Genomic DNA, 57,671 nt, shown 5'->3' on the forward strand with positions numbered 1-57,671 from the left:
AAAGGATCAGCTTACTCGCGCACTGCTCACTCGCGACCCAGGTCACGGTGCGTGACCCTCACCGCGACACCCTGCTCCACGGCCAATCGTTCGGCGAGCTCGATCGACGTGACGACCGAGCGGTGCTTGCCTCCGGTGCATCCGATGGCGATGACGGAGTGGCGCTTGTTCTCCCGCTGATAGCCCTGCAGGACCGGGTGGAGGGCGGCGGCATAGGCGTCGATGAACTCCCTCGCACCGTCCTGGCCGAGGACGAAGTCCCGCACGTCGTCGTCCTCGCCCGTCAGGGCCCGCAGCGAGGGCTCCCAGTACGGGTTGGGCAGGAAGCGCATGTCCGCCACGAGGTCGACGTCGGGCGGGAGCCCGTACTTGAAGCCGAAGCTCATGACCGTGACCGTGTGACGGGCATCCCCGTCGGCGCTGAAGAGATCGACGATCCGATTCGCCAGCTGGTGGATGTTCAGCCCGCTCGTGTCGACGATGACATCCGCCGCTTCGCGGATGGCGGCGACGCGTTCGCGCTCCCGCCGGATGCCGTCGAGGATCGTCCCCTCGCCCTGGAGCGGGTGCGGCCGTCGCACCGCCTCGAACCGGCGGACGAGGACGTCGTCGGAGGCATCCAGGAACAGAACGCGCAGCTGGCGTCCGTCGCGGAGCGATCGGGTCACCGACGGCAGCTCGCCGAACAGCTGGCGACCGCGAACGTCCACGACCGCTGCGACCTTGGGCAGGGCATCCGCCGCGAGAGCGGTGAGATCGAGCAGGTGGGACAGCATCTGCGGCGGGAGGTTGTCCACGACGTACCAGTCGAGGTCCTCGAGGGCGTTCGCCGCTGTGGTGCGTCCTGCTCCGGACATGCCGGTGACGATCAGGACCTCGCCCGCCGTCTGGCCGTTCATGCCCGTCCCGCCTTCCACGCGTGTGATCCCAGCCTAACCACCGGATCCGGCAGTGACCGACCCGACGGCCAGATGCGAGTGGATGCTGGAGGCCAGGCGCGGACCGATACCGGGAAGCTCCTGGATCTCCTCCGGGGTCGCCTGCTTCAACTTGCTGACCGATCCGAAGTGCCGGAGCAGCGCCTTGATACGCGCCTCCCCCAGGCCCGGGACCTCGGCCAGGACCGTGGTGATGTCACGCCCGCGCTTCTTGCGCTGATGCGTGATCGCGAAGCGGTGAGCCTCGTCGCGCAGGCGTTGCAGCAGGTACAGGGCCTCGGAGGACCGCGGGAGGATGACCGGGAAGTCGTCGTCCGGCAACCAGACCTCCTCGAGGCGCTTCGCGATCCCGCAGAGCGCGATCTCTTCGTGACCTGCGTCGCGCAGGGCCCGAGCGGCGGCCGCCACCTGCGGCTGGCCGCCGTCGACGAGGAGCAGCTGAGGACGGTAGGCGAAGCGGGGCCGCTTGCGCGTGGTGTCCACCTCACCGTCAGCCATCGGGTCGATGGCCCCCTGCTCGGCCTCATCGCGGTCGATGTGGGCCAGACGCCGCATGAGCACCTGGTACATCGAGTCGGTGTCGTCGGTGGTCTCGCTGACCGAGAAGGAACGGTACTGATCCTTGCGGGGCAGGCCGTCCTCGAACACCACCATCGAGGCGACCACACCCGTCCCCCCGAGGTGCGAGACGTCGAAGCACTCGATCCGCAGCGGCGCCTCGGACATCCCCAGCGCCTCCTGCAGATCGGTGAGCGCCTTGGTGCGGGACGTGTAATCGCTCGTCCTGCGGGTCTTGTGGAGCATGAGCGCCTGCTGCGCGTTGAGGGTCGCCGTGCGCATAAGGTCCGCCTTCTGGCCGCGCTGCGCGATCTGGACGGCGACCTTCTTGCCGCGCCGGGACTGCAGCCACTCCTCGAGCTCCGCGGTGTCGTCGGGCAGAGTCGGGACGAGCACCTGACGCGGAATGTCCTCGGCCCCGGCGGCTCCGTACGCGCGCTGGAGGATCTGGTCGACCAGCTCCGGGCCGGAGATGTCGAGCTCCTTGTCGATCGTCGTCGCGCGCACGCCGCGCACCCGCCCGCCGCGGACGATGAAGTGCTGCACCGCCGCGGACAGCTCGTCCTCGGCGACACCGAAGAGATCGGCATCCGTGTCCTCACTGAGGACGAGCGCGCTGCGGTTGAGGACGGCGTCGAGGGCCTGCAGCTTGTCGCGGTACGAGGCCGCGGTCTCGTAGTCCATCGCGGCCGCCGCTTCGCGCATGCGCGCTTCCATCCGCTTCGTGTAGCGCTTGTCGCTGCCCGACATGAAGGCGATGAAGTCGTCGACGATCGCGCGATGCTCCTCGATGGTGACCTTCATCGAGCACGGGCCGCCGCATCGGCCGATCTGGCCGGGGAAGCACGGCCGCCCCGTCGCCATCGCCTTCTTGTACGACGAGTCACTGCACGTGCGGATCGGGAACACCTTGATCAGCTGATCGATCGTGTCGTGGACCGCCCACACCTTGGGGTACGGGCCGAAGTACTTCGCACCACGGATGCGGCGGTTCCGTGTCACGATCACCCGCGGCGCCTCGTCGCCGAGAGTCACCGCCATGTACGGGTAGGACTTGTCGTCCTTGTACCGGACGTTGAACGGCGGCGAGTACTCCTGGATCCACGTGTACTCGAGTTGCAGTGAATCGATGTCGGTCGCCACGACCGTCCACTCGACCTTCGCGGCCGTCGTGACCATGCGCCGCGTGCGCTCGTGCAGCGTGTGCAGCGGGGCGAAGTAGTTCGACAGCCGCGCCCGCAGGTTCTTCGCCTTGCCGACGTACAGGATCCGGCCATCCGCGTCGAGGAACCGATAGACGCCGGGGTCGGTGGGGATCTCCCCCGGCTTCGGCTTGTACGGCAGGACGGACGCCACCTCAGCCCGCCTTGCGCGCGGGCGCCACATCCAAGAGCTCGGCGAGGAACTGACCCGTGTGGCTCTCGGGAACCGCCGCGACCTGCTCCGGCGTGCCCGTCGCGACGATCGTGCCGCCGCCGGACCCGCCCTCGGGGCCGAGGTCGATGACCCAGTCCGACGACTTGATGACGTCGAGGTTGTGCTCGATGACGAGGACCGAGTTGCCCTTGTCGACGAGGCTGTTCAGGACTTCGAGCAGGCGCTGGACGTCCTCGAAGTGGAGACCCGTGGTCGGCTCGTCGAGCACGTAGATCGTCCTGCCGTTCGATCGACGCTGGAGTTCGGTGGCGAGCTTGACACGCTGAGCCTCGCCGCCCGAGAGCGTCGTCGCGGACTGCCCGAGCCGGACGTAGCCCAGGCCGACGTCGACGAGCGTCTTGAGGTACCGGTGGATCGCCTGGATCGGTTCGAAGAACTCGGCCGCCTCGGAGATCGGCATGTTGAGGACCTCGGCGATGTTCTTGCCCTTGTAGTGGACCGTCAGGGTGTCGCGGTTGTAGCGCTGGCCGTGGCACACCTCGCAGTCGACGTAGACGTCGGGCAGGAAGTTCATCTCGATCTTGATCGTGCCGTCGCCCGAGCACGCCTCGCAGCGTCCACCCTTGACGTTGAAGCTGAAGCGCCCCGGCTGGTAGCCGCGCGTCTTGGCCTCGGTCGTCTCGGCGAACAGCGACCTGATCCGGTCGAAGACGCCGGTGTACGTGGCCGGGTTCGAGCGGGGCGTCCGTCCGATGGGTGCCTGATCGACATGGACCACCTTGTCGAGGTGCTCGAGGCCGGTCACGCGGGTGTGCTTGCCGGCGACGCGACGCGCCCCGTTGAGCTTGGTCGCGAGGACTTCGTAGAGGATGCCGTTCACGAGAGACGACTTGCCCGACCCGCTCACCCCCGTGACGGCGGTCAGGACGCCCAGCGGGAAGTCCACCGTGACGTTCTGGAGGTTGTTCGCGCGCGCACCGACGACACGCAGCTGCCGGCCCTTGTCGATCTTCCGACGCTTCTTCGGCATGGCGATCGCGCGGCGTCCGCTGAGGTAGGCGCCCGTGATGGACTCCTCGTCGGTCAGAAGCTGGTCGACGGGACCGGAGTGGACCACGTTGCCGCCTTCGACACCCGCGCGCGGGCCGATGTCGACGATCCAGTCGGCCGCGTGGATGGTCTCTTCGTCGTGCTCGACGACGACGAGCGTGTTCCCGAGACTCTTGAGTCGCACGAGCGTCTCGATGAGTCGACGGTTGTCGCGCTGGTGGAGTCCGATCGAGGGCTCGTCGAGGACGTAGAGCACCCCTGTCAGGCCGGAGCCGATCTGCGTCGCCAGACGGATGCGCTGCGCCTCACCACCCGAGAGCGAACCGGCGGCGCGACTGAGGCTCAGGTAGTTCAGTCCCACCTGGATGAGGAAGTCGAGACGGGCGCGGATCTCGCGGAGCACCGCGGCCGCGATCGTCGCCTCGCGATCGGTGAGGGCCATGTCGGCGAAGAAGGCCTGCGCCTCGCCGAGGCTCAGGCGCGAGGCATCCGCGATCGAGTGTCCGTGGACGAGGACCGAGAGGACCTCGGGCTTGAGACGGTCGCCGTTGCAGACGGGGCACGGCACTTCGCGCAGGAACTCGGACCACCGCTGTCGCTGCGTGTCGGTCTCGGCCTGAGTGAACTGACGCTCGATGTAGGGGATCACGCCCTCGAACCCGGACGCGTACCGCATCTCACGTCCGTAGCGGTTCTTCCACTTGACCGTGACCTTGTAGTTCTCGCCCGAGAGGACCGCGTCCTGGATGTCGGCGGGCAGGTCCTTCCACGGGGTGTCGAGGGAGAAGCCGAGGTCGTCGGCGAGCCCGACGAGCAGACGCTCGTAGTACTGGAACAGGCCCTTGCCCTGCGTCGTCCACGGGACGATGACTCCCTCGGCGATGGAGAGCTCTTCGTCGCCGAGGAGCAGCTCGGTGTCGACGGACATACGCGTGCCCAGCCCGGAGCACGCCGGGCAGGCACCGAACGGTGCGTTGAACGAGAACGTCCGAGGCTCGATCTCGGTCAGCTGGAGCGGGTGGCCGTTCGGACAGGCCAGCTTCTCGCTGTAGCTCTGCCAGGCGTCGTCACCCTCTTCGTCGACGAAATTGACCTGCAGGATGCCGCCGGCCAGGCCGAGCGCCGTCTCCACCGAGTCGGTGACACGGGTCAGGATGTCGGGGCTCGCCACGAGGCGGTCGACGACGACGGCGATGTCGTGCTTGTAGCTCTTCTTCAGCGTCGGGGGCTCGGCCAGCTGCACGGCCTCGCCGTCGACGATCGCGCGGGCGTAGCCCTTCGCCGACAGCTCCTTGAAGAGGTCGACGAATTCGCCCTTCTTCTGCGAGACGACGGGAGCGACGATCTGGTACCTCGTCCGCTCGGGCAGCTCCATGAGCTGATCGGCGATCTGCTGGACCGTCTGGCGCTGGATGCGCTCACCGCACTCGGGGCAGTGGGGCACGCCGACCCGCGCCCACAGCAGTCGCATGTAGTCGTTGATCTCGGTGATCGTGCCCACCGTCGACCGAGGGTTCCGGTTGGTCGACTTCTGGTCGATCGAGACGGCAGGGCTGAGTCCTTCGATGAAGTCGACGTCCGGACGGTCCACCTGACCCAGGAACTGCCGCGCGTAGGAGCTGAGCGACTCGATGTACCGGCGCTGACCCTCGGCGAAGATCGTGTCGAAGGCGAGGCTCGACTTGCCCGACCCGGACAGGCCGGTGAACACGACGAGCGAGTCGCGCGGGATCTCGAGGTCGACGTTCTTCAGATTGTGGACGCGAGCGCCGCGGACACTGAGTTTGGAGGCGTGGGGAACGGGGACGATGGGCACCGGTCAATCCTAGGTTGGGCCACCGACACGGGCTCCGGTCTTCGCTCCGGGCGATCAGTCCGCTACCGTCGCCCGCCCTCCGGCGAAGGGCTGCAGGCCGTCACGGAGACGCGCCACGTCGTCGATGCCGAGCCCGACCCGCTCCATGATCTGTCGGGGCACGTCGAGGGCGCGTTCGCGCAGCGCACGTCCGTCCTCGGTCAGCTCGATGTCGAGGACGCGCTCATCGCTCGTGCGGCGTCGACGGGCGACACGCCCCTGCGATTCGAGGCGCTTGATCGTCGGGGAGAGACTCGCCGGCTCGACGGCGAGGGTCGAGGCCAACTCCCCCAGCGACTGGGGCGCCTTCTCCCACAGTGCGAGCATCACGAGGTACTGCGGATGGGTGAGGCCGAGCGGTTCGAGAACCGGCCGGTAGATCGACACGACGTTCCGCGCCGCCGTCACGATCGCGAAGCAGAGCTGGCTCTCCAGCTTCAGCACGTCTTCGTCCATCATGGTCCTCACTCCCCTAATAGTTAGTACACTAATCATTATGAACGAGGAACGGGAATCACGGCCGCCGCTGCGTCAGCGGATTCGGGCCGCCGGCGGGTTCTACTCGTGGTGGAACAGCCGCCTCATCCGTTACGCCGGTCCCGCGTCGGTGGGTCCGTACGAGAGCGAGCCGGAGCCGGTCCGCACGGAGCGCGCCTGCCCCCTGTGCGGGCAGCCGATGTCGCAGCACACGTTCGACCGCTCCGGCGAGCGCCCCCTCATGCACTGCCCCTGATCGGCGTGGGAGCCGGTCAGGCGTGACCGGCCCGCTCCATCGCCCGCAGCTCCTTCTTGAGGTCTTGGACCTCGTCGCGAAGCCGGCCGGCGAGTTCGAACTTGAGCTCGTCCGCCGCCGCGAGCATCTGGCGGGTGAGGTCCTCGATGGTCGCCTCGAGCTGGTTCGCCCCCTCGGCGGCGATGCCTTCGCGCCGCAGCTGCGGGGTCGGGCTCTTGCCCTTGCCCGACTTCGTCTTGCTCCTGCCGCGGCTGTCCATCATGTCGCGCGTGTCACTCGCCTCTCGCGCGAGGGCGTCGGTGATGTCGGCGATCTTCTTGCGCAGCGGCTGCGGATCGATGCCGTGCTCGAGGTTGTAGGCGATCTGCTTCTCGCGGCGACGTTCGGTCTCGTCGATGGCGGCGGCCATCGAATCGGTGATCTTGTCGGCGTACATGTGCACCTCACCCGACACGTTTCGCGCCGCACGACCGATCGTCTGAATGAGGGACGTGCCGGACCGGAGGAAGCCCTCCTTGTCGGCATCCAGGATCGCCACGAGTGACACCTCCGGAAGGTCGAGACCTTCACGCAGGAGGTTGATGCCGACCAGCACGTCGTAGACACCCTGACGCAGCTCGGTCAGCAGCTCGACGCGGCGGAGCGTGTCGACATCGGAGTGGAGATAACGCACGCGCACGCCGTGCTCCCCGAGGAAGTCGGTGAGCTCCTCGGCCATCTTCTTCGTGAGCGTCGTCACGAGGATGCGCTCGTCCTTCTCGACGCGGATGCGGATCTCCTCGAGCAGGTCGTCGATCTGCCCCTTGGACGGCTTGACGATGATCTCGGGGTCGATGAGACCCGTCGGTCGGATGATCTGCTCGACCACGCCGTCGGCGATGCCCATCTCGTACTTCCCCGGAGTCGCGGAGAGGTAAACCGTCTGCCCGATGCGCTGCTTGAACTCGTCGAAGCGCAGCGGACGGTTGTCCATCGCGCTCGGCAGCCGGAAGCCGTGGTCGACGAGGGTGCGCTTGCGGGAGGCGTCCCCCTCATACATGGCACCGATCTGCGGCACGGTGACGTGGGATTCGTCGATCACCAGCAGGAAATCGTCCGGGAAGAAGTCGAGAAGCGTGTGCGGAGCCTCCCCCGGCATCCGGCCGTCGATGTGCCGCGAGTAGTTCTCGATGCCGGAGCAGAAGCCGAGCTGCTGCAGCATCTCGAGGTCGAACGTCGTGCGCATGCGCAGACGCTGCGCCTCGAGCAGCTTGCCCTGCGATTCGAACTCCTTGAGCCGCTCCTCGAGTTCGTGCTCGATCGTGCCGATCGCCCGTTGCACGGTGTCGGTGCCGGCGACGTAGTGGGATGCGGGGAAGATCGGCACGCTGTCGAGCTTCTGCACGACATCGCCGGTGAGCGGATGCAGCATGTACAGGGCTTCGATCTCGTCGCCGAACAGCTCGATCCGCACGGCGAACTCCTCGTACACCGGGATGATCTCGATGGTGTCGCCGCGCACGCGGAAGTTGCCGCGGGAGAAATCGACGTCGTTGCGGTTGTACTGCATCGCGATGAACTTGCGGATGAGGGCATCGCGGTCATACCGCTCCCCCACCTGCAGCGCGACCATCGCGCGGAGGTACTCCTCAGGGGCGCCGAGGCCGTAGATGCACGAGACGGTGGACACCACGACCACGTCGCGCCGACTCAGCAGCGAGTTCGTCGTCGAGTGGCGCAGGCGCTCGACCTCGGCGTTGATGGAGGAGTCCTTCTCGATAAAAGTGTCCGTCTGCGGGACGTAGGCCTCGGGCTGGTAGTAGTCGTAGTAGCTGACGAAGTACTCGACGGCGTTGTTCGGCAGGAGGTCGCGGAACTCGTTCGCGAGCTGCGCCGCCAGCGTCTTGTTGTGCGCCATCACGAGGGTCGGCCGCTGCACCTGCTCGATGAGCCACGCTGTGGTGGCGGACTTTCCGGTACCGGTGGCTCCGAGCAGGACGACGTCGGTCTCGCCCGCGTTGATGCGCGCGGCGAGGTCGGCGATCGCCTGCGGCTGGTCGCCGCTCGGGACGTACTCGCTGATGACCTCGAACGGCCGGACGGATCGCGTGGTCTGCATGGATCCAGCGTAGGCCGGGGTCCCGACACCGGCTCCGGCGTTCGCCGTCGGCGTGGGCGGGTCAGGCCGTGAGGCGGGCCCAGAGGTCATCGGTCTGCGCGAGCGTCTCGTCGATCGAGCCCGCCGTGTCGATGACGACGTCCGCGATCGCCAGACGCCGCGCGTCGTCGACTTGCGCCGCCAGCCTCGCGTCCGCCTCCGCCTCTGTCATCCCACGAAGGGAGATCAGCCGTTCCCGGCGGAGCGCGGCGGGTGCGTGGGCGACGACGATCAGCTCCCAGGGGTCCTCCGCGCGAGCCTCGAGCAGGAGCGGCACGTCGTAGACCACGACGGCTCGCGGGTCGGCGTCGACCGCAGCGCGGAAGCGCCGTGCCGACTCCTCGCGCACGGCGGGGTGCACGATCGCGTTGAGTCGAGCCACGGCATCCGGATCACCGAAGACCCGAGAGGCGAGGCCTGCACGGTCGAGCTCGCCCGCCGCTGTCAGCACGTCCGGCCCGAACTCCGCCGCGATCGCGTCGAGGACCGGAGAGCCGGGCTGTTGAACGTCCCGGACGATCGCATCCGCGTCGACGACGACCGCCCCGCGCTCGGCCAGCCGGCGAGCGATGGTGGACTTCCCCGATGCGATTCCGCCGGTCAACGCGATGAGTGGCACCCCTCGAGGATGCCACGGACCGCCTACGTCAGGTGAGAGCGCGCCTGATCCAGTCCGCCGAAGAGGACGGATGCCTCGAGGCTCCGCGACGCGCGCACCGCGGCGCCGCGCGCCGACTCCATCAGCACGTCCGTGTCATAGCCGACGGTCTCGGTCAGTCCGATGCCGACACCGACGACGGGCAGGAGTCCGGTCGGATTGCCGGCGAGGTCGTCGATGCAGCCGCGGTAGATCACCGCGCCCTGACGACGCGCATCGGCCGCGGTACTGGCGACACCGCAGACCGCCAGTGTGGAATCGCCGTCCTCGCCCACGAACGCCGAGGCCGGCGCGTGTCGACGCACGGACCGGCGCCATTGGGCGGCGAGCTCGTCGGCGGCATCGGATCCGAAGGCGGCCGCCATCTCGTCGAGTCCGTCGACATGGACGACGATCACGCTGACGAGTTCCTGACGCCACCCGGCTCGCTCCGCCATGTCGCGAAGCGCGTCGCGGTAGGTCCGGCCGAGCAGGATGCCGTCGGAGGCCACGCCGTTCTCGCTGAGCCATTCGTAACGCTGCGTCGCACTCTTGGTCGCGCGCAGGGTCGAGGTGACGACGACCGCGACCATGGTCAGGACGACCGTCGCGATGTTCGCCGAGATGGAACCGAACCAGGTCTGGAAGAACACGCCCTCCGGCCCGTCGATGACGAAGCAGAGGAGCCGGGCGGCGTAGTACGCGGCTGCGGCGAAGAGGACACCTGTGAGCAGCTTCGCATTGCCGATGCGTCCCATGGGCCTTCGCAGCGCCTCCCAGCCACCCGCGAGGAAGAACAGCACGATGTGGGCGGCCATGACGGTCCACCCGCCCCATGCTCCATCGACCGGAACGCGGATGACGGCCGCCAGGAACGTCGTCACCGCGAGGACGCCGACGACCACCGACGGCCACGTGATGGGGCGGTCGTTGAAGCGTCGATTGCCGAGCCACATGAACGCCGGAGTGAGGACGAATGCGGAGTTCCCGATCGCGATGGCGATCTCGCCCCCGATGCCGGCAGCCCAGGAGATGTACGCGAAGGCGGTCGCCGTGCCGCACAGGTACGCGACTGCCCACAGCCGGCCCGCGCCCGCGTCGCGCCGTCGCAGGGTCTCGATGACGAAGATGCCCGTCGCCACGAACGCGACCAGAGCCGTCATGACGGTCACCGAGAAGAGGTCGAGCTTCATGCGGCCCCCTCCGAAGCGGCAACGGGCGTGCTGGTCGCATGCGCGGGGAGCCTGACCATGAACGTCGTGCCAACTCCCTTCGCCGAGGTGACGGTGATGTCGCCGCCGTGCGCGCGGGCGATCTCGCGGCTGATCGCGAGCCCCAGACCCGTCCCGGCGACCCCGGACTCGGCTCGGAAGAACCGCTCGAACAGCCTGTCCTGATCCTCCGGCGAGAGCCCGATCCCCGTGTCGCGCACGAGGAACCAGGAGACATCGCCGTCCGTCGCACTGTTCAGCGTGATCGAGCCGCCGTCACGGTTGAACTTGATCGCGTTGCTGATGAGGTTGTCGACGACCTGACGCACGCGCGCGGGGTCGATGAACGCCGGGGTGTCGCCGACCTCGTCCACATCGATGCGGATGGCTCGCTCGCGGGCGATCGGGGCGAGGTCGGATGCCGCCGCCCGCACGACCGCGCCGAGGTCGTGGAGGACGGGGGATATCGTCACCTCGGCCGACATCCTCGAGGCGGTCGACGCGGCGAGGATCCCCGAGACGATGCCGAGGAGCCTCTCGCTGTTGCGATAGGCGACATCGACCTGTCGGTGCACGTTCTCGGGCAGGTCCTCGGTGTCGAGCACCAGTTCGAGGTAGCCGATGATCGAGGTCAGCGGTGTGCGCAGCTCGTGCGACACCGACGCGACGAGACTGTCGCGCGCCTTCAGAGCAGTCCGCTCATCGGTCACGTCGCGCGCGACGAGGACGACGCCCGCAGGGTTGCCGTCGGCATCCCGCATCCGTCGCGCGGTGAGACTGAGGGCCGCGCGACGCGAGTCGGACACGGCGTACCAGACGACGACGTCATCGAACGTCTCGCCCCGGACGATGCGGGCCAGCGGCCGATCCTCGGAGGAGAGCGGTGTCTCGCCGTCCGCCGCGAAGATAGTCTCGGTGCCATCGGGTCTGCCGAACCCCGGGATGCGTCGCTGGAACCGTCCGAGGGCATCGTTCACGAAGGTGATCTCGCCGTCCGCCCCGATCCGGAGCACGCCGAAGTCGACGGTGTCGAGCACCTCGGTCAGCAGCTGTTCTTGGCGGCTGGCATGCCGGAGCGCGGCTGTCAGGCGTTCCGCCTGCCGGTCGAGCAGCGCGCGCTGTGCAAGGAAGCGTCGAGTGGCGTTGTAGGTCGACGCACCGATCGCGATGACGACGGCCGGGAGGACGATGACGGCCCAGGTGAGCTCGAAGTCCGGAACGAAGAGGAGTGCGACCCAGTACGACCCGATGGATCCGACGCATGCGACGACGAACCACAACCGCCCCATCGACGACAGCCACATCGTGGGGAAGGCCCAGAGGAGACCGATACCCGGGACATCCGAGGTCCGCATGAGCCCGATCGCGACGATGTCGCACAGTGGGATGACGGCGACCCACGAAGGGTGCAGTCGCGACCAGGGGACGGCGAGACTGGCGATGGCCGCGACGATGACGAGCACCGCACCGGGAGCGAACTGGGGTGCGTCGGGCAGCCATCCGCCGGGGATGCCGGACAGGAAGATCGCGGCGACGATCACCGTGAGGAGCAACTGGTTGTTCGCCGCGACTCGATCGCGGAGCTCGGTCAGCGGGAGCTGACGGGACGGCGCATCGAAGAATCGGCGCATCCGCGTGCCCGCCCTGTCGGACGGTGATCGATCTGCGGTCGATCCTTCGTTCTCTTGCGCCACACCTGCACGTTACCGGCCCATCGGCGGCGCGGCATCCGTCCGGGGAACGACCGAGGGGCCGGAGCACATGGCTCCGACCCCTCGATTCAGATGGTGTCGATCAGCGACCGGACAGCTTCTCGCGGAGAGCAGCCAGCGCCTCGTCGTCGGCGAGGGTACCTGCACCGTTCGAGACCTCGGACGAGAAGGACGACGAACCCGAGTCGGCGGGAGCAGCGGCCTCGGCCTCGAGGGCCTTGGCGACGGCAGCCTTGTGGGCTTCCCAGCGACCCTGAGCAGCGGCGTACTCGGCCTCCCAGGCGAGGCGGGCCTCGTCGAAGCCTTCCTTCCACTGGTTGGTCTCGGGGTCGAAGCCCTCGGGGTACTTGTACTCGCCGTTCTCGTCGTACTCGGTGACCATGCCGTACAGCGCCGGGTCGAACTCGGTGCCGTTGGGGTCGACCGACTCGTTCGCCTGCTTGAGCGAGAGCGAGATGCGGCGACGCTCGAGGTCGATGTCGATGATCTTGACGAAGACCTCTTCACCGACGGAGACGACCTGCTCGGCGAGCTCGACGTGCTTGCCGGAGAGCTCGGAGATGTGCACGAGGCCCTCGATGCCGTCGGCGACGCGGACGAACGCACCGAACGGGACGAGCTTGGTGACCTTGCCCGGAGCGACCTGACCGATCGCGTGGGTACGGGCGAAGACCTGCCACGGGTCCTCCTGCGTCGCCTTCAGCGACAGCGAGACGCGCTCGCGGTCCAGGTCGACCTCGAGGATCTCGACGGTGACTTCCTGACCGACCTCGACGACCTCGGATGCGTGCTCGATGTGCTTCCACGAGAGCTCCGAGACGTGGACGAGACCGTCGACGCCACCGAGGTCGACGAACGCACCGAAGTTGACGATCGACGAGACGGTGCCCTTGCGGACCTGACCCTTGTGGAGGTTGTTGAGGAAGTTCGAGCGCGACTCGGACTGCGTCTGCTCGAGCAGGGCGCGGCGCGACAGGACGACGTTGTTGCGGTTCTTGTCGAGCTCGAGAATCTTGGCCTCGATCTCCTGGCCGAGGTACGGCGTGAGGTCGCGGACACGGCGGAGCTCGATGAGCGACGCGGGGAGGAAGCCGCGGAGGCCGATGTCGACGATGAGACCACCCTTGACGACCTCGATGACCGAACCGGTGACGACGCCGTCGTTCTCCTTGATCTTCTCGACGTCTCCCCAGGCACGCTCGTACTGTGCGCGCTTCTTGGAGAGGATCAGGCGGCCTTCCTTGTCCTCCTTCTGGAGGACGAGGGCCTCGACCTGGTCGCCGACGTTGACGACCTCGTTGGGGTCGACGTCGTGCTTGATCGACAGCTCGCGCGAGGGGATGACGCCCTCGGTCTTGTAGCCGACGTCGAGGAGGACCTCGTCGCGGTCGATCTTGACGACGGTGCCTTCGATGAGGTCTCCGTCGTTGAAGAACTTCAGGGTCTTCTCGACCGCGGCCAGGAAGTCCTCAGCAGATCCGATGTCGTTGATGGCGACCTGCTTGGTGGCCGGGGCGGTCGTTGCGTTAGTCATGTAGGGGGTTGTCCTTGGATGGTGTTGTATTCGGGCCCCGGAGCTCATCCGCACGAGGACGCGCGGAAGCCGATCGGGGCAAGGTGGTTGGTGTTGCGATGCTGCGCGGGCGCGGCACAGGTGCCACGCGTGCGACGCTCCAGGGTATCAGACAGCGCTGACGTAATACCAGACGCCCGAGCGCCGCACGAAGCGGCTGTCCTCCTCCATGACATGCGGATCGCCTGCGTCACCGTCGACCCAATGGGCGCGGAAGCGCACCCTCCCGGAGCGACCGTCCTCCGACGTGTTCGCGCTGAGGATGTCGAGCCGCATCCAGGTGACCGCGTCATCGAGCGAGAGGCCGTCGGGCCTGGTCCCGGGGAACCACGTGTCGATCAGGTGGCGCGCATCGCCGAGCGCGAAGGCGGTGAACCTCGAACGCATCAGGTCTTCGGGCGTCCCGGCGGCGTGACCGTCGAGAACGGGTCCGCAGCACGACCCGAACGGGCGCCGACCGCAAGGACATGGTGCGTCGAGCGCGACCCGACGTCCCCGACGAGCGGATGCCGCAGCCCCGAACGACATGGTCCCTCCCCATATCCGCGAATGACGTCAGCGAGCCTACGCGCTGTGGAGAATCGTTCGCCCGGCGTCCCGCTTTCATTACCGTGGACCGCATGATCGCTCGACGTTCCGCAGCGCTGCTCGCCACGGTCGCGCTCGTCACCGCCCTCGCGGCCTGCGCACCGGCTGCCGCTCCGAAGCCCTCCCCCACGCCGACAGGGTTCGCATCGAAGGAAGAGGCGTTCGCCGCCGCCGAGAAGACGTACCGGGCGTACATCGACGCGCTCAACGAGGTGGACCTGTCAGACCCGGCGACGTTCGAGCCGGTGTACGCGTACCTTCGCGGCGACGCCCTAGCGAGCGAGAAAAAGACGCTCACCCAAATGCACGCCGATGGATGGACTGTGTCGGGCAAGACGACCCTCCCCCAGATCTATGCGGGCAACGCGCTCGGCGAACTAATCGTTTGCCAGGACGTGTCGGCCGTCGACGTGACTGACGCTTCCGGCAGCTCACAAGTGGCTCCGACCCGACCAAATGTGTTCGCACTAGACGTGAAGGTTGAATTCGACCCCACATCCCTCACAGCGGCCAAGGTTTCGAAGAGTCAAGCCGTGGAGGACAGCCGTTGTTAGACCGACTGCGATGGGCCGCTGTCGGACTTACGGTCCTTTTCACTCTGTCGCTAGCGGCCCCGGCCAGTGCGGCTAATGGCGGTTGCTTCGGCTCCAACACGTGGACAGATTGCCAAGTGCAAGACAACGGCTCCTCCGTCTCGATTGGCGCGACGCGTGAATACGCCTCAGCGCCCTCTGTCCCAGATCGCGGCTCGAACCGCGGCGGAGGCGGCGGCGGCGGCTCGGTGAACGTCCCTCCCCCGCCCCCGGACCCCGACGCCTACTACCCCGGCGCACGAACCCGCGACGAGTGGCTCGCGCAGTGCGCATTCGACCAGGCGTGCGCGGACGCGGTCGTGGCCCCGGGCGGAGCACCGCTACCGGGAACCGAACAGGCCGACCAGCAGCCCGCCGACCCGGCTCCCGCGCCGGCGGCGCCCGACCCGACCACCGCGACGATCGAGGACGTCGCGCAGTTCGCGCCCCAGCCGCCGCGGGTCATCGGCGAACCGGACGGTGTGGGGGTGGTCGGGATGCCCACGAACTTCGTCGTCGACGCCGCCGAGCACACCGTCACCGGCCGGATCTTCGACGTCCCCGTGACCGTCCGCTTCACGCCCGTCTCGTACGCCTTCGACTACGGCGACGGGAGCACGCGCGAGACGACCTCACCGGGAACGTCGTGGGACGATCTCGACGTCCCACAGTTCACCGCGACGGACACCAGCCACAGCTACGGCGCAGCCGGGGAGTACGAGGCGAGCGTGACGATCCGCTACGCGGCGGAAGCGGATGCCGGCGGCGGCTGGTTCCCGATCGCCGGACTCCTGGAGCTCAACACGCCGACCACCGTCATCCGCGTCGTCGAGGTGGACACGGCACTCGTGGAACGCACCTGCGACGAGGACCCGAGCGGTCCCGGCTGCTGAGTGCGAGGATGAGCGCGTGACCGACCGCCTCATGCTGCTCGACTCCGCCAGCCTCTACTTCCGCGCGTTCTACGGCGTGCCCGACACGGTGAAGGCGGCAGACGGTCGTCCTGTGAACGCCGTCCGCGGCTTCCTCGACATGATCGCGAAGCTCGTCGACACGTATGAGCCGACCCACCTCGTCGCCTGCTGGGACGACGATTGGCGGCCGCAGTGGCGCGTCGATCTCATCCCGTCCTACAAGACGCACCGCGTCGCCGAGGCGGTCGCGTCGGCCCCCGACGTCGAGGAGATCCCCGACCCTCTCGAGAGCCAGGTCCCGGTGATCCGTGAAGCGCTCGGCACACTCGGCATCCCGATCATCGGCGCTCCGGACCACGAGGCCGATGACGTCATCGGGACGCTCGCGTCGACGAACACCATCCCCGTCGACGTGGTGACCGGCGACCGCGACCTGTTCCAGCTCGTCGACGACGACCGTGGCGTCCGCGTCATCTACACGGGCCGCGGGATGAGCAAGCTCGAAGTACTCACCGACGCCGTCGTCGTCACGAAATACGGCGTCCTCCCATCGCAGTACGCCGACTTCGCCGCGATGCGAGGCGACGCGTCCGACGGACTCCCGGGTGTCGCCGGCATCGGCGAGAAGACTGCGGCGACGCTGCTGGCCGCGCACGGCGATCTCACCGGCATCCGGAGCGCTGCCGAGGCCGGCGAAGGGATGAGCGCGGGCGTCAGGGCGAAGATCCTCGCTGCCTCCGACTACCTCGACGTCGCGCCGCGCGTGGTCGAGGTCGTGCGGACGCTCGATCTACCGCCCGTGGATGCCCGCATCACCGCGCCGGACGAGGAGGCGGTGGCGCAGTTGGCGGGCACCTGGTCACTCGGATCCTCGGCGACGCGCGCCCGCGCAGCGCTCACCGCCCGGGCCTGACCCTAGGTCGTCGACGCCCACTCACGGAGTCGCGCGAGCGGCCACGTGGTGATGACGCGGTCAGCGGGCACACCGGCGCGCTCCGCGCGCGCCGCGCCATGGTCCAGCAACGACAGCTGCCCCGGGGCGTGCGCGTCCGAGTCGATCGAGAAGAGGCATCCGATCTGGATCGCGAGGGCGAGCAGATCGTCCGGCGGATCCTCCCGCTCCGGGCGGGAGTTGATCTCGAGCGCGGTGCCGTGTTCGGCGCACGCTTCGAAGACGGCTCTCGCATCGAACACCGACGGCGGACGGGTCCCCCGCGCCCCCGACACGAGGCGGCCGGTGACATGGCCCAGCACGTCGACGCGGGGATCGGATGCCGCAGCCACCAGGCGGCGCGTCATCGGCGCCTGCTCCATCCGCAGGGCGGAATGCGCGGACGCGACGACGATGTCGAGGGATTCGAGGAGATCGTGCTCCTGGTCGAGGGAGCCGTCGTCGAGGATGTCGACCTCGATCCCGCTCAGCAGGGTGAACGTCTCGTCGCAGAAATCAGGGATGAGTGCGAGCTGCTCGCGGAGCCGCTCCGCAGACAGTCCGCGCGCCACCCTGAGCCTCGGCGAATGGTCGGTCAGAGCGAGGTAGTCATGGCCGAGCGAACGCGCGGCGTCGACCATCGATTCGATCGATGTCAACCCGTCGGACCACTCCGAGTGGGCGTGCAGATCGCCCCGCAGGAGCGGACGCAATGCCGACACCTCGGTAGGCGCGACTCGTTCCCGCAGGTCCGCAAGGTAGGTCGGCACGCGCCCGGAAAGCGCCTCCGAGATCACGGCGAAGGTGGAGGCGCCGATGCCTTTCCGGGCGCGCAGGCGGGAGACGTCAGCCCGCTCAGCAGGGCTCAGACCCGCGAGGGAGTCTGCGGCTGCTCGGAAGGCCTTCGACTTGTACCGGGACGCGCGATCGCGCTCGAGGAGCTCCGCGATCTCCGTGAGGGCTTCGATCGGGTCCACGGTGCGCGCTCAGCGTCCGGACGCGGCGACCCACGCATCGAGCTTGGCCCGCGCGGCGCCCGCGTCGACGGCGGCTGCCGCTTCGGCATAGGCGTTCGCGAGTCGCTCGACGAACGGACGCTGGAGCTCGGCGGCATCTTGGAACAGCCGATACGACACGATGCCGGCGGCGGCGTTCAACAGGACGATGTCGCGGACCGGACCGGATTCGCCGTCGAGCACGCGACGCACGATCGCCGCGTTGTGCTCGGCATCGCCGCCGAGCAGGTCAGCGATCTCCGCCCGTGGAATGCCGAGGTCGCGAGGATCGAGGTCGTGCTCGCGCACGTCTCCCCGGCTGACCTCCCAGACGCGGCTGTGGCCTGTCGTGGTGAGTTCGTCCATCCCGTCGTCGCCACGGAACACGAGCGCCGTCGCACCGCGCGTCTGGAACACACCGGTGATGAGCGGCACCCGGTCGAGGTGAGCGACCCCGACGGCGTTGGCTTCGGCGCGCGCCGGATTGCACAGCGGCCCGAGGAAGTTGAAGACGGTCGGGATGCCGAGTTCCGCCCGCGTCGGTCCGGCGTGCCGGAAGCCAGGGTGGAAGGCGGAGGCGAAAGCGAAGGTGATCCCGACCTCGTCGAGGACCTCCGCAACACGCTCCGGAGTCTGCGTCAGATCGACACCTAGTGCAGCGAGCACGTCCGATGACCCTGACTTCGAACTCGACGCGCGGTTGCCGTGCTTCACGACCGGGATGCCGGTGGCCGCCACGACGACCGAGGCGGTCGTCGAGACGTTCACGGTCCCGTAACGATCGCCTCCCGTGCCGACGATGTCGAGCACGTCTGCCGGCACGGGGAGCGGCACCGCAGCCTCGAGGATGGCGTCGCGGAATCCCACGATCTCATCGACGGTCTCGCCCTTGGCCCGCAGCGCGACGAGGAACCCGGCGAGCTGCGCAGAGGTCGCGTCACCGTTCATCACCTGGCGCATCGCCCAAGTCGATTCGGACACGCTGAGGTTCTCGCCGTCCAGCACCGTGGAGAGAATCTCGGGCCAGGAGTACATGTCCGCCATGACCCCCGATCCTACTCAGCACTCTGGCAGGCGACTCCCGGCGGGCCCATCGACGGCGCCGACCCGGCGGAAAGAGACAAGTACCTTCAGGAATGCGAAACCCTCCCCCAACATCGGCCATAATGGGGAGCGTGACGACCACTCCCGCGACATACAACCAGGCACTGCGTTCGGTGAAACGACCGGACCCCGTGGCTGTCGGCACGATCGTGTGGCTGGGCAGCGAGGTCATGTTCTTCGCCGGCCTCTTCGCCATCTACTTCACGATCCGCAACACCTCGCCGGAGCTGTGGGCAAGTCGCACCGAGCTGCTGAACGTGCCGTTCGCCGCGGTGAACACGCTCATCCTCGTGCTGTCGTCGTTCACCGCTCAGGCCGGTGTGTTCGCCGCCGAGCGCTTCCAGCCCTACCGTCGCGGATCCTTCTGGAACTTCCGCCAGTGGGGAATGGTCGAGTGGTTCTACCTGACGTTCATCATGGGCGCCGTCTTCGTCTCGGGCCAGGTGTGGGAGTACGCCACCCTGGTCGCCGAGGGCCTGCCGATCAGCGAGGATTCCTACGCGTCGGCCTTCTACATCACGACCGGTTTCCACGCTCTTCACGTGACGGGTGGCCTCATCGCCTTCCTGCTCATCATCGGGCGCGCATTCGCGGTCAAGAACTTCGGTCGAAAGGAGATGACCTCCGCGATCGTCGTGTCCTACTACTGGCACTTCGTCGACGTCGTGTGGATCATCCTGTTCGCCGTCATCTACTTCATCCGGTAATACAGAGCGGAGCTGAGTTCCTCAATGGCATCCAAGACCCCGCGTCGGCACACGGGCCGTCGCAGCAAGTGGGCGGCAGCCGCTCTCATCGGCGTCGGCCTGCTGCTCACGGGTGGCATCTACGCCGGCGCATCCGCTGCCATGGCGTCGACCACGTCCACCGACACGGCATCCGCGCTCACCGTCGAAGACGGCAAGAAGCTGTTCCAGGCGAACTGCGCGACGTGCCACGGTCTCGACCTCGAGGGCACCGCTGACGGCCCCTCCCTGTACGGAGTCGGCGAGCTGTCGGTCGAGTTCCAGGTCTCGACGGGCCGCATGCCGCTCCAGGCTCAGGGACCGCAGGCTCCCCAGAAGGCGCCGCAGTTCACCGAGGACCAGATCAAGGCGATGGCGGCCTGGGTGCAGTCCGTCGCCCCCGGACCGACCTACCCCGACGAGAAGATCCTCGACGGCGGTGGCAACCTGACGGAGGGCGCCGAGCTCTTCCGCATCAACTGCGCGATGTGCCACAACGTCGCCGCGGCTGGTGGCGCGCTGACCGAGGGCAAGTACGCCCCCGCGCTCACCAAGACCAGCCCGCTGCACATCTACGCCGCGATGGTGACCGGGCCGCAGAACATGCCGGTCTTCAACAACATGACCATCACGCCGGACGAGAAGCGCGACATCATCTCGTCCCTCATGTACCTGCAGAAGAGCGAGCCCGTAGGCGGGTTCACGCTCGGGTCGCTGGGTCCCGTGTCCGAGGGTCTCTTCATCTGGATCTTCGGCATCGGCACTCTCATCGGCATCTCGGTGTGGATCACCGCGAAGTCCAACTGACCCACCACTGACGTAAAGAATTTCAAGGCGAGGAGCACAATGTCACACGAGGAAGAGCCGCAGGCGCTCGAGAAGGCTCCTCAGCCTTCATCGGGGCTCGTCGTCGCGGTCGCCGACCCCGTGCAGAACCCCGGTCTGCCGCCCCACCGTGAGCGGATGACCGATAAGGACCCGGCGGCGATGAACCGTGCGGTCCGTACCGTCTACACGCTGTTCTACATCTCTCTCGCCGCCAGCCTTTGGGCCGTGGCCGCGTACATGCTGTTCCCGATCGAGAGCGGCGACTTCGGTGAAATCCGGAGCAACAACCTCTTCATCGGTCTCGGCATCGGGTTCGCTCTGTTGACCATCGGCATCGCTGCGATCCACTGGTCGAAGGCGATCATGCCCGACAAGGAGCACATCGAAGCTCGTCACTCGACCCGCGGCAAGGAGTCGACCCGCGAAGCAGCGGTCGACGTCTTCCGTGAGGCGAACGAGGAGTCCGGGTTCGGACGCCGAACGGCGATCCGCGGCGGACTCATCGCCGCTGTCGTCGCGTCCATCGTCCCCGGCGTGACGCTCTTCCGTGGGCTCGCTCCGCACTCCTCCGAGGAGAAGCCGCTCGCCGGCGACCCGGTCGCGCTTCTTAAGCACACCATGTGGAAGGAGGGTGAGCGCCTCGCGCACGACCCCTCCGGCCTCCCCATCCGCGCTGCGGACATCGCCCTCGGCTCCGCCGTCCACGTGATGCCCGAATCGCTCAAGGATGTCGACCACCTCGACGGCTACCTCGAAGAGAAGGCCAAGGCGATCGTCCTGCTCATGCGGCTGCTCCCCGAGCAGCTGCCCGCCGAGTACAACCGCCTCGACTGGTCCTACGACGGGATCGTGGCGTACTCGAAGGTCTGCACCCACGTCGGATGCCCCGTGGCACTCTACGAGCAGCAGACCCACCACCTTCTCTGCCCGTGCCACCAGTCGCAGTTCGACGTGTCCCGCGGCGCCGAGGTCATCTTCGGCCCGGCCGCCCGACCGCTCCCCCAGCTGCCCATCACGGTGGACGCAGACGGTTACCTGATCGCTAAGAGCGACTTCGAAGAGCCCGTCGGGCCAAGCTTCTGGGAGCGTCATTGAGCACCGCGACTGAATCCGCTCCGGCCACCACGGTGGTCCGACCGGCTGACAAGCCCCTCGGCGGCCGCTTCATCGGCGCCACCGCGAACTACCTCGACGAGCGAACGAGCATCTCGGGCCTCGTCAAGGAGATCGGGCGCAAGATCTTCCCCGACCACTGGTCGTTCATGCTCGGCGAGATCGCGCTCTGGAGCTTCGTCGTTGTCTTCCTGTCGGGGTCGTTCCTGACGTTCTTCTTCGAAGCGTCGATGGCTCCCACGCACTACAACGGCGCGTACGCACCCTTGCGCGGCATCGAGATGTCGGCGGCCCTCGAGTCCACGCTGAACATCTCGTTCGACCTCCGCGGTGGCCTGCTCGTCCGACAGCTGCACCACTGGGCAGCCCTGCTGTTCATCGCCGCCATCGGCGTGCACATGCTGCGTGTCTTCTTCACGGGTGCGTTCCGCAAGCCGCGCGAGCTGAACTGGGTGATCGGCTTCGTGCTGTTCATCCTGGCGATGGCGCTCGGATTCACCGGGTACTCGCTCCCCGACGACCTGCTCTCGGGCAACGGTCTCCGCATCATCGACGGAATGATCAAGGGCCTCCCCCTGATCGGCACGTGGACCTCGTATCTCCTCTTCGGAGGCGAGTTCCCGGGTACGGCGATCGTGAACCGTCTGTACACGCTGCACATCCTGTTGCTTCCGCTCATCCTCATCGCGCTCATCGCGGCGCACCTGATGCTGATGATCATCAACAAGCACACGCAGTTCGCCGGCCCCGGCCGCACGAACGACAACGTCGTGGGCTACCCGATGGTGCCGATCTACATGTCGAAGATGGGCGGCTTCCTGTTCATCACGTTCGGTGTGCTCGTGCTGATCGCCTCGATGTTCACCATCAACCCGATCTGGAACTACGGTCCTTACGACCCGTCGCCCGTGTCTGCGGGAACCCAGCCGGACTGGTACATCGGGTTCGCCGATGGTGCGCTCCGCCTGGCCCCGTCCAACCTGGACGTCGTCCTGTTCGACCGCACCTGGTCCTTCGGCATCCTGCTGCCGGTCGCCGTCCTCGGCCTGTTCATCGTCCTCGTCGCGATCTACCCGTTCATCGAGGCGTGGGTCACCGGCGACAAGCGCGAGCACCACATCGCCCAGCGTCCCCGTCACGCACCGACGCGCACCGCGATCGGTGTGGCCGGCGTGATCTTCTACGCCGTGCTCTGGGCCGCCGCTTCCTCGGACATCATCGCGACGCACTTCCATCTCACGATGGAGGGAGTGATCCACTCGCTCCAGGCGCTCCTGTTCATCGGGCCGATCGTCGGGTACTTCGTGACGAAGCGCATCGCGATCGCTCTACAGAAGAAGGACCGCGAGATCGCGTTGCACGGCTACGAATCCGGTCGCATCGTGCGCCTCCCCGGTGGCGAGTACATCGAGGTCCACCAGCCTGTCGACGCTTACGAGCGCGTCAAGCTCATCGACTTCGAGATCCACGAGCCCCTCGTGGTCCGGCCCAACGACAACGGTCGCATCGCGTGGCACCAGAACGTCCGCGCATCGCTGTCGCGTTGGTTCTTCGAGGATCGCCTCTCCCCCGTCACGCAGGCTGAGGTGGATGCCGCGATCGCCCACCAGCACCACGAGCTCGAGCACATCGAGCACGAGGAGCAGGAGGAGATCCGTGGCGCCCACGAGCGCGCCGGAGCTCCGGACGCACCGCTCCGCCCGATCGACGACGGCCACAACCCTGAGACGGCCAACCGCCCGTCGAACATCATCGTGGTGGACGACGCACCCGCCAAGAAGGACGACCACTCGAACGATTGAGCTCGTCTGGCAGAAAAGCGGCGGGGTCTGACCGAATGGTCGGACCCCGCCGCTTTCGTGTGCCCGTAGCGTCGGTCACATGATCCCATCCCCAGCATCCGTCCTCTCCTACTTCGAGACGAAACTCCTCGTCGAGACCGATCCGAGCGACGTCTATGCTTCGCAGCGCGCGGGCGATGCTTTCGTGCTCGTCGATGTGCGCGACACCGATGCCTGGGATCAGGGTCACGCCTCGGGTGCGATCCACATCCCCCACGGTCAGATCGCGTCGCGCGCCGCAAGCGAGATCGCGCAGCACATCCCGGTGGTCGTCTACTGCTGGAGCCCGGGATGCAACGGCGGAGCCCGCGGTGCTGTGGAGTTCGCACGACTCGGCTACGCGGTGCGGGAGATGATCGGCGGGTTCGAGTACTGGGCGCGAGAGGGGCTGCCCGTCGAGGGCCTAGAAGGGCCGCTCCCCCGACGTTTCGACCCCCTGGTGATGCCTGTACGCCCGCCGCGGTGACACCCGCCTGAGACCGGCGCGTGGGCCCGCGTCCGAAAGCTATGGCGATCAGTGCCCACGGTGGCCTCGCCCGGGGCGCCAGGGTGTGCGCGTCGGCGTCATGTGCCCCACCTGAGCCTGGCCCTGGTTCGGATGAGGATAGGCACGTGGGGATGCAGGGGGAGCTGTGTCCGCGGCCCCGGAGCGCAGCGGGGCATCCTGCTCGCGGTCACCCGCTGCATCTTCCGAAGCGGTGGGATCCAAGAGCATCATCGATGACCGACACGCGACCAGCACAGCGGGGGGGGATCAGCGTTGCTGGCCTCTCGAGCTCGTCGCTATGGCTGTGCGACTCGGCCTGCCGGCGCGCCCGGGTTCGGCGCCCTCAGATGCCACGAAAAACGCCGTCCGCCACGGTGGTGTGGCGGACGGCGTTGTGTATGCGCGGCTCAGCGGGCGAAGTAGCCCCGGTAGTACTCGTAGACCCAGCCGACGATGGCGACGACGAAGATGCCGACACCGATCGGGATCATGAACTCGCCGACGGCAAGGCCGATGAAGGCGATCGCCGCGGAGCCGGCGAGCACCAGCGGCCACCACGACCAGGGCGAGAACTCGCCCATCTCGGGGTCGCCGTCATCGATGTCGGCCGTCAGGGAGTCCTCGGGGAGGGTTCCGCCCTGGGCCTTCTCGACGCGGCTCGAGTAGAAGGCGATCATGGCGGCCATCATCGTCACGAAGACGAGGCCGACAGAACCAACCCATTCGATGCGGTTGAAAACCGGCAGCTGCGGGTGGGCCAGGATGTTCCAGCCCACGTAGACCACAGCGACGAGGGCGAAGAAGGCGGAGAGCACCCACCACAGGTTGACGTTGGTCTTCACTTACTTGACCTCACCATTCGTCAGATCGACCACGGGCGCGTCGGGTGCATCCTTCGCAGGACCGACACCCACCGGGATCCCGGCCTCGGGGTGGTTCAGGTCGAAGGCGGGCCGCTCGCTGCGGATGCGCGGGATCGACGTGAAGTTGTGGCGCGGCGGCGGGCAGCTGGTCGCCCACTCGAGCGACCCGCCGTAGCCCCACGGGTCGTTGACGGTCACACGCGGCGCCTTGCGGGCCGTGATCCAGACGTTGAGCAGGAATGGAACCATCGATGCCGCAAGGATCATCGAGCCGACGGTCGACACCTGGTTCTGCCACGTCCAGCCGTCCTGGCTCGCGTAGTCCGCGTACCGGCGGGGCATGCCGTCCGCACCCAGCCAGTGCTGGATGAGGAACGTCATGTGGAAGCCGATGAACAGCAGCCAGAAGTGCACGAGGCCGAGACGCTCGTTCAGCATCTTTCCGGTCCACTTGGGCCACCAGAAGTAGAAGCCGGCGAACATCGCGAAGACGACGGTACCGAAGACGACGTAGTGGAAGTGGGCCACGACGAAGTACGAGTCGGAGACGTGGAAGTCGAGCGGCGGCGACGACAGGATGATGCCCGTCAGACCACCGAACACGAACGACACGAGGAATCCGAGCGCGAAGACCATCGGCGTCTCGAAGGTGATCGACCCTCGCCACATCGTGCCGATCCAGTTGAAGATCTTCACACCCGTCGGAACGGCGATGAGCATCGTCATGAGAGCGAAGAACGGCAGCAGCACCGCGCCGGTCACGTACATGTGGTGCGCCCACACAGAGACGGACAGAGCCGCGATGGCGATCGTGGCGTAGACCAGCGTCTTGTATCCGAAGATCGGCTTGCGGCTGAACACCGGGAAGATCTCGGACACGATGCCGAAGAACGGCAGCGCGATGATGTACACCTCGGGGTGACCGAAGAACCAGAAGAGGTGCTGCCAGAGCAGGACGCCACCGTTGGCCGGGTCGTAGATGTGGGCACCGAGGATGCGGTCGGCCGCAGCGGCGAAGATCGCCGCTGCGAGGACCGGGAAGGCCATCAGGATCAGGATGCTGGTGACCAGGGTGTTCCAGCTGAAGATCGGCATGCGCCACATCGTCATACCCGGAGCGCGCATGGTCATGATCGTCGTGATGAAGTTCACACCACCGAGGATCGTGCCGAAACCACTCATGCCGAGACCCAGCATCCAGAGGTCGCCACCGGCGCCGGGACTGAAGCTTTCACTCGCCAAAGGCTGGTAGGCGAACCATCCGAACGCGGCCGCACCCTGAGGGGTGAGGAAGCCTGCGACGGCGATGGTGGAGCCGAAGGTGAACAGCCAGAACGCGAAGGCGTTCAGACGCGGGAAAGCGACGTCCGGAGCACCGATCTGCAGCGGGAGGAGTGCGTTGGCGAAGCCCGCGAACAGCGGCGTCGCGAACATCAGCAGCATGATCGTGCCGTGCATCGTGAACAGCTGGTTGTACTGCTCCTTGGTCGGCACGACCTGCATGCCGGGCTCGAACAGCTCGGCACGGATGATCAAGGCCATGACGCCACCGAGCATGAAGAACAGCACGGAGGCGATCAGGTACATGTACCCGATGGTCTTGTGGTCCGTGGACGTGATCCACTTCACGACGATGTTGCCCTTGTGCTCGACACGCGAGCTGGTGAGCAGCGCGGCCTGGCGAGGGGGAAGCGTGGGTGCGGGGGGTGCGATGGTGGCCATCAGTTGTTGTGCTCTCCCTCAGCGGCGGGCGCGCCGGTCCCGGGCGCGTTTTGTTGCCGATCCAGTGCGTCGTCGATGTCGCCGGTCTGCCCCTTGGCCTTGAGCGACGCGATGTAGCTCTGGTACTCCGAATCCGAGACGACCTTCACGTTGAAGAGCATCATCGAGTGGTACTGGCCGCAGAGCTCGGCGCACTTGCCGACGAACGTGCCTTCCTTGGTGGGCGTGAAGGACCAGTAGTTCTCACGACCGGGATACATGTCCTTCTTGTAGAGGAAGTCCACGATCCAGAACGAATGGATGACGTCGCGCGACTCGAGCTGCAGCGTCACTTCCTTGTTGACGGGCAGAACGAGCTCGGGGACCTCGTTGGTGATGTTGCCCTGTGCGTCGGTCTGCGCCTGCACACCGATGGTCCACACCGGGTCCTGGGGGTCGTCGCAGTTGTCGCCGTTGTACTGGAAGTCCCACGCCCACTGCTTGCCGATGGCCGTGATGCAGACATCCGGCTTCTCGTACTGGGTCTCGAGGATCGCCTGGTCGCGCGCCGTGAAGGCGAAGAAGCCGAGCACGAGGATGACGGGGGCGATCGTGAAGAACATCTCGATCGGCATGTTGTAGCGGAGCTGGACCGGCAGGCCCGACTGCCCCTTGCGACGCCGGTACGCGATCGCAGCCCAGCCCATGAGGGCCCAGGTGATCACACCGACGGCGAGGACGACGATCCACGACGTGGTCCAGAGGCCGGCGATCATCGACGTGTGGTTCGTCGCCTGCCCGCCCCCCTCATCGAAGCCGGGGAGGAAGCCGTTCGCTGTCGTGGGGCTGCATCCCGCAAGCGCGACCGCGGAGGCGATCGTGAGCGGGAGGGCTACCCAACGGAGTCGGCGGTTGACGCGCACGGTGCACCTTTCGGGGACATGAAGGTCAGACTCATGCCAGTCTAGGGCAACCTCTTACGGGATTCCGGCCATCCGCTCAGGATGCCGGAACCGGTTGAGGTGCCCGGGGATGGATCAGTGGAAGCTGTCGCCGCAGGCGCAGCTGCCCGCAGCATTCGGGTTGTCGATCGTGAAGCCCTGCTCCGAGATCGTGTCCTTGAAATCGATCTTCGCGCCGTCGAGGTAAGGCACCGACATGTCGTCGACGATCACCTCGACACCGTCGAAGTCGACGGTCTTGTCTCCGTCGAGGTAACGCTCGTCGAAGTAGAGCTGGTAGATCAGACCCGAGCATCCGCCGGGCTGAACGGCGACGCGGAGCCGGAGGTCATCACGGTTCTCCTGCGACAGCAGGCTCTTCACCTTGTCGGCCGCGGCCTCGGTGAGGGCGACGCCGTGGGCGGGAACGGTCTCGGTGGACTGCGTGGCGATGTCGGTCATGACTCTCCCCATGGTCGGGCCGCCAGTGCTCTTGAGGAACGGGGGCGGCGTGCTGACACGATTCTACGTCGCCTCTCGGGCTCTGGCCCGGCGGCGCGAGTATCGGCAGGCGGGTTCACTCGGATGCGTCGAGGGACTCGAGCAGGAGCGCCTCGGACACCAGCGCGTGTCGGAACGTGTCCACGTGCAGGGATTCGTTCGGGCTGTGAGCCCGCGCATGAGGATCCTCCACCCCGGTCACGAGGATCTCCGCGCCCGGGAACTCGCGTACGAGGTCGGCGATGAAGGGAATCGATCCGCCCACGCCGATGTCGACGGGCGTGCGTCCGTAGCCGCTCTCGAGGGCGGAACGCGCCTTCTCGACGGCAGGGCCGGACGTGTCGACGAGGAACGGGTTGCCGAAGTCGACGTCGCGGAACGTGAGGCGTGCACCGAACGGCGCGTGGGCGTGCAGGTGCGCCTCGACGGCGGCGAAGGCCTCGGCGGCGGGCTGGCCGGGCGCGACGCGCGTGCTGATGACGACCGTCACCTTCGGCGACAGCGTGTTCGACGCGTTGCGGACACTCGGAGCGTCGATGCCGGTGATCGTGATCGAGGGCTTGTTCCAGATGCGGCTCAGGATCGCGTCGCGTCCGATCGGCGACACACCGTCGGGAAGCCCCGCCTCACTGCGGAGGGTCTCCTCGGTGTAGGGCGGGGTCGCGGCATCCCGGATCGCGAGACCGTCGACGGCCACTGCGCCGTCCTCATCCCACAGCGTGGCCAGCAGCGTGACGGCTGCCATCATGGCGTCGGGCACCGCTCCGCCGAACATCCCGGAGTGGGATGCGTGATCGAGCGTCTCGATGTCGAGGGTGAACCGTGCGTTGCCGCGGAGCGAGACCGTCAGAGCGGGGGTCTCGGAGTCCCAGTTCCCCGAGTCTGCGACGACGATGACATCAGCGCGAAGGGCATCGGCGTTGTCGCTCAGGAACGGCGCGAACGATGCGGAACCCGCCTCCTCCTCACCCTCGAAGAAGAGGTTCACGCCGAGGTCGAAGTCGTCGCCGAGCGCCTCCTTCATCGCCCGGAGAGCGCCGATGTGGGCCATGATGCCCGCTTTGTCATCGGCTGCGCCACGCCCGTAGATCCGGCCGTCGCGGAGCGTCGGCTCGAAGGGCGGGGACTCCCACAGGGACTCGTCGCCGACGGGCTGAACGTCGTGGTGCGCGTACAGCAGGATCGTCGGCCGGCCGTTGCGGGGTGCACGGGTGGCGAGGACGGCGGGCATCCCCTCCTCCCCCGTTTCGGGGATGACGGCCGTCTTGACCTCGACGCGTTCGAAGATGCCGAGGTCGTCGACGAGGGCCTTCACCGCGTCGGCGCTTCGCTGCACCTCGGCGCGGTCGAACCCCGGGAAGGCGACGGACGGGATGCGGACGAGGGAGCCGAGATCGGCGAGGGCGGCGGGGACCTGGGTGAGGGCCGCCTCCCGCACCGCGGCGGACCGAGAGGTGTCGGAAGTCATGCGGGTAATCTTATGTGGCACGCCTTTTCCGCCGATTCCGAGGAAGCGCCCCGTGGCACAGACACCTCCCCCTGCCGACACCGCCCCCGACGCCCCCACGGGCGCGGGGAAGAACCGCCCGACGCCGACGCGCGCCGAGCAGGAAGCGGCACGGAAGCGGCCCCTCGTCGCCAACACCAAGGAGGCCCGCGCCCGCGCGAAGGCTGAGCTCGCTGCCCAGCGCGAGAAGGCCCGCGTCGGCATGGCCAACGGCGACGAGCGATACCTGACGCCCCGCGACCGCGGTCCCCAGCGCCGGTTCGCCCGGGATTACACGGACGCCGGCTGGCACTTCGGCGAGCTCATCATGCCGCTGTTGGTGATCGTGATCCTCTTCGCGCTCGTTCCGAACACCGCGATCGTGTTCTACGCGTACGTAGGGCTCTGGGCTTATCTGCTTTTCGTCGTCGCGGACATGGCCATCCTCTCTCGCAAGGTGAAGAAGCTCGCCGCCGCGAAATGGGGTGACCGCCGCGAGAAGGGTCTCGGCTGGTACGCCGCGATGCGCTCCGTCCAGATGCGCTTCATGCGCCTCCCCAAGCCGCAGGTCAAGCGCGGCGAATACCCGCACTGATCTCCGACGACGAAGGGCCCGCACACGATCGTGCGGGCCCTTCGTCGTTCAGATGGGATGCCGCCTGTCAGCGCGCGAGGCCCCGGTTCAGCTGCCTTGCCCACAGGGGTCCGCGGTACACGAACGCGCTGTACCCCTGAACGAGGTCGGCACCGGCTGCGAGACGCTCGCGGACGTCGTCGGCCGTCTCCACTCCCCCGGCGGCGATGACGCAGAACTCGGCCGGGACCGCGGCTCGGACGCGACGGAGAACCTCGAGCGAACGCTCGCGCAACGGTGCGCCGGAGAGGCCGCCCGCCCCCATCGCGTCGACGCGGGCAGCATCCGTCGTCAGCCCGGAACGAGCGATCGTCGTGTTGGTCGCGACGATCCCGGCGAGGCCGGCGTCCACCGCCATCCTCGAGATCCCGTCGATCTCGTCGTCGGAGAGGTCGGGAGCGATCTTGACGAGCAGGGGCGTGTCTCCTGCGGCATCCTTCACCGCCGTCAGCAGTGGCCGCAGCGTCTCGACCGCCTGCAGGCCGCGGAGCCCGGGCGTGTTCGGCGACGACACGTTGACGACGAGGTAGTCCGCGACCGGGGCGACCAGGCGGGTGCTGGCGACGTAGTCCGCTGTCGCATCCGCGACGTCGACGACGCGGGACTTGCCGATGTTGGCACCCAGGACCGGTCGCCGTCGGCGACGGCGCATACGAGCGAGCCGCTGCGCGACGACGGCAGCGCCCTCGTTGTTGAACCCCATCCGGTTGATGAGGGCGCGGTCCGCCGGCAGGCGGAACAGGCGCGGGCGGGGATTGCCATCCTGCGGGATCGCCGTCACGGTACCGACCTCGATGTGACCGAACCCGAGGGCATGCAAGCCGAGGGCGCCGATGGCGTTCTTGTCGAAGCCGGCGGCGATCCCGAACGGCGAGTCGAAGACGAGACCGAGCGCCTCGGTCCGAAGCTCCGGGGCCGGACGGGTCAGCGCCCGGGCCACAGCCGAGAAGGGCGGCACGGCGGCGACGCGGATGACGGCCATCCCGAGATGGTGGGCGGTCTCGGGATCGAGGCGACGGAGGACGAGGTCGAAGAGGAGTCGGTACATCGGCTCCCAGCCTAGAGGTGAGCGCTCAGGCGTCCTGTCGCGGAACGCGCTGTGCCTGGTCTGCGCGGAGCAGAGCGATCGCGGCGTCGAAGTCATCGAGCGTCTCGAACGCCTGGTACACACTCGCGAACCGGAGGTACGCGATCTCGTCGAGTTCGCGCAGGGGGCCGAGGATCGCGAGCCCGATCTCGTTCGTATCGATCTGCGAGACGCCCGTCTGACGCACCGCCTCCTCGACGGCCTGAGCGAGCATGGCGAGATCCGCTTCGGTGACCGGTCGACCCTGGCACGCCTTGCGGACGCCGGACATGACCTTCTCGCGGCTGAACGACTCGATCACGCCGGAGCGCTTGATCACGTTCAGGCTCGCGGTCTCGATCGTCGAGAACCGGCCCCCGCACTCGGGGCACTGGCGACGACGACGGATGCTGAGTCCGTCGTCGCTCGTGCGGGAGTCGATGACGCGGGAGTCGGAGTGACGACAGAACGGGCAGTGCATGGCGGCATCCAGCCTACGCGTCGAAGCGCGCCGTGACGGCCTCGCCGTGGGCGGGGAGCACCTCGGCCGTCGCGAGGGTCACGATGTCGTCGTGGACGGCCCGCAGTGCGTCGCGGTCGTACGTGATGACCTGCTGAGGACGCAGGAAGGTGGATGCCGACAGCCCGGAGGCGTACCTGGCCTGACCGCCCGTGGGGAGCACGTGATTGCTGCCCGCGAGGTAGTCTCCGAGGCTCACGGGGGTCCACGAGCCGACGAAGACGGCACCCGCGTTGACGAAGTCCTCCGGACGAGGATCGCGCAGGTGCAGCTCGAGGTGCTCGGGCGCGTACGCGTTGCTGAAGGCGGTCGCCGTCGCGAGGTCGTCGACGAGGACCACGGCGGACTGCACGCCGGCGAGGGCTTGGGCGACCCGCTCGGCGTGGTGAGTCGCCGCTGCGCGGCGCTCGACCTCTTCGACGACGGCTTCGGCGAGGCCGGCCGCATCCGTGACGAGGACCGCTGCGGCTTGCTCGTCGTGCTCGGCCTGGCTGACGAGGTCGGCGGCGACGAGACGCGCGTCGGCGGAGTCGTCGGCGACGATGAGGATCTCGGTGGCGCCTGCCTCGGAGTCCGTGCCGACCATGCCCGCGACGACCCGCTTGGCGAGCGCGACGAAGTTGTTGCCGGGACCCGAGATGACATCGACGGGTGCGAGGTCCAGCTCGGCCACTCCGTGCGCGTACGCCGCGACGGCGCCCGCGCCACCCATGGCATAGACCTCGGTGATGCCGAGGAGCTTGGCCGCAGCCAGGATGACGGGGTGCACCCGTCCGCCGTGGTCGCGCTGCGGGGGCGAGGCCAGCGCCACCTCGGCGACGCCCGCCACCTGCGCCGGGACGACGTTCATGACGACGCTCGACGGGTACACCGCCTTGCCACCGGGGACATAGACACCCGCACGGCGCACGGGACGCCAGTACTGCTCCACCCGCGCGCCCGGACCGATATCGGTCACCACCGGCGAGGGCACCTGAGCGGCCGACGCGAGGCGGACCCGTGAGATCGCGTTCTCGAGCGCGCCCCGGATGGATGGATCGAGGGAGGCGAGCGCCTCGTCGAGGTGCGCGGCGGGAACGCGGATGGCGTGATCGCTGACGCCGTCGAACCGTGCCGCCTGCTCGCGGAGCGAGACCTCGCCCCTCTCCGCCACATCTGCGACGACGGCGGCAGCCGTGGCCAATGCCTCATCCCGCGCTGCGGTGGCTCGGGGAACGGCGGCGAGCAGGTCGGCCGGTGTGACGGCGCGACCCCGGAGGTCGATCGTGCGGAGCATCCCTCCAGGGTAACGGCGGGTCAGCCTCGGGTGACGCCGGAGACGTCCGTGAGGTAACCGATGCGGCCGTCCTCGTGGCGGACCACGAAGGAATCGCCACGGTCCTCGATCACGAGCGCCCAGGCCGTCGGGCCGATGCGGAAGACCGGCGCGCCGCTCTCGTCGACGACGTCGCGCTCGACAGGAGCCAACGCCCAGAACGCCTGCTGGGCGGAAGCCGCAGCCGGAGCCGGCTCGTCGTCGTCGATGGGGTCTCCGTACGGGGCCGGGTCGGGATCGACCGACGGCGCCGCCATCGTGTACCGCGCGTCCGAGATCGGCCGCGCCACGACCGGGCGCGCGCGACGGGCGACGCGGTGCGACAAGGTCTCGGCACGGTGCAGGAAGTCCTCGTGGAACGGCGGGATGAACGGAGCGAGGACGGTCAGCACGACGCCCGCAGCCATCAGAAGCACCTCGACCCAGACGACCCAGCTGCTGAGCCACACGCCGACCGCGACGCCGCGCGCGATGTTCGTCCACAACCAGCTCAACCACACGACCGCCGAAACGGCGAAGGCGACGGAGGCGAACTGGTCGATCCCCAGGGATCCGACCCGACGGATGCCGTCGGGCGAGAACCGGCGGAGCGTGATCAGGAACACCGCGACCGTGGGCGCGCCGATGGCGAGGACCCAGTCGATTCCCGAGGTCCAGACGCTCGTTCCGCCGAGGAGGCTCGTGTACTGGTTGTCGGCGTAGAGGGGGAAGAACGAGAACAGGAAGGCGAGCACCCACACACCGAGCAACGAGATCTCGCGGAGCGAGAACGGGCCGATGCCGTACTGCGGCGGGATGTGGCCTTCAGAGGCTTCGACCGTCGCCGGCTCGTCCGGAGACGGCTGCGGCTCGACGGGCGCGACCTGCGGCTCGACGTCAGCGACCGTATCGGCGGCGTCGTGATCGACCGATGCGGGCACGGCCTCCGCGGGGGAACCGGGGGCATCCGCGGCATCCGTGGAGAAGTCGTAGGCCTGGGTCTCCATGTCGAGAGTGGACGTCTCGTGCGGCGCGGCCTCGGGCGCGCGGACCACCGTGACGTCGAGGTCTTCGACGGGGCTCCCGGCGTCGTCCGGCGATTCGGGGTTCGTCTTCTGGTCGGTCACGATGCTCCTTCCGAACAGCGCTGATCAGCGCCGCCTGCGATCCTACCCGCGTCGTCTCAGCGAATCAGCCCAGGCACTGCGGCCCGAGCAAGCCCTTCAACTCGCCGTAGAGGTCGACCGTCACCCCTACCTGGGCCGGGACCTCGAACACCTTCGCGACACCGCCGCGATGCAACTTGAGGGTCACCTCGGTGTCGCCGGGATGGCGGTCGAGGACGGCGGCGAGCTGTCCGATCGTCGTCTCGGTCGCGCGGTGTTCGGGCAGCAGCAGGACGAGCGGGCCCGCGGCATCCACCGATCCGAGATCGGGGACGAACGCCGATTGACCGTGGAGGTTGCGGCCGTCGTCGCGCTGCGAGACGCGACCTCGAACGACGAGGATCGAGTCCGCCACGAGCATCGACTGGAACTCCGTGTACGTCTTGCCCATGAACATGACGGTCACCTCACCGTCGAAATCCTCGACGGTGATCATGCCGTACGGGTTGCCGCTCTGCTTGGCGACGCGGTGCTGGACGCTCGTGACGAGCCCGGCGATGGTCACCGTGTCGCCGTCGGAGATGTCCTCCGACACCAGCAGGTCGTGGATCGAGGTCGACGCGTGCTTGGCGAGCGGGATCTCGAGACCCGCGAGCGGGTGATCCGAGACGTAGAGACCGAGCATCTCGCGCTCGAAGGCGAGCTTGTCCTTCTTCGTCCATTCGGGCCGCTCCGGCACGCGCGCGACCTGCTGCGGCTCGTCGTCGCCCCACAGGCTGTCGAAGTCGAAGCCGACCTCGCCGTTCGCTTCGCGGCGCTTGTCGAGGACGGCCTGTTCGACCGCATCCTCGTGGATCTCCATGAGGGCACGCCGGGTCGATCCGAGCGAGTCGAAGGCGCCGGCCTTGATGAGCGATTCGACGGTGCGCTTGTTGGCGACGTGGACCGGGACCTTGCCGAGGAAGTCGTGGAAGCTCGCGTACGGACCGTCCGAGCGGGCCGACACGATCCCGTCGACGACGTTCGTGCCGACGTTGCGGACGGCGCCGAGGCCGAAACGGATGTCCTCGCCGACGGCGGCGAAGAACCGGATGGACTCCCCCACGTCGGGCGGCAGCACCCGGATGCCCATGCGGCGGCACTCGTTGAGGTAGACCGCCATCTTGTCCTTCGAGTCGCCGACGCTCGTGAGGAGGGCGGCCATGTACTCGGCGGGATAGTGCGCCTTCAGGTAGGCCGTCCAGTAGGAGACGAGGCCGTACGCGGCGGAGTGGGCTTTGTTGAACGCGTAGTCCGAGAACGGCAGGAGGATGTCCCACAGGGACTTGATCGCCGCTTCGCCGAAGCCGCGCTCCTTCATACCGCCCGAGAAGCCCTCGTACTGCTTGTCGAGCTCGGACTTCTTCTTCTTGCCCATCGCCCGGCGGAGGATGTCGGCCTGACCGAGGGAGAACCCGGCCACCTTCTGCGCGATGGCCATGACCTGCTCCTGATAGATGATCAGGCCGTAGGTCGTGTCGAGGATGTCCCGCAGCGGTTCTTCGAGCTCGGGGTGGATCGGGGTGATCGGCTGGACGCCGTTCTTGCGGAGCGCGTAGTTGGTGTGCGAGTTCGCACCCATGGGCCCGGGTCGGTACAGCGCGATGACGGCCGAGATGTCCTCGAAGTTGTCGGGCTTCATGAGGCGCAGGAGCGACCGCATCGGCCCGCCGTCGAGCTGGAACACGCCCAGCGTGTCACCACGGCTCAGGAGGTCGTACGCGGCACGGTCCTCGAGTTCGAGGTGTTCGAGGTCGAGCTCCTCGCCTCGGTTCGTCCGGATGTTGTCGAGCGCGTCCGAGATGATCGTGAGGTTTCGCAGCCCCAGGAAGTCCATCTTGATGAGCCCGAGCGTCTCGCACGACGGGTAGTCGAACTGCGTGACGATCTGGCCGTCCTGCTCGCGGCGCATGATCGGGATGATGTCGATCAGCGGTTCGCTCGACATGATGACGCCGGCCGCGTGCACGCCCCACTGACGCTTCAGGCCCTCGAGTCCGAGCGCGCGGTCGAAGACCGTCTTGGCGTCGGGGTCGGTGTCGACGAGGGAGCGGAACTCGCTGGCTTCCTTGTAGCGCGGGTGCTTGGCGTCGAACATGCCGCCGAGCTCCATGTCCTTGCCCATGACGGGCGGCGGCATGGCCTTCGTGAGGCGCTCGCCCATCGAGAACGGGAAGCCGAGGACACGACCGGCATCCTTCAACGCCTGCTTCGATTTGATCGTGCCGTAGGTGACGATCTGCGCGACGCGCTCGGACCCGTACTTCTCGGTCACGTAGTCGATGACCTCGCCGCGGCGCCGGTCGTCGAAGTCGACGTCGAAGTCGGGCATCGAGACGCGGTCGGGGTTCAGGAAGCGCTCGAAGATGAGGCCGTGCTCGAGCGGGTCGAGGTCGGTGATGCGCATCGCGTACGCGACCATCGAACCGGCGCCGGAACCGCGGCCGGGACCGACGCGGATGCCGTTGTCCTTGGCCCAGTTGATGAAGTCGGCGACGACGAGGAAGTACCCCGGGAACCCCATCTGGAGGATGATCCCGGTCTCGTACTCGGCCTGCTTGCGGACGCGATCGGGGATGCCGCCCGGGTAGCGGTAGTGCAGGCCCGCTTCGACCTCCTTGATGAGCCAGCTGTCCTCGGTCTCGCCGTCGGGCACGGGGAAGCGCGGCATGTAGTTGGCGGAGGTGTTGAACTCCACCTCGCACCGCTCGGCGATCAGCAGGGTGTTGTCGCACGCCTCGGGGTGGTCACGGAAGAGCTGACGCATCTCCTGCGCCGTCTTGATGTAGTAGCCGTCGCCGTCGAATTTGAAGCGGTTCGGGTCGTCGAGGGTCGAGCCGGACTGGACGCACAGCAGCGCCTCGTGCGCGTCGGCCTCGTGCTGGTGCGTGTAGTGCGAGTCGTTCGTCGCGACGAGCGGGATGTCGAGATCCTTCGACAGTCGGATGAGGTCGGTCATCACCCGGCGCTCGATCGAGAGGCCGTGGTCCATGATCTCGGCGAAGTAGTTCTCCTTGCCGAAGATGTCCTGGAACTCGGCCGCGGCCGCGCGGGCGGCCTCGTACTGGCCGAGCCGCAGGCGGGTCTGCACCTCGCCGGAGGGGCACCCGGTCGTCGCGATGAGGCCCTTGCCGTAGGTCTGTAGGAGCTCGCGGTCCATGCGGGGCTTGAAGTAGTAGCCCTCGATGCTCGACAACGAGCTGAGTCGGAAGAGGTTGTGCATGCCCTCCGTGCTCTGGCTCCACATCGTCATGTGGGTGTAGGCGCCCGAACCGGAGACGTCGTCGCTCTTCTGGTCGGGCGATCCCCACGCCACGCGCGACTTGTCGCTGCGGTGCGTGCCGGGGGTGACGTAGGCCTCGAGGCCGACGATCGGCTTGACGCCGGCGGCCTGGGCGGCTCGGTAGAACTCGAAGGCCGCGAACGTGTTGCCATGGTCGGTGACGGCGATGGCCGGCATCCCGTAATCGGCCGCCGCCTGCGTCATCGCGCCGATCTTCGCGGCCCCGTCGAGCATCGAGTATTCGCTGTGGACGTGCAGGTGAACGAAGGAGTCGGATGCCACCCATCGAGTCTACGTTCCGGTTCTGACACGGCGCCTAGGCTGGTCCACATGACCACCCCCGAGTTCGTCCTCGCGCTGCGCGAGAAGATCGGCACCGCTCCGCTCCCCCTCGTCGGGGTGACCGCGATCGTCTTCCGCGACGAGAAGGTCCTGCTCGGCAAACGCGCCGACAACGGCGAATGGCAGGCGGTCTCGGGGATCGTCGAGCCCGGCGAGGAGCCCGCCGACACCGCCGTCCGCGAATGCCTCGAAGAGGCGGGAGTGGTCGTCCGGGCGACGCGGCTGGCGGCTGTGCAGCAGATCCCCCGCATCGTCTACGCGAACGGCGACGAGGTCGACTACCTCGATCTCGTCTTCCGGTGCGACTGGGTCTCGGGCGATCCGCATCCCGCCGACGGCGAGCTGACCGAGGTCGGCTGGTACGGGCTCGGCGAACTCGTCGAGGTCGATCAGACCCACGTGCGCAAGATCGCGCTCGCGATCGCGGAGGACGACCCGGCGTCGTTCACCGGCGGCCGCTGAGCCCTCATCACTCGCGGGGCCTTCGCTCGGAGAGCCCTCACTGGTCGCGGAGGATCTCCAGCGCCCCGGCCAGGTCGGCCGGGTAATCCGAGCGGAAGGTCGCCCAGTCCCCCGTCGCCGGGTGGGCGAACGAGAGCTCGTGGGCGTGGAGCCACTGACGGGTGAGTCCCAGGCGCTGGGCCAGAGTCGGGTCGCCGCCGTAGAGCGGATCGCCGACGCAGGGATGCCGGTGCGCGGCCATGTGCACGCGGATCTGGTGCGTGCGGCCGGTCTCGAGATGCACCTCGAGCAGCGAGGCCCGCGGGAACGCCTCGAGCGTCTCGTAGTGGGTCACCGAGTCCTTGCCGTCGGGGACGACCGCGAACTTCCACGAGTGGTTCGGATGCCGGCCGATCGGAGCGTCGATCGTGCCGACGAGGGGGTCGGGATGCCCCTGCACCACCGTGTGGTAGATCTTGTCGACCTCCCGCTCTTTGAAGGCGCGCTTGAGCGCCGTGTAGGCGCGCTCGGTCTTCGCCACCACCATCAAGCCGCTCGTCCCCACGTCCAGCCGATGGACCACGCCCTGGCGCTCGGAAGCCCCGGAGGTGGCGATGCGGAAACCGGATGCGGCGAGGGCGCCGACGACCGTCGGACCCTCCCAGCCGAGCGACGGGTGGGCAGCGACACCGGCGGGCTTGTCGACGACGACGATCTCGTCGTCGTCGTGGACGATGCCGAGGTCGGGGACCGCGATCGGGACGATCTCGGGTCCGCGCTTGTCCTCCCAGTCGACCTGCAGCCAGGCGCCGGCGACGAGCTTGTCGGACTTGCCGACGGGGCGCATGTCCTGCTGGACACCGCCACCCTCGGCGACCTCGGCCGCGAAGGTCCGAGAGAATCCGAGGAGCTTGGCGAGGGCGGCATCCACCCGCGTGCCGTCGAGCCCGTCGGGGACGGGGAGACTACGGCTGGGCATGAGGGTCCGCGGGTGCCGGGACGTCCGCGTCGCTGGCGGCGTCCGCGGTCGCGGCATCCTTCTCACGGGTGCCGTCGAAGCGACGGCCGAGCAGCACCAGGACGGCGACCGCGATCATCATCGTGACGATGAACATGTCGGCGATGTTGTAGATGGCCGACGGGAACCACAGCCACAGCCAGGGGGTGTGGATGAAGTCCACGACGTGCCCGACGAGGAAACCCGGCGCACGCAGCAGCCGATCGGTGAGGTTCCCGAGGATGCCGCCGAGGAGAAGGCCGAGCACGATGGCCCAGGCGCGGGAGCGCACACGGGTCGCCGCGAGAGCGACGATCGTCAGGGCCGCGGCGGCGAGGACGAGGGTGAACACCCAGGTCACGCCCTCCCCCAGGGAGAACGCCGCACCGGGGTTGAACGTCAGATAGAGCTGGAGGAAGTCCCCGAGGATCGGCACGGCCTGCCGCTCGGGCAGGTTCTGGAGGGCGAGGTACTTGGTGAACTGATCAGCGGCCAGCACCAGCACCGCGAGGATCGCGATGGTGGTGCCGGCCGCTGCGGCGCGCAGTGTCGTCCGCTTCGCGGACGTTCGGCTCGACAACGTGCGAGTGGTCAGGACGCGGAGATGGGCGTCGAACCCGAGGTGCCGGCGACGTCGAGGTCGCGCAGCTTCTCTTCGATGAACCCGCGCAGCTGAACGCGGTAGTCGCGCTCGAACTGACGAAGCTCGCTGATACGGCTCTCGAGGGTGCCGCGCTCGCTCTCGAGGCGGGTGATCTCGTCGCGCGCCTTCGAGCGTGCGTCGTTGAGGATGGCGTCGGCTTCGGCCTGCGCCTCGGAGATGAGCTTCTCCTTCTGCGCCTTGCCCTCGGCGACGTGCTCGTCGTGCAGGCGCTGGGCCAGCTCGATGATGCCGGCCGACGCGGCGACGGGAGCGGAGCCGGACGAGGCGGGAGCCTCCGCGGCGGGCTCGGCAGCGGGAACCTCTTCGAGGAGTTCGGTCTGCGGTGCGGCCTCGGCCTGCGGTGCGGACTCGGTCTGCGGGGCGGACGTCTCACCGGACTCGAACGCGGCGAGCTTCGCCTTCAGTTCTTCGTTCTCAGCGATCGTCTTGCGCCACTCGACGACGATCTCGTCGAGGAAGTCGTCGACCTCATCGGGGTCGAAACCCTCTTTGAAGCGAACATGCTGGAACTGCTTGGTGACGACGTCTTCGGGAGTCAAAGGCATGTGTCTTTCCTCTTTCGGGGCTCAGGAAGCGGGCCGGTCAACGAAGACCCGCGAGGCGCGAGCCGTACCCCGACAGCATAGTCCGCGGCTGTCACGGGTGCGACGACAGGTCGGTCAGACGCGGCTCAGGACCTGCGTGATGGACAGCAGCACGAAGCAGCAGAGCATCGTGAGGGGGAACGCGAGATCCAGTGCGATCGGACCGATGCGCAGCGGGGGGATGAAGCGGCGGAAGAATTTGATGGGCGGGTCCGTCACGGTGAACACGACTTCCGCAACGACGAGCCAACCACCGCGCGGACGCCACTCCCGATTGAACATCGGGATGTACTCCAGAACCAGACGTGCCAGGAGGAACAGCACGTAGATGAGCAGGAGCGCGTTGAGGATCCCGGCGATGAGGCCGATGACCGACACGGCGTCAGTGCGTGAAGGGGGCGGAGTCCGCGTCGCCCTGAGCGATCGCGCCTTCGCCGGACACTGCGACGTTCTCGGGCGACAGCAGGAAGACCTTGCTCGTCACGCGCTCGATACGTCCGTACAGACCCAGCGAAAGACCGCTCGCGAAGTCGATGAGGCGTCGCGCGTCGGCGTCGCTCATCTGCGAGAGGTTGATGATGATCGGGATGCCGTCGCGGAAGTTCTCGGCGATCGCCTGCGCGTCGCGGTACTGCTTGGGGTGGACCGTGACGATCTCGCTCACCGTCGCCGGAGCGGGCTGACGGACGACCGCGGGGCGGTGGATGGGCGTCACCGGCGCCGTCTTGTTCTCGACCTGCTTCTCCCGACTCTCGCGGCGGGGAGCCGGCTCCTCGTAGACCTCTTCCTCGTCGGCGAGGCCCAGGTACACCATGGTCTTCTTGAGCGGGTTCGACATCGCATCCTCCGTATTGCTCGTCTGTGACGAGGCTATCCGTGCACGGGCCTCGGGCCCGTGATTGCCGAACCGATCCGCAGGTGTGTCGCACCCGCTGCGATCGCCTCGGCGAAATCGCCGGTCATGCCGGCGGAAATCCAGTCGGCATCCGGCACCACGGTGCGGATGCGGTCGGCATAGGTGGCCAGCCGCGCGAAGGCCGGAGCCGGCTCTTCGTCCAGCGGCGCGACGGCCATGATGCCGCGGAGGCGCAGCGACGGACACGTCGCGGCGATGTGCTCGGCGAGTTCCGTGACGCCCGAGGGCGCGACTCCCCCTCGTCCGGGATCCTCGGTCAGATTGACCTGGATGAGCACGTCGAGCCTGTCGCCGTCGTCGTCGGGGCGTGCCGCGTGCAGCGCGTCGGCGAGGCGGGCCCGATCAAGCGAGTGCACGGCGTCGGCATCCCTCCGGACGGCCTTCGCCTTGTTGGTCTGCGCCTGCCCGATGAAGTGCCAGCGGAGCGGCACGCCGTCGTAGGTCTCGCGCTTCGCGCTGAGCTCCTGCTGACGGTTCTCCCCGACGTCGGTCACGCCGAGCCCGGCGAGCTCTTGGACGAGCTCGACGGGGTGAAACTTCGTGACGACGATCCGGGTGATCCCCGATGGATCGCGGCCCGCCGACCGAGCGGCATCCGAGATGCGCGCGTCGATGTCGGCGAGCCGCGAACGCAGATCCACGATCCGGTTACTTCAGGAAGTCGGGGATGTCGAGGTCGTCGTCGCCGAACGCCGAGTCGTAGTCACTCGACGAGGACGGCGCGGAGACCGACACCGACTCACGCGAACCGGCGTTCTCGGCGGCTGCGAGGTCGCGAGCCACCGTGTCGGCCGGCAGCGGCGGCAGGACCGGGGCGGATGCCGGGCGGCTGGCCGTGATCGGCTCGACCTTCACCTGGGGCTCGCCACCGTCGAAGCCGGCGGCGATGACGGTCACCCGCACCTCGTCGCCGAGGGTGTCGTCGATGACCGTACCGAAGATGATGTTGGCCTCGGGGTGCGCGGCCTCCTTCACCAACTGGGCTGCGTCGTTGATCTCGAAGATGCCGAGGTTCGAGCCGCCCTGGATCGAGAGGAGCACACCGTGGGCGCCCTCGATCGACGCCTCGAGGAGAGGGGATTCGACCGCGAGCTCGGCGGCCTTGATCGCACGGTCGGCGCCGCGCGCCGAGCCGATGCCCATGAGCGCGGAGCCCGCGCCCTGCATGACCGACTTGACGTCGGCGAAGTCGAGGTTGATGAGACCCGGGGTGGTGATCAGGTCGGTGATGCCCTGCACACCGGCGAGGAGCACCTGGTCGGCCGTGGCGAACGCCTCGATCATCGAGATGCCGCGGTCGCTGATCTCGAGGAGGCGGTCGTTCGGGACGACGATGAGGGTGTCGACCTCTTCCTTCAGCTTCGAGACGCCGGACTCGGCCTGGGTCTGACGGCGACGACCCTCGAACGAGAAGGGCTTCGTGACGACACCGATCGTGAGGGCGCCGATCGACTTCGCGATCCGTGCGACGACGGGTGCGCCACCGGTACCGGTGCCACCACCCTCGCCCGCGGTCACGAAGACCATGTCGGCGCCGGCGAGGGCCTCTTCGATCTCCTCGGCGTGATCCTCTGCGGCGCGACGGCCCACCTCGGGGTCGGCGCCGGCGCCGAGACCGCGGGTGAGCTCACGTCCCACGTCGAGCTTGATGTCGGCGTCGCTCATGAGCAGCGCCTGTGCGTCCGTGTTGACGGCGATGAACTCGACGCCGCGAAGGCCGAGCTCGATCATTCGGTTGACGGCGTTGACACCGCCACCACCCACGCCAACGACCTTGATCACAGCAAGGTAGTTCTGGTTCTGGCTCACGCCGGCCTCCGTATCGTCCTGAACCTCGAGTGCAAACCTTCAACCTCAACCAGAGGTTTAAAGAATTGCCGAGTATGCAATTCCTGATTCCGAAGGTATGCGGCGACGGGGCGGCCGCCCGCACCGTGGCGGCGTGTCGTCGGATCGGATTCTCGAGTCAGCGGATGACGACCGCATCGGGCGAGGAGATGTCGTACTCCTCGACCTTCGAAGGCGGCCGAGCCGCCATCGCCGCCTTCAGCACGCGCGCCTTCTCGACGGCATCCTCGACGCTCCCCCAGACGACGTCCGCGCCGTCGATCGTGAGTGTGACGTCATCCGGAGTGGTCGCCGACATCGCCGTGACCGCGGCCTTCAGATCCGCCGGCAGGGACCGGTAGACGGCTCCGACGGCACGGAAGGTGCGCGACCCGGCGCCGCCCGCGGCATCGATGACGGGATACCCCTCGGGTGCGTCCTTCGTGGTGCCCAGCACGACTCCGGCCGCGTCGACGAGAGAGGCACCCGCTTTCGTCTTCACGACACCGACAGGCGTCCGCTCGACGATGCGGACGACGAGTTCCTGGGGCGGCCTCGCCTCGATGGAGTAACTCTCCACGAGAGGGAACGCGACGAGCGCCGCCTTCACGGCGCTCGAGTCGACGAGGGCGAGCGGAGTCCCCATCTCCCCCGAGAGCGCCTGCTCGACGGCGGCGGGGGCCAGGCGATCCGTGCCCAGCACCGTGATCTTCGACACCGCGAAAAGCGGACTGTAGGCCGTCGCGACAGCGCCGAGCCCGACCAGGACGACGGCAGCGAGCGCTCCGAGCCAGGCGTACCGTCGGCGGCGCTGGCGCACCGTGAAGCGCCGGACCTCGCGGCGCAACGCGCGGCGGCGAGCCCGAGCCGCAGCCCAGACGTCGCGGACGCCGAGCGGACGCTCCGTCTCGGCATCCGCTTCTGCCTGCGCGTCGTCGGCGGGGGTCGGGGAGGCGTCGAACGGGACGACGGGAGCCAGACGCCCCGTCGCGACGGGCGGTTCGGCGACAGCGGGCTCGGATGGCGTCGGCTCGGCGGCGGGAGCCTCGACCGCGGGCGGCTCAGGGATGGCCTCACGCCGCCGCGGCCGCTCCGGGAGCGCCTCGCGTCGCTGACCTGCCGGCGGCGTCGACGGGAGCGGGGACGGCCGCCGCATCGTCAGTCCTGCCCTTGCCCGAGGGCGTCGAGCACCTGCGGGATGATGCGGTACACGTCGCCGCATCCGAGGGTGATGACGTAATCCCCCGGCTGGGCGACGGATGCGGTGTACTCGGCCGCCTGCTGCCAGTCGGTGACGAAGTGCACCCGATCCTGATCGGCGAACGCGCCGCTCACCAGTTCGCCGGTGACGCCCGGCACGGGGTCCTCGCGCGCGCCGTAGACGTCGAGGACGACCGTGTGGTCGGCGCGGGATTCGAGTACCTCGGCGAACTCGCGGTACATCGCCTGCGTGCGGGAGTAGGTGTGGGGCTGGTGGAGCGCGATGATGCGCCCCTCGCCGACGACCGTGCGAGCCGCGGACAATGCGGCGTCGACCTCGGTCGGGTGGTGCGCGTAGTCGTCGTAGACCGACACGCCCGCGCGGATGCCGTGGAGCTCGAACCGCCGGACCGTGCCGCCGAACTCCTCGACCGCACGGAGCGCCGATCCGAGGTCGTACCCCAGCGTGAGCAGGACGGCGACGGCGCCGGCGGCGTTGATGGCGTTGTGCGCACCGGGAACAGCGAGGGCACCGGATGCCGCCTGTCCCCCGTGATGGACGGTGAAGGACACCGGCCCCTCGGTGACGATGTCGGTCACACGGACGTCGGCGTCGGCAGACGTTCCGAACGACACGACGTTCGGGTGCGAGAGCGAGGCCGCGACCTCGCGGGCACCGGGGTCGTCGGAGGAGATGACGACGGCCTGGGAGGCGGCATCCGCGAACCGGACGAAACCCTCGTAGAACGCCTCGCGCGACCCCCAGTGGTCGAGGTGGTCGGGGTCGACGTTCGTGATGAGCGCGACGGCCGTGTCGTAGAGCAGGAAGGATCCGTCGGATTCATCCGCCTCGATGACGAAGAGATCGTCGGACCCGGTGCCGCTCGAGACGCCGATCGAGGAGATGACGCCGCCGTTCACGAAGGTCGGATCGGCTCCGATCGCCCGGAGCGCCGTCACGATCATGCCCGTCGACGTCGTCTTGCCGTGCGCCCCGGCGACGCTCACCAGCCGGCGGCCGCCGACGAGCCAGTGGAGCGCCTGCGAACGGTGGATGACGGCGACGCCGCGCTCCTTGGCCCGGAGGTACTCGGGGTTCTCGGGCCAGATCGCGCCCGTGAAGACCACCGCGTCGACGTCGTCGGGCAGGTTCGCCGCGTCGTGACCGACGTGGACGACGGCGCCGCGGGACGCGAGAGCGCGCATCGCGTCGCTGTCGGAACGGTCGGACCCCGACACGCGGATGCCGCGGTCGAGGAACATCCCGGCGAGTCCCGACATCCCGGAACCGCCGATCCCGATGAAGTGCGCGGCGGTGATGTCCGTGGGGATGGGGAGCGAGAGATCGGGGCGAATCATGGCCCGTCAAGTCTAGGTCGGGCCCGCCGGGAGGATGCTGCGGCGCGCTGGAGCCGGCGCCGCGTCAGCGGGCCAGGGCGCGATCGATGAGCGCGACGACGTTCTCGGTGCCCGTGCGCGTTCCGACCGCGGTCGCGGCCGCGCGCATCCGGTCGAGCGCTGCGGCATCCGTGAGGAGCGGCACCACCGACGAACGGATGCGATCCCCGCTCAGCTCGGCGTCGGGGACGAGGACGGCCGCCCCGGCCGCGACGGCGGACGCGGCGTTGAGGGCCTGTTCGCCGTTACCGACCGCGTACGGGACGTAGACGGCCGGGATGCCGAGGGCGCTGATCTCGCTCACGGTCGCCGCTCCGGATCGCGACACGATCGCATCTGCCAGGGCGAAGGCGAGGTCCATCCGGTCGATGTACGGGACGACGCGGTAGGCCGGATCGTCCGGGTCGGCGATGTCGTTGCGCTCCCCCGCCGCGTGGAGGATCTGCCATCCCGCGGCGACGACGTCCTGCCAGGAATCGGCGAGGGCACGGTTGATGCGGACGGCGCCCAGCGACCCGCCGAAGACGAGGAGGACCGGCCGGTCCGCGTCGAGTCCGAACGCGGTTGCCGCCTCATCCCGCAGGGCGGCTCGGTCGAGATGCACGATTTCGGGCCGCAGCGGCATCCCGACGACTTCCGCTCCCCGCAGGGGCGTCCCCTCGAAGGCGACCCCGGATGCCGCGGCTCGCCGCGCGCCCAGCACGTTGGCGAGCCCCGGCTTGGCGTTGGCCTCGTGCACGACGACGGGAACGCCGGCGCGCCCCGCGGCGACGTAGGCGGGGGCCGAGGCGTACCCGCCGAAGCCGACGACCACGTCCACCCCGCGCTCGCGGATGTGCGATCGGACCTGGCGCACCGCGCGCGCGAAACGCGCCGGGAAGCGGAGGGCCGCGGCATCCGGTCGACGCGGGAACGGCACCTTGTCGACGAAGAGCAGCTCGTAACCGCGCTGCGGCACCAGCCGCGCCTCGAGTCCCTCGCGCGTCCCGAGGACGAGGACGGTCGCGCCGGGCTCGCGCGCGGTCAGAGCGTCGGCGACGGCGAGTAGCGGATTGACGTGGCCCGCGGTCCCGCCGCCGGCCAGAAGGTACGTGGTCACCGGATCGAGCCTACCGGCGGGGTGCCGGCGCCACCGGCGGGGCCGCCGGCAGCGTGCGCGCGAACGCCAGCAGTGCGCCGCAGGCCATGAGCACGGACACGAGCGACGTGCCGCCCTGCGACATGAACGGCAGCGGGACGCCGAGCACCGGGAACACCCGGAGCACGACGCCGATGTTGATGAGGGCCTGTCCGACGACCCACACGGTGATCCCGCCCGCGGCGATGCGGATGAACGGGTCGTTCGTCTTGCGGATGACGTGGAACGCGCCGACGGCGAACAGGGTGAACAGGGCGAGTACGACGATGCAGCCGATGAGACCGAGTTCCTCACCGACGATCGCGAAGATGTAGTCGTGGGATGCCGCGGGCAACCACGCGTACTTCTCACGCGAGTTCCCGAGGCCGAGGCCGAAGACGCCGCCGCTGGCGAGCCCCCAGATGCCGTGGAGCGGTTGATAGCAGCCGTTGTAGTAGTCGTCGAGGCAGTTCGGGTTGAGGAAGCTCGTGATGCGCGCCATGCGGTTGGCGCTCGTCAGCGCCAGGAATCCGACGATCACGACGGCGGCGACCACGGGGATGACGAACACCCGGAGCTTGACGCCCGAGAAGAAGAGCGCGCCGAGCAGGATCAGCACGAGGATCATGGCCGTACCGAGGTCCTTGCCGGCCAGGACCGAGCCGATCACCATGATCGAGACCGGAACGACCGGGATGAAGACGTGGCGCCAGAGGCCGAGAAGCGTGTGCTTCCGGTAGAGGACGTAGCCGAGCCAGAGGGCGAAGGCGAGCTTCAGGAACTCGGACGGCTGCGCCTGGACCCCGGCGATCGAGATCCAGTTGCGGTTGCCGTCGAAGTCGTAGCCGAGGCCCGTGAACACCAGCAGCTGGAAAGCCTGCGCGACGCCCAGGGCGATCCAGGAGATCCGCTTCCAGAACAGCACCGGCAGCCGGCTGAACACGAACATGAGCGGGACGCCGAGGACCGCGAACATCGCCTGTCGGAGCACCGTCTGGAACGGCCCGCCCTCGGCCCCTGTCGCCATGGTCGCCGACAGCACCATCACGAGTCCGAAGATCGTCAGGATCAGCGCCGTCGAGGCGATGAGCAGGAACTCGCTCGGGACCGGTGCGAAGACCTTGCCGAGGGCGACGCGCGCCGTGAAGGCGGACGAGCCGCGGTCAGCCGGATCCGACGGGGCCGGACGGTCGGTCGTGGTTGTCACCGGCGTCCTTTCCGATCCGTGCGTTCACCGCGGCGGCGAAGCGCCGGCCGCGATCCGAGTACGAGGCGAACTGGTCGAAGGATGCCGCTGCCGGAGCGAGGAGGACCACGTCTCCGTCGTGCGCGACGTCCGCCGCACGGGCGACGACCTCGGTCATGACGTCCTCAGTCTGAGCGTGGTCGACCTCGAACAGCGGCACCGTCGGGGCGTGTCGCCCGAAAGCCGCGACGATCTCGGACCGTTCGACTCCGATGACGATCGCGGCTTTCACCGAGGGGCCGCGAGAGGCGACCAGATCGTCGATGTCGACGCCCTTCAGCAGACCGCCGATGATCCAGACGGCACCGGGGTACGCCTGGAGCGAGGATGCCGCCGCGTGCGGGTTCGTGGCCTTCGAGTCGTCGATCCACGTGACACCGCCCGCGACCGCCACGACCTCGATCCGGTGCGGATCGAGGCGGAAGCCGCGGAGGGCGTCGCGGATGGCGGCCGGCGGGACGTCGAACGAGCGGGCGATGGCTGCGGCGGCCAGGATGTTCGCGACGACGTGCGGTGCGGCGAGCCCCGCCTCCGCCAGCTCGTCGACCGTCGTGAGCTCGAGGGCGTTCGTGCGACGCTCCTCGAGGAACGCCCGGTCGACGAGGATGCCGTCGACGACGCCGAGGTCGCTCGGCCCCGGGACGCCGAGATCGAAGCCGATGGCGCGGCATCCCTCGACGACCTCCGCATCCTCGACCATCTCGCGCGTCGCGACGTCGCTCTTGTTGTAGACGCAAGCCACGCGGGTGCGCTGGTAGACGACGGCCTTCGCATCCCGATAGGCGTCGAAGGAGCCGTGCCACTCGAGGTGGTCGGCTGCCAGGTTCAGACAGACGCTCGCGTGCGGGGACACCCGACCGTCGCCGTCCTGCAGACCGAGGTACCAGAGCTGATGGCTCGACACCTCGACCACGAGGACGTCGAACCCGGCCGGGTCACGCACCGCGTCGAGGACGGGGACCCCGATGTTGCCGCAGGGCGCAGCGCGGAGGCCGCCGGCCACGAGCATCGTGGCGGTGAGCTGGGTTGTCGTGGTCTTGCCGTTCGTGCCCGTGATGAGCACCCAGTCTGCGGGGGTTCCGTCGGGCCGCAGGACCTTGTCGCGGACGCGCCAGGCGAGCTCGATGTCGCCCCAGACGGCGACGCCCGCGTTCTGCGCCCACGCCACCACAGGGTGGTGCGGCGGGAATCCCGGCGAGGCGATGACGACATCGGGACGGTGAGCGACGAGTTCGTCGGGGACGGAGTCGAGGGGACCCTCCCACAGCCGTGCGCCGATCACCGGGAGGAGACGGGAGTACTCCTCGCCGGCGTCCTCCGTGACCACGAGGACGTCCGATCCCAGCTCCGCCAGGGTGTCGGCGACCGAGAAGCCCGTCATCGACAGGCCGAGGACGGCGACGCGCAGGCCCGACCAGTCGGCGTGCCAACTGGTGAGGCGGGCGAGATCCGCGGTCACAGTGCAGCCAGCCAGCCCGCGTAGAACAGGGCGACGCCGAAGATCGCCAGGATGCCGGCGATGACCCACATCCGTACGACGATCGTGATCTCGGGCCAGCCACGCATCTCGAGATGGTGGTGGAACGGGCTCATGAGGAAGAGACGCTTGCCGCCGGTCGCCTTGAAGTAGTACCGCTGCAGGATGACCGATGCGGGGGCGATGATGAAGACGCCGGCGAGGATGATGGAGAGGATCTCGGTGCGGCTGAGGACGGCCATCGCGACGATGACGCCGCCGATCGCCATCGACCCGACATCACCCATGAACATCTTCGCCTTCGGAGCGTTCCACCAGAGGAAGCCGACGAGGGCGCCGACGAACGAGGCGGCGACGATCGTGAGCCCCATGGGATCGCGCGTGTCGTAACAGGCTGCGGTGTATTCCGTCACGAGGGCGGCCGAATGGCAGCGCTGCTGCAGCTGCCAGAACGTCACGAGGCTGTAGGCGGACACCGTGAAGATGCCGGCACCCGTCGCCAGGCCGTCGAGCCCGTCCGTGAGGTTCGTCGCATTCGACCAGGCGACCGACATGAACGAGATCCACAGGAGGTAGAGGATCCAGCCCGCCACCGCGCCGAGAGCCATGAACGAGAGCGTCGGGATGTCGCGGAAGAACGAGATGTACGCGGATCCGGGCGTCTCGCCGTACTGGTTCTTGAAGTTGAGCGCCATGATGGCGAACGGCACGGCGACGGCGATCTGACCGACGATCTTCCGCCACCCCGACAGACCGAGGCTCCGCTGCGAACGGACCTTCATGTAGTCGTCGATGAAGCCGATGATGCCGAGGCCGACCATCATCCAGAGGACGAGCAGGCCCGAGATCGTGGGCTCGGTGCCGCCGGTGTAGCTGCCGACGAAGAAACCGACGATCGTGCCCAGGATGAAGACGATGCCGCCCATCGTCGGCGTCCCGCGCTTCGTGTGGTGGCTCGGGTTGTGGGCGTCCTCGGGGGTGCGGATGACCTGACCCCAGCCGATCTTCCGGAAGAGCCGGATGAACAGCGGGGTCAGGAACAGGGTGAAGGCCAACGAGATCGTCGCGGCGGCCAGCAGGGATCTCACGAGAAGAATTCTCCCAGACGGTCGCCGAGGAACCTGAGCCCGGCGGAGTTGGAAGACTTCACCAGCACGCGATCACCGTCGCGCAGCTCGGCCGTCAGGTAGTCGTAGGCGTCGTCGGCGGTCTCGAAGAAGACGGCTTCGCCGTCCCACGAGCCTTCGCTGATCGCTGCCAGGAAAAGGCGTCGCGCGGCGGTGCCGATCACGACGATGCGCTCGTAGCGCAGGCGCACGGCCTGGAGCCCGATGCGATCGTGCTCCTCGCCCGCCTGCTCGCCGAGCTCGGACATGGCCCCCAGCACCGCGACCTTCCGCTGGCCGGGCGCGGTGATCTGTGCGACCGTCCGCAGCGCCGCGGCCATCGAGTCGGGGCTCGCGTTGTAGGCGTCGTTGATGATGCGGACGCTGTCCGTGCCGAGCGGCTGCATCCGCCAACGCTCCGCGATCTCGACCGTCCCGATGCGGGCGATCGCGTCGGCGGGGTCGACTCCGAGCAGCTGGGCGACCGTGATGGCGGCCAGCGCGTTCATCACATGGTGCTCGCCGAGGACGCGCAGGTGGAGCGGGATGCTGCGGCCGTCGACGTGGACGGTGGCAGTGGTCCCGGATGCCGTGACCTCGACGTCCTCGGCGCGGACGTCGGCGGCGGGCCCGCGGCCGAACCAGCGAACTGCGGCGCCGCGCTCGTCGGCCGCCGTCGCCATCGCGGCGACGCGGGCGTCATCGGCGTTGAGGACGGCGGTGCCGCCGGGTCGCAAGGCCTGGACCAGTTCGGTCTTCGCCTTCTGCGTGGCTTCGACACCGCCGAACCCGCCTGCGTGCGCGAGGCCCACCATCAGGACGGCGCCGATGTCGGGGGTGATGAGTCCGGCGAGTTCGGCGATGCGACCCGGACGGGAGGCGCCCAGCTCGCTCACGAGGAAGCGGGTGTCGTCGGTGACGCGGAGCATCGTGACGGGGGCGCCCACCTCGTTGTTGAACGACGCGCGGGGCGCGACGGTGGGACCTTCGTCCTCGAGGATGCGGGCGAGGAGGTTCTTCGTCGTCGTCTTGCCGTTGGAGCCTGTGATGCCCACGACGCGCAGGTCTCCCCCGGCGCGCACGCGCGCCACCACCTCGCGCGCCAAGGAGCCGAGGGCGGCCACGGCGTCGCCGACGACGATCTGCGAGACGGCGGCCGTCACGGGACATTCGACGATGGCGAGGGTCGCACCGGAGGCGACGGCTGCGTCGACGAACAGGTGGCCGTCAGTGACGTCACCCGGCTTGGCGACGAAGACGGAGCCCGGCCCCATCTCGCGCGAGTCGGTGTCGACGGTGCCTGAGACGACCGTCTCGGGAGTGTCGGTGCCGTGGACGTGCAGTGTGCCGCCGACGGCGTGCGTCACCTCGGCGAGCGTCATGCGGATCATGCTGGGGTGTTCTCCTCGTGCGCTCGGGTTCAGCCTGTGACGGGCAGGAGGGGGGTCTCCGAGCCCGACGGCATGACGCGGTAGTGCGTGAGCACCTGCGCCATCGCCTTCTTGAACACCGAGCGGTTGGCCGACGACATGCGCTGCTTCTTGGGCTCGTCGAAGACCGTCAGGACAACATACTTCGGATCCTCCGCCGGGGCGAAGCCGACGAGAGACGTGAAGTAGAGGTTCTTCTTGTAGCCGCCGTGGCCGTCGGAGATCTGGGCGGTGCCGGTCTTGCCGCCCATCCGGTAGCCGGGGAGGGCGACGTCGTCGGCCAGCGTTCCCTGCGCGAACACATTCTCGAGCATGAGAGACACCTCCTTCGCCGTCTCCTCCTTGATGACCCGTTCGGGCTTCGCCAGCTTCGGCGTCACGACGTGGCCGTCCGGCTTCGTGCACGACTCGACGAGGGATGCCGGCATCCGGACACCGCCGTTGGCGAAGGTCTGGTAGGCGTTGGCGACCTGGACGGCCGTGACAGTGAACGCCTGGCCGAAGGTGGTCGCGTACTTCGTCTGGTTGTCCCACGTGTCGGCGGGGTTGAGGATGCGTTCGGGTTCACCGGACCAGCCCAGACCGTCCTGCTGACCGGCACCGAACTTCTTCAGGTAGTCGTACCGGGTCTGCGGGTCGACCATCGCGCCGAACTGCGACATGGCGACGTTGGACGAGGTGACCAGGCCACCGTTGAGGGTGAGGTTCTGGGTGGCGTGGTTCTCGGAGTCGTTGACGACGGCGCCGTTGTCGAAGACCATCCGGTCGGGGACGGTGACCGTCGTCTCCGGGGTCACGCCGGCCTGTTCGATCGCGGTCGCCGCGGTCACGGGCTTGAAGGTCGAGCCCGGCTCGAACGAGAACCGGAGGAGGCGCGAACCGCGGTCGGCGGAGTCGCTGGCACCGGGATCGTTGGGGTCCACGGTGTCGGTCTCGGCCAGCGCACGGATCTTGCCCGTGGCGACCTCCATCACGAGGATGCCGCCCCAGTTGGCCTGGTACCGCTGGGTCTCCTCGGCGATGAGCTGCTGCATGTACCACTGCAGATCGGAGTCGATCGTCAGCTTCAGGGTGCCGCCGTCGACCGCGGGCTTCTCGACCGCTGTGCCGGGGATGGTGACCCCGTTGGCGCCCAGCTGGTACTTGATGCTGCCGCTCGTGGGTTCGAGGCACGAGTCCTGGAGCTTCTCCACGCCCTCGAGGGGCTGTCCGTCCGAGCCGACGAAGCCGATGATGTTCCCGCCGACCGCACCGTCCGGGTAGGACCGGGAGGCGACGGGCTCGAAGGAGAGGAAGGGGATCTGCAGATCTGCGAGCTTGCGGAACTCCGCCGTCGAGACGAGCCGCTTGATCACCTGATACCGGTTCTTGGGGTCTTTCGCGTAGGCGTCGTCGACGATCGCCCGCACGTCGTCGACGTCCTGACCCGTGACGTCGGCGATCCGGGCCGCGATCTCGGGCCAGGTGACGGTCTCGGGTTCGCCGGCATCGTTCTTGACGACGGCACCGTTCTCGTCGCGGAGCGACATGCCCTTGGCTGCGAGCATCGGGTCGATCGCCACGTTGTAACGCAGCATGCTCGTCGCGAGCGGCTTACCGTTCGTGTCGACGATCGAGCCGCGCGCACCTTCCAGCTCGGAGGTCTTCTGCATCCCCTTGCTGAACGCGTCCGCAACGTGCTGGCTGGCGTTGACGATCTGGATGTCCACCAGGCGGACGACGAACGCGACGAGGACGACGAGGACGACGGCGAGGGCGACGACGGTGCGACGGCGCGGGCTTCGGGTTGCTCGGGTCGTCATGTTCTCAGTGTGTGGCGGGGGTCGGCAGTCCGTCGGTGATCGACGGGGGTGTCGGCGTATTGGCCAGCAGCTCCTTGTCGAGGGATGCGCCGGAGTCGAGGCTCGCCTCCGGATCGGTGACGAGCGGGACCCCTGCGACGAGGGCGTTCGAGACGGCGGCGCGGGACAGCGCCTGGACCGACGAGGTGTCCGACGCGCCCTTCGTCGGGCCCAGGGTCCTACCGTCGCTCAGGCGGATGTAGCTCGGCTCCCCGCCGGCGACGAGGCCGAGCGCGGACGCGTTGGCGGCGAGGTACTGCGGCGAACTGAGTCCGGCCACCTCGTCCTCGAGGATCTGCTTCTGGTAGTTGGCGTCGCGCTGCTGTGAGGTGAGGTCCTTGACCTCGAACGCGCCCTGGGTCGTCACGATCGAGAGCCCCATCTGCACGCCGGCGATCGCGAGAGCACCGACGACGGCGATCACGCCGAACGCCCGACGGGGACGACGGCGAGGCTGAGGAGCGATGCCGACGCCCGCCCGACCGACCGGTCGGAGGGACGGCGCCGCCGACCCGAGGAGGATCTCATCGGGCGCGGTGTCGATGGCGGTGGTGGCCAGGGCAGAAGCGCTCATGACGCCTCCCTCACTCTCTCGGCCGCACGCAGCCGCACCGGGGTGGCACGCGGGTTGCGGATCTTCTCTTCGTCGGACGCCAGCTCTGCACCCTTGGTGAGGAGCCGGAAACGGGGGGCATGCTCGGGAGGCTCGATGGGCAGCCCGGCAGGAGCGGTGGAGCGGGTCGACTCGGCGAACACGCGCTTGACGAGTCGGTCTTCGAGGGACTGGTACGACATGACGACGATCCGACCTGAGACGGGCAGGATGCCGAGGGCCGCCGGCAGGGCGCGCTCGAGCACCGCCAGCTCGCCGTTGACCTCGATGCGCAGCGCCTGGAAGACGCGCTTGGCGGGGTGACCGCTGCGCTCGCGCTGGACGGCCATCGGGGTGGCCGCGATGAGGATGTCGACGAGGTGCGCGGAGCGCTCGATCGGAGCCTCCTGCCGAGCGGCGATGATCGCCCTGGCGTAGCGACCGGCGAGCTTCTCGTCGCCGTAGCGTTCGAAGATCCGTCGCAGGTCGCCCTCGCCGTAGGTCGCGACGATGTCCGCCGCCGTCGTGCCGGCAGTCTGGTCCATCCGCATGTCGAGCGGTGCGTCCTTCGAGTACGCGAATCCGCGGTCTGCCTCGTCCAGCTGCAGTGAGGAGACGCCGAGGTCGAAGAGGATGCCGTCCGCATGCGAGAAACCGGCACCGCGAACCGCGTCGGCGATGCCGTCGTAGACGGTGTGCACGAGGGTGATGCGGTCGCCGAAGCGGGCGAGCCTCTCCCCCGCGATGCGGAGAGCGTCCGTGTCGCGGTCCAGACCGATGAGGTGAACGGCGGGGAAGCGTTCGAGGAGCGCCTCGGAGTGTCCGCCCATGCCGAGGGTCGCGTCGACGACGACGGCGCCGTCGCGCTGGAGGGCGGGAGCGAGCAGCTCGACGCAGCGGTCGAGCAGGACGGGGGTGTGGATGTCGTCGTGTGCCATGGTGCCTTCGGTTTCCGAGAGGTCCTCGACCCCGATCCCCATCCGCTCCGACCTGGCGCCGGGGAAGTGCGTCAGGGCGTGCGGCTGGGAGTCGCAGTCGAGGATCAGAAGAGTCCTGGGATCACCTCCTGCTCCATGTCCGAGTACGTGTCTTCGTTGCTGTCGGCGTAGGCGTTCCACGCGTCCGAGTTCCAGATCTCGGCGTGCGCGCCGACACCCGTCACGATCAGTTCCCGCTCGAGCCCCGCGTAGGTGCGGAGGTGGGGCGGGATGGTGATGCGGTTCTGCGAGTCGGGCTTCTCGGCGCTCGCGCCCGAGAGGAACATGCGCTGGAAGTCGCGCGCCTGCTTGTTCGTCAGCGGAGCTTCACGGATGCGCTCGTAGACGCGCTCGAACTCGACCGAGCTGAACACGTAGAGGCACCGCTCCTGGCCACGGGTGATCACGACGCCGGGGCCGAGGTCGTCGCGGAACTTCGCCGGAAGGATGACCCGACCTTTGTCATCCAGCTTGGGGGTGTGGGTGCCCAACAACATCGCTCGGTCACCCCCTTCGTCCGGCCCGCTCCAGGATGACACCACTTTACTCCACTTCCCTCCACTCTGCGACTGCTTTCCGCCGCAGCGCCAGGAAATCCGCCACGACGGGGCCGAGTGGCTCCCCGGCATCCGTCACGCGAACACAAAAAAAGCACCGACCCGGAGGTCGGTGCTTCTGAAGTGGAGGGAGGTGGAGCGCCTCAGCTCATCGGTGGCTGATGCTCATCGGTCGTCGTTCCGGCGATCCCATCGATCGTTCATCCGATCCATGAACGACGCGGAAGCGGGGGCGCGCGCGGCACGCGGCTTCCGCGTCCCCGTGGCGGCGCGCGACGCCGCGGCGCCCTTCGCGGGGGTGAAGGCCAGGACCACGCCGACGACCATGACGACGAAAGCCAGGACGCCGACCACGATGAGCGAGGTGGCGACTCCGACGACCAGACCGGCGATGCCGAGGAGCACGAGAACGGAGCCGTAGACGATGTTCCGGTAGCTGAGAGGACCCGTGCCCCGGTCCGCGCTGACTACGTCGGCATCGTTGCGCATGAGATGGCGTTCCATCTCGTCCAGCAGACGCTGCTCCTGCTCTGACAGTGGCATGCATCCCCCTCGGGTCGGTCAGTCAAGTGTACGCGTGCGCGCGATCACTAGGCTAGGCCCGTGCCACACTTCCCCGACCCGATCGTCGTCGTTTCCCAGCGAGTCGAGAGGTTCCTGCAGGCACAGCGCGACGCCGCCGCCGACTTCGGCGCAGAGGCCAGCGCCTTCGTGGAGTCCGGCGCGTCCGCCGCCACCGGCGGCAAAGGGTTCCGCGCCAAGTTCTGCCTCGCCGGCTGGCGGGCCGTCGCGACGGCCGGGACGAGCGGCACGCCCGACATCCCCGAGGTCGTGACCGCGGCATCCGCTGCCCTCGAGATCTTCCACGCGGCCGCCCTCGTCCACGACGACGTCATCGACCGCTCCGACACCCGCCGCGGGCGACCCGCGTCGCACCGCGCGTGGGAGGCGGCGCACCGATCGGAGGCGTGGGCCGGCGACGGCGAGGAGTTCGGGCGGTCGGCCGCGATCCTCCTGGGCGATCTGCTCGTGGCGTGGAGCGACGACCTGCTCGAGGAGGGTCTGGTCGAAGCCGATCCCGACCGGGCCCACCGCGCCCGCGGCGAGTTCGCCCGCATGCGCCGCGAAGTGACGATCGGACAGTTCCTCGACGTCGCCGAGGAATCGGCGTACGTCACCGCCCCCGTCGAGACCCACGCCGATCGCGCGCTCCGGGTCGCCTCGTTGAAGTCGGCGCGGTACAGCGTCCAGCATCCGCTGCAGCTCGGCGCCACGCTCGCTGGAGCGGATGCCGAGCAGTACCGCGCGCTCGGCGACTTCGGGCATCCCATCGGGCTCGCCTTCCAACTGCGCGACGACGTCCTCGGCGTGTTCGGGGACAGCGCGGTGACGGGCAAGCCGGTCGGCGACGACCTCCGCGAGGGGAAGCGGACGCTCCTCATCGCGTACGCGCGGGCCTCGCTCGCGCCGGGCGCTCTCCGGGTGTTCGACGAGCTCATCGGCGATCGCGAGCTGTCACCCGAACAGGTCGGCCATCTGCAGCAGACCATCATCGACACCGGAGCGCTCGCCCTCGTCGAGGAACGGATCTCCGCGTGGGCGGCCGAGGCCGATCGCGCCCTCCGCGGCGCACGCCTCGGCAACGG

General features: G+C 68.2%; 53 protein-coding genes (1 of these 53 running past the window's edge). 12 read left to right on the top strand and 41 right to left on the bottom strand.

Translation table 11 applies throughout. The annotated features are described in order from the left end of the window. Positions 1-26: 26 nt before the first annotated feature. From rapZ to H286_RS0106375, 4 genes are read right to left on the bottom strand one after another with little or no spacing between them, the layout of a single operon-like run. On the bottom strand, positions 27-899 hold the full coding sequence (gene rapZ, locus H286_RS0106360; RefSeq protein ID WP_020097514.1) for an RNase adapter RapZ: 873 nt from the start codon (positions 897-899) through the stop codon (positions 27-29). A 33-nt stretch (positions 900-932) separates the two neighbouring features. Next, positions 933-2,852 carry an excinuclease ABC subunit UvrC gene (uvrC, locus tag H286_RS0106365; RefSeq protein ID WP_020097515.1) on the bottom strand — a complete coding sequence of 640 codons (1,920 nt, stop codon included), beginning with the start codon at positions 2,850-2,852 and terminating at the stop codon, positions 933-935. A gap of 1 nt (position 2,853) precedes the next feature. Beyond that, positions 2,854-5,739 carry an excinuclease ABC subunit UvrA gene (uvrA, locus tag H286_RS0106370; RefSeq protein WP_018186498.1) on the bottom strand — a complete coding sequence of 962 codons (2,886 nt, stop codon included), beginning with the start codon at positions 5,737-5,739 and terminating at the stop codon, positions 2,854-2,856. Between the two features lie 54 nt (positions 5,740-5,793). Further along, positions 5,794-6,234, bottom strand: a complete 441-nt coding sequence (locus tag H286_RS0106375; RefSeq protein ID WP_020097516.1) for a MarR family winged helix-turn-helix transcriptional regulator — start codon at positions 6,232-6,234, stop codon at positions 5,794-5,796. 40 nt (positions 6,235-6,274) lie between these two features. Here H286_RS0106375 and H286_RS0106380 point away from each other — a divergent pair, with 40 nt between their 5' ends. Then, on the top strand, positions 6,275-6,511 hold the full coding sequence (locus H286_RS0106380; protein ID WP_018186496.1) for a hypothetical protein: 237 nt from the start codon (positions 6,275-6,277) through the stop codon (positions 6,509-6,511). A 16-nt stretch (positions 6,512-6,527) separates the two neighbouring features. Here the strand turns inward: H286_RS0106380 and uvrB are convergent, their stop codons facing one another. The 6 genes from uvrB to H286_RS0106410 form a co-directional block, all read right to left on the bottom strand. Then, the gene (gene uvrB / locus H286_RS0106385; protein WP_020097517.1) at positions 6,528-8,609 is read right to left on the bottom strand and encodes an excinuclease ABC subunit UvrB; all 2,082 of its coding nucleotides are present in this window, start codon (positions 8,607-8,609) and stop codon (positions 6,528-6,530) included. A 61-nt stretch (positions 8,610-8,670) separates the two neighbouring features. Further along, a complete protein-coding gene (gene coaE, locus H286_RS0106390; protein WP_020097518.1) occupies positions 8,671-9,267 on the bottom strand; it encodes a dephospho-CoA kinase in 597 nt (198 codons plus the stop codon). A 23-nt stretch (positions 9,268-9,290) separates the two neighbouring features. Next, complete coding sequence (locus H286_RS0106395; RefSeq protein WP_020097519.1) at positions 9,291-10,478, bottom strand: hypothetical protein; 1,188 nt, start codon at positions 10,476-10,478, stop codon at positions 9,291-9,293. Next, a complete protein-coding gene (locus H286_RS0106400; RefSeq protein ID WP_020097520.1) occupies positions 10,475-12,127 on the bottom strand; it encodes a sensor histidine kinase in 1,653 nt (550 codons plus the stop codon). The genes H286_RS0106395 and H286_RS0106400 overlap by 4 nt, the downstream gene beginning before the upstream one ends. Before the next feature lie 163 nt (positions 12,128-12,290). Then, the gene (gene rpsA / locus H286_RS0106405) at positions 12,291-13,742 is read right to left on the bottom strand and encodes a 30S ribosomal protein S1 (protein ID WP_018186491.1); all 1,452 of its coding nucleotides are present in this window, start codon (positions 13,740-13,742) and stop codon (positions 12,291-12,293) included. 147 nt (positions 13,743-13,889) lie between these two features. Next, entirely contained in the window at positions 13,890-14,171 is a 282-nt protein-coding gene (locus tag H286_RS0106410) for a YchJ family protein (protein WP_269208869.1), read from the bottom strand. 230 nt (positions 14,172-14,401) lie between these two features. Between H286_RS0106410 and H286_RS0106415 the strand changes: the two genes are divergently transcribed. From H286_RS0106415 to H286_RS0106425, 3 genes are all read left to right on the top strand, one after another. Then, positions 14,402-14,923, top strand: a complete 522-nt coding sequence (locus H286_RS0106415) for a hypothetical protein (protein ID WP_196800622.1) — start codon at positions 14,402-14,404, stop codon at positions 14,921-14,923. Between the two features lie 227 nt (positions 14,924-15,150). Then, a complete protein-coding gene (locus H286_RS0106420) occupies positions 15,151-15,834 on the top strand; it encodes a hypothetical protein (protein ID WP_020097523.1) in 684 nt (227 codons plus the stop codon). A gap of 16 nt (positions 15,835-15,850) precedes the next feature. Next, on the top strand, positions 15,851-16,768 hold the full coding sequence (locus tag H286_RS0106425; protein ID WP_020097524.1) for a 5'-3' exonuclease: 918 nt from the start codon (positions 15,851-15,853) through the stop codon (positions 16,766-16,768). A gap of 2 nt (positions 16,769-16,770) precedes the next feature. On the opposite strand, the gene H286_RS0106430 is transcribed toward H286_RS0106425, so the two are convergent. Next, on the bottom strand, positions 16,771-17,763 hold the full coding sequence (locus H286_RS0106430) for a PHP domain-containing protein (protein WP_020097525.1): 993 nt from the start codon (positions 17,761-17,763) through the stop codon (positions 16,771-16,773). A 9-nt stretch (positions 17,764-17,772) separates the two neighbouring features. After that, positions 17,773-18,825 (bottom strand): anthranilate phosphoribosyltransferase, encoded by a 1,053-nt coding sequence (gene trpD, locus H286_RS0106435; RefSeq protein WP_020097526.1) that lies wholly within the window; start codon positions 18,823-18,825, stop codon positions 17,773-17,775. Between the two features lie 122 nt (positions 18,826-18,947). Between trpD and ctaE the strand changes: the two genes are divergently transcribed. The 5 genes from ctaE (at position 18,948) to H286_RS0106460 (ending at position 23,858) form a co-directional block, all read left to right on the top strand. Beyond that, positions 18,948-19,592 carry an aa3-type cytochrome oxidase subunit III gene (gene ctaE / locus H286_RS0106440; RefSeq protein ID WP_018186484.1) on the top strand — a complete coding sequence of 215 codons (645 nt, stop codon included), beginning with the start codon at positions 18,948-18,950 and terminating at the stop codon, positions 19,590-19,592. Between the two features lie 24 nt (positions 19,593-19,616). Then, positions 19,617-20,417 carry a cytochrome bc1 complex diheme cytochrome c subunit gene (qcrC, locus tag H286_RS0106445; RefSeq protein ID WP_018186483.1) on the top strand — a complete coding sequence of 267 codons (801 nt, stop codon included), beginning with the start codon at positions 19,617-19,619 and terminating at the stop codon, positions 20,415-20,417. A 39-nt stretch (positions 20,418-20,456) separates the two neighbouring features. Then, positions 20,457-21,533 carry a cytochrome bc1 complex Rieske iron-sulfur subunit gene (qcrA, locus tag H286_RS0106450; protein ID WP_020097527.1) on the top strand — a complete coding sequence of 359 codons (1,077 nt, stop codon included), beginning with the start codon at positions 20,457-20,459 and terminating at the stop codon, positions 21,531-21,533. Continuing rightward, the gene (qcrB, locus tag H286_RS0106455; protein WP_028497416.1) at positions 21,530-23,353 is read left to right on the top strand and encodes a cytochrome bc1 complex cytochrome b subunit; all 1,824 of its coding nucleotides are present in this window, start codon (positions 21,530-21,532) and stop codon (positions 23,351-23,353) included. Before qcrA ends, qcrB begins: the two co-directional genes overlap by 4 nt. A gap of 79 nt (positions 23,354-23,432) precedes the next feature. Next, positions 23,433-23,858: a rhodanese-like domain-containing protein gene (locus H286_RS0106460; protein WP_020097529.1), complete on the top strand. Its 426-nt coding sequence runs from the start codon at positions 23,433-23,435 to the stop codon at positions 23,856-23,858. A 428-nt stretch (positions 23,859-24,286) separates the two neighbouring features. Here H286_RS0106460 and H286_RS0106465 read toward each other — a convergent pair whose 3' ends face one another. The 5 genes from H286_RS0106465 to H286_RS0106485 form a co-directional block, all read right to left on the bottom strand. After that, positions 24,287-24,721, bottom strand: coding sequence for a cytochrome c oxidase subunit 4 (locus H286_RS0106465; RefSeq protein ID WP_018186479.1), 435 nt, complete (start codon positions 24,719-24,721; stop codon positions 24,287-24,289). Then, the gene (gene ctaD / locus H286_RS0106470; RefSeq protein ID WP_018186478.1) at positions 24,722-26,464 is read right to left on the bottom strand and encodes an aa3-type cytochrome oxidase subunit I; all 1,743 of its coding nucleotides are present in this window, start codon (positions 26,462-26,464) and stop codon (positions 24,722-24,724) included. After that, positions 26,464-27,366 (bottom strand): aa3-type cytochrome oxidase subunit II, encoded by a 903-nt coding sequence (gene ctaC, locus H286_RS0106475; protein ID WP_018186477.1) that lies wholly within the window; start codon positions 27,364-27,366, stop codon positions 26,464-26,466. Before ctaC ends, ctaD begins: the two co-directional genes overlap by 1 nt. Positions 27,367-27,480: 114 nt before the next feature. Then, positions 27,481-27,846, bottom strand: a complete 366-nt coding sequence (gene erpA, locus H286_RS0106480; RefSeq protein ID WP_018186476.1) for an iron-sulfur cluster insertion protein ErpA — start codon at positions 27,844-27,846, stop codon at positions 27,481-27,483. Between the two features lie 115 nt (positions 27,847-27,961). Then, entirely contained in the window at positions 27,962-29,353 is a 1,392-nt protein-coding gene (locus tag H286_RS0106485; RefSeq protein WP_018186475.1) for a dipeptidase, read from the bottom strand. 52 nt (positions 29,354-29,405) lie between these two features. On the opposite strand from H286_RS0106485, the gene H286_RS0106490 reads away from it, so the two are divergent. After that, positions 29,406-29,966, top strand: a complete 561-nt coding sequence (locus tag H286_RS0106490) for a DUF3043 domain-containing protein (RefSeq protein ID WP_018186474.1) — start codon at positions 29,406-29,408, stop codon at positions 29,964-29,966. Between the two features lie 67 nt (positions 29,967-30,033). Here H286_RS0106490 and H286_RS0106495 read toward each other — a convergent pair whose 3' ends face one another. The 5 genes from H286_RS0106495 to dnaE all read right to left on the bottom strand — a co-directional run bounded on the left by H286_RS0106495 (position 30,034) and on the right by dnaE (position 37,595). Continuing rightward, on the bottom strand, positions 30,034-31,053 hold the full coding sequence (locus H286_RS0106495; protein WP_020097530.1) for a quinone-dependent dihydroorotate dehydrogenase: 1,020 nt from the start codon (positions 31,051-31,053) through the stop codon (positions 30,034-30,036). A gap of 25 nt (positions 31,054-31,078) precedes the next feature. Beyond that, positions 31,079-31,552 (bottom strand): transcriptional regulator NrdR, encoded by a 474-nt coding sequence (gene nrdR / locus H286_RS0106500; RefSeq protein ID WP_018186472.1) that lies wholly within the window; start codon positions 31,550-31,552, stop codon positions 31,079-31,081. A 13-nt stretch (positions 31,553-31,565) separates the two neighbouring features. Continuing rightward, positions 31,566-32,867, bottom strand: coding sequence for a histidinol dehydrogenase (hisD, locus tag H286_RS0106505; RefSeq protein ID WP_018186471.1), 1,302 nt, complete (start codon positions 32,865-32,867; stop codon positions 31,566-31,568). A 20-nt stretch (positions 32,868-32,887) separates the two neighbouring features. After that, the gene (locus tag H286_RS0106510; protein ID WP_020097531.1) at positions 32,888-34,012 is read right to left on the bottom strand and encodes a hypothetical protein; all 1,125 of its coding nucleotides are present in this window, start codon (positions 34,010-34,012) and stop codon (positions 32,888-32,890) included. Between the two features lie 64 nt (positions 34,013-34,076). After that, positions 34,077-37,595: a DNA polymerase III subunit alpha gene (gene dnaE / locus H286_RS0106515; protein ID WP_020097532.1), complete on the bottom strand. Its 3,519-nt coding sequence runs from the start codon at positions 37,593-37,595 to the stop codon at positions 34,077-34,079. Between the two features lie 48 nt (positions 37,596-37,643). Between dnaE and H286_RS0106520 the strand changes: the two genes are divergently transcribed. Continuing rightward, positions 37,644-38,117, top strand: coding sequence for an NUDIX hydrolase (locus tag H286_RS0106520; protein ID WP_018186468.1), 474 nt, complete (start codon positions 37,644-37,646; stop codon positions 38,115-38,117). Between the two features lie 37 nt (positions 38,118-38,154). Here the strand turns inward: H286_RS0106520 and H286_RS0106525 are convergent, their stop codons facing one another. From H286_RS0106525 to H286_RS0106615, 19 genes are all read right to left on the bottom strand, one after another. Continuing rightward, the gene (locus H286_RS0106525) at positions 38,155-39,075 is read right to left on the bottom strand and encodes an RluA family pseudouridine synthase (protein WP_020097533.1); all 921 of its coding nucleotides are present in this window, start codon (positions 39,073-39,075) and stop codon (positions 38,155-38,157) included. Continuing rightward, positions 39,062-39,673 (bottom strand): signal peptidase II, encoded by a 612-nt coding sequence (gene lspA / locus H286_RS0106530; protein WP_020097534.1) that lies wholly within the window; start codon positions 39,671-39,673, stop codon positions 39,062-39,064. The genes H286_RS0106525 and lspA overlap by 14 nt, the downstream gene beginning before the upstream one ends. An 11-nt stretch (positions 39,674-39,684) precedes the next feature. Beyond that, positions 39,685-40,302: a DivIVA domain-containing protein gene (locus tag H286_RS0106535; RefSeq protein ID WP_018186465.1), complete on the bottom strand. Its 618-nt coding sequence runs from the start codon at positions 40,300-40,302 to the stop codon at positions 39,685-39,687. A gap of 114 nt (positions 40,303-40,416) precedes the next feature. After that, on the bottom strand, positions 40,417-40,719 hold the full coding sequence (locus H286_RS0106540) for a YggT family protein (RefSeq protein WP_018186464.1): 303 nt from the start codon (positions 40,717-40,719) through the stop codon (positions 40,417-40,419). Positions 40,720-40,723: 4 nt separating this feature from the next. Next, a complete protein-coding gene (locus H286_RS0106545) occupies positions 40,724-41,179 on the bottom strand; it encodes a cell division protein SepF (protein ID WP_018186463.1) in 456 nt (151 codons plus the stop codon). A 32-nt stretch (positions 41,180-41,211) separates the two neighbouring features. Continuing rightward, positions 41,212-41,898, bottom strand: a complete 687-nt coding sequence (locus H286_RS0106550) for a YggS family pyridoxal phosphate-dependent enzyme (RefSeq protein ID WP_020097535.1) — start codon at positions 41,896-41,898, stop codon at positions 41,212-41,214. 7 nt (positions 41,899-41,905) lie between these two features. Continuing rightward, entirely contained in the window at positions 41,906-43,066 is a 1,161-nt protein-coding gene (gene ftsZ, locus H286_RS0106555; protein ID WP_020097536.1) for a cell division protein FtsZ, read from the bottom strand. 157 nt (positions 43,067-43,223) lie between these two features. After that, positions 43,224-44,240 (bottom strand): FtsQ-type POTRA domain-containing protein, encoded by a 1,017-nt coding sequence (locus H286_RS0106560; RefSeq protein WP_020097537.1) that lies wholly within the window; start codon positions 44,238-44,240, stop codon positions 43,224-43,226. 2 nt (positions 44,241-44,242) lie between these two features. Next, complete coding sequence (gene murC / locus H286_RS0106565) at positions 44,243-45,643, bottom strand: UDP-N-acetylmuramate--L-alanine ligase (protein ID WP_020097538.1); 1,401 nt, start codon at positions 45,641-45,643, stop codon at positions 44,243-44,245. A gap of 64 nt (positions 45,644-45,707) precedes the next feature. Then, positions 45,708-46,781 (bottom strand): UDP-N-acetylglucosamine--N-acetylmuramyl-(pentapeptide) pyrophosphoryl-undecaprenol N-acetylglucosamine transferase, encoded by a 1,074-nt coding sequence (locus H286_RS0106570; protein WP_020097539.1) that lies wholly within the window; start codon positions 46,779-46,781, stop codon positions 45,708-45,710. A gap of 10 nt (positions 46,782-46,791) precedes the next feature. After that, complete coding sequence (ftsW, locus tag H286_RS0106575) at positions 46,792-48,006, bottom strand: putative lipid II flippase FtsW (protein ID WP_018186457.1); 1,215 nt, start codon at positions 48,004-48,006, stop codon at positions 46,792-46,794. Continuing rightward, a complete protein-coding gene (gene murD, locus H286_RS0106580) occupies positions 47,963-49,504 on the bottom strand; it encodes a UDP-N-acetylmuramoyl-L-alanine--D-glutamate ligase (protein WP_020097540.1) in 1,542 nt (513 codons plus the stop codon). The genes ftsW and murD overlap by 44 nt, the downstream gene beginning before the upstream one ends. Then, positions 49,501-50,610 carry a phospho-N-acetylmuramoyl-pentapeptide-transferase gene (gene mraY / locus H286_RS0106585; protein ID WP_018186455.1) on the bottom strand — a complete coding sequence of 370 codons (1,110 nt, stop codon included), beginning with the start codon at positions 50,608-50,610 and terminating at the stop codon, positions 49,501-49,503. Before mraY ends, murD begins: the two co-directional genes overlap by 4 nt. Next, positions 50,607-52,019: a UDP-N-acetylmuramoyl-tripeptide--D-alanyl-D-alanine ligase gene (locus tag H286_RS0106590; protein WP_020097541.1), complete on the bottom strand. Its 1,413-nt coding sequence runs from the start codon at positions 52,017-52,019 to the stop codon at positions 50,607-50,609. The genes mraY and H286_RS0106590 overlap by 4 nt, the downstream gene beginning before the upstream one ends. Positions 52,020-52,048: 29 nt before the next feature. Next, complete coding sequence (locus H286_RS0106595; protein ID WP_020097542.1) at positions 52,049-53,860, bottom strand: peptidoglycan D,D-transpeptidase FtsI family protein; 1,812 nt, start codon at positions 53,858-53,860, stop codon at positions 52,049-52,051. Between the two features lie 4 nt (positions 53,861-53,864). Continuing rightward, a complete protein-coding gene (locus H286_RS0106600; RefSeq protein WP_020097543.1) occupies positions 53,865-54,473 on the bottom strand; it encodes a hypothetical protein in 609 nt (202 codons plus the stop codon). Then, complete coding sequence (gene rsmH, locus H286_RS0106605; protein ID WP_020097544.1) at positions 54,470-55,471, bottom strand: 16S rRNA (cytosine(1402)-N(4))-methyltransferase RsmH; 1,002 nt, start codon at positions 55,469-55,471, stop codon at positions 54,470-54,472. The genes H286_RS0106600 and rsmH overlap by 4 nt, the downstream gene beginning before the upstream one ends. 62 nt (positions 55,472-55,533) lie before the next feature. Next, positions 55,534-55,965 carry a division/cell wall cluster transcriptional repressor MraZ gene (mraZ, locus tag H286_RS0106610; RefSeq protein WP_018186450.1) on the bottom strand — a complete coding sequence of 144 codons (432 nt, stop codon included), beginning with the start codon at positions 55,963-55,965 and terminating at the stop codon, positions 55,534-55,536. A gap of 225 nt (positions 55,966-56,190) precedes the next feature. Continuing rightward, positions 56,191-56,568: a DUF3040 domain-containing protein gene (locus H286_RS0106615; protein ID WP_020097545.1), complete on the bottom strand. Its 378-nt coding sequence runs from the start codon at positions 56,566-56,568 to the stop codon at positions 56,191-56,193. A 60-nt stretch (positions 56,569-56,628) separates the two neighbouring features. Here H286_RS0106615 and H286_RS0106620 point away from each other — a divergent pair, with 60 nt between their 5' ends. Continuing rightward, on the top strand, positions 56,629-57,671 hold the 5' portion of the coding sequence (locus tag H286_RS0106620) for a polyprenyl synthetase family protein (RefSeq protein ID WP_018186448.1). Its footprint extends 55 nt past the window's final position; only the first 1,043 of its 1,098 coding nucleotides appear in the window; it begins with the start codon at positions 56,629-56,631; its stop codon lies beyond the right edge, outside the window.

Origin of the sequence: Microbacterium sp. 11MF (assembly GCF_000383475.1) — a bacterium.
GTDB lineage: Bacteria > Actinomycetota > Actinomycetes > Actinomycetales > Microbacteriaceae > Microbacterium > Microbacterium aquilitoris.

Coding starts and splice junctions, on each gene's coding strand:
- rapZ (WP_020097514.1), bottom strand. CDS start 899: ATGAACGGCCAGACGGCGGGCGAGGTCCTGATCGTCACCGGCATGTCC.
- H286_RS0106375 (WP_020097516.1), bottom strand. CDS start 6,234: ATGGACGAAGACGTGCTGAAGCTGGAGAGCCAGCTCTGCTTCGCGATC.
- H286_RS0106380 (WP_018186496.1), top strand. CDS start 6,275: ATGAACGAGGAACGGGAATCACGGCCGCCGCTGCGTCAGCGGATTCGG.
- uvrB (WP_020097517.1), bottom strand. CDS start 8,609: ATGCAGACCACGCGATCCGTCCGGCCGTTCGAGGTCATCAGCGAGTAC.
- H286_RS0106395 (WP_020097519.1), bottom strand. CDS start 10,478: ATGAAGCTCGACCTCTTCTCGGTGACCGTCATGACGGCTCTGGTCGCG.
- H286_RS0106400 (WP_020097520.1), bottom strand. CDS start 12,127: ATGCGCCGATTCTTCGATGCGCCGTCCCGTCAGCTCCCGCTGACCGAG.
- rpsA (WP_018186491.1), bottom strand. CDS start 13,742: ATGACTAACGCAACGACCGCCCCGGCCACCAAGCAGGTCGCCATCAAC.
- H286_RS0106415 (WP_196800622.1), top strand. CDS start 14,402: ATGATCGCTCGACGTTCCGCAGCGCTGCTCGCCACGGTCGCGCTCGTC.
- trpD (WP_020097526.1), bottom strand. CDS start 18,825: ATGGCGGACATGTACTCCTGGCCCGAGATTCTCTCCACGGTGCTGGAC.
- ctaE (WP_018186484.1), top strand. CDS start 18,948: ATGGGGAGCGTGACGACCACTCCCGCGACATACAACCAGGCACTGCGT.
- qcrC (WP_018186483.1), top strand. CDS start 19,617: ATGGCATCCAAGACCCCGCGTCGGCACACGGGCCGTCGCAGCAAGTGG.
- qcrA (WP_020097527.1), top strand. CDS start 20,457: ATGTCACACGAGGAAGAGCCGCAGGCGCTCGAGAAGGCTCCTCAGCCT.
- H286_RS0106460 (WP_020097529.1), top strand. CDS start 23,433: ATGATCCCATCCCCAGCATCCGTCCTCTCCTACTTCGAGACGAAACTC.
- ctaD (WP_018186478.1), bottom strand. CDS start 26,464: ATGGCCACCATCGCACCCCCCGCACCCACGCTTCCCCCTCGCCAGGCC.
- erpA (WP_018186476.1), bottom strand. CDS start 27,846: ATGACCGACATCGCCACGCAGTCCACCGAGACCGTTCCCGCCCACGGC.
- H286_RS0106485 (WP_018186475.1), bottom strand. CDS start 29,353: ATGACTTCCGACACCTCTCGGTCCGCCGCGGTGCGGGAGGCGGCCCTC.
- H286_RS0106495 (WP_020097530.1), bottom strand. CDS start 31,053: ATGTACCGACTCCTCTTCGACCTCGTCCTCCGTCGCCTCGATCCCGAG.
- nrdR (WP_018186472.1), bottom strand. CDS start 31,552: ATGCACTGCCCGTTCTGTCGTCACTCCGACTCCCGCGTCATCGACTCC.
- hisD (WP_018186471.1), bottom strand. CDS start 32,867: ATGCTCCGCACGATCGACCTCCGGGGTCGCGCCGTCACACCGGCCGAC.
- H286_RS0106520 (WP_018186468.1), top strand. CDS start 37,644: ATGACCACCCCCGAGTTCGTCCTCGCGCTGCGCGAGAAGATCGGCACC.
- H286_RS0106525 (WP_020097533.1), bottom strand. CDS start 39,075: ATGCCCAGCCGTAGTCTCCCCGTCCCCGACGGGCTCGACGGCACGCGG.
- H286_RS0106535 (WP_018186465.1), bottom strand. CDS start 40,302: ATGCCTTTGACTCCCGAAGACGTCGTCACCAAGCAGTTCCAGCATGTT.
- H286_RS0106545 (WP_018186463.1), bottom strand. CDS start 41,179: ATGTCGAACCCGCTCAAGAAGACCATGGTGTACCTGGGCCTCGCCGAC.
- H286_RS0106560 (WP_020097537.1), bottom strand. CDS start 44,240: ATGCGGCGGCCGTCCCCGCTCCCGTCGACGCCGCCGGCAGGTCAGCGA.
- murC (WP_020097538.1), bottom strand. CDS start 45,643: ATGATTCGCCCCGATCTCTCGCTCCCCATCCCCACGGACATCACCGCC.
- H286_RS0106590 (WP_020097541.1), bottom strand. CDS start 52,019: ATGATCCGCATGACGCTCGCCGAGGTGACGCACGCCGTCGGCGGCACA.
- H286_RS0106595 (WP_020097542.1), bottom strand. CDS start 53,860: ATGACGACCCGAGCAACCCGAAGCCCGCGCCGTCGCACCGTCGTCGCC.
- H286_RS0106600 (WP_020097543.1), bottom strand. CDS start 54,473: ATGAGCGCTTCTGCCCTGGCCACCACCGCCATCGACACCGCGCCCGAT.
- rsmH (WP_020097544.1), bottom strand. CDS start 55,471: ATGGGGATCGGGGTCGAGGACCTCTCGGAAACCGAAGGCACCATGGCA.
- mraZ (WP_018186450.1), bottom strand. CDS start 55,965: ATGTTGTTGGGCACCCACACCCCCAAGCTGGATGACAAAGGTCGGGTC.
- H286_RS0106615 (WP_020097545.1), bottom strand. CDS start 56,568: ATGCCACTGTCAGAGCAGGAGCAGCGTCTGCTGGACGAGATGGAACGC.